At 39.5% G+C, this 46360-nt stretch carries 51 protein-coding genes, 5 pseudogenes and 1 riboswitch; of the genes and pseudogenes, 8 read left to right on the top strand and 48 right to left on the bottom strand.

Going from position 1 to position 46360, the window contains the following annotated elements:
• Positions 1-259: 259 nt before the first annotated feature.
• The 6 genes from KQI87_RS06885 to KQI87_RS17200 form a co-directional block, all read right to left on the bottom strand.
• On the bottom strand, positions 260-1702 hold the full coding sequence (locus KQI87_RS06885) for a C40 family peptidase (RefSeq protein ID WP_216459527.1): 1443 nt from the start codon (positions 1700-1702) through the stop codon (positions 260-262).
• Positions 1703-2152: 450 nt separating this feature from the next.
• Positions 2153-3625, bottom strand: coding sequence for an N-acetylmuramoyl-L-alanine amidase family protein (locus tag KQI87_RS06880; protein ID WP_216459526.1), 1473 nt, complete (start codon positions 3623-3625; stop codon positions 2153-2155).
• 271 nt (positions 3626-3896) lie between these two features.
• A complete protein-coding gene (locus tag KQI87_RS06875) occupies positions 3897-4883 on the bottom strand; it encodes a diaminopimelate dehydrogenase (RefSeq protein WP_216459525.1) in 987 nt (328 codons plus the stop codon).
• A 106-nt stretch (positions 4884-4989) separates the two neighbouring features.
• Positions 4990-5637, bottom strand: coding sequence for a DnaJ domain-containing protein (locus KQI87_RS06870; RefSeq protein WP_216459524.1), 648 nt, complete (start codon positions 5635-5637; stop codon positions 4990-4992).
• Positions 5634-6476 carry a DUF5685 family protein gene (locus KQI87_RS06865; protein ID WP_216459523.1) on the bottom strand — a complete coding sequence of 281 codons (843 nt, stop codon included), beginning with the start codon at positions 6474-6476 and terminating at the stop codon, positions 5634-5636. Before KQI87_RS06865 ends, KQI87_RS06870 begins: the two co-directional genes overlap by 4 nt.
• Complete coding sequence (locus KQI87_RS17200; protein ID WP_334300726.1) at positions 6461-6547, bottom strand: DUF6783 domain-containing protein; 87 nt, start codon at positions 6545-6547, stop codon at positions 6461-6463. The genes KQI87_RS06865 and KQI87_RS17200 overlap by 16 nt, the downstream gene beginning before the upstream one ends.
• Here KQI87_RS17200 and KQI87_RS17530 point away from each other — a divergent pair.
• Positions 6521-6607, top strand: coding sequence for a DUF6783 domain-containing protein (locus KQI87_RS17530; RefSeq protein WP_441039109.1), 87 nt, complete (start codon positions 6521-6523; stop codon positions 6605-6607). The two genes, KQI87_RS17200 and KQI87_RS17530, sit on opposite strands and share 27 nt — an antisense overlap.
• On the opposite strand, the gene KQI87_RS06860 is transcribed toward KQI87_RS17530, so the two are convergent.
• The 3 genes from KQI87_RS06860 to KQI87_RS17195 all read right to left on the bottom strand — a co-directional run bounded on the left by KQI87_RS06860 (position 6591) and on the right by KQI87_RS17195 (position 7755).
• Positions 6591-7001: a hypothetical protein gene (locus KQI87_RS06860; protein WP_216459521.1), complete on the bottom strand. Its 411-nt coding sequence runs from the start codon at positions 6999-7001 to the stop codon at positions 6591-6593. The genes KQI87_RS17530 and KQI87_RS06860 overlap by 17 nt on opposite strands.
• A 79-nt stretch (positions 7002-7080) precedes the next feature.
• Complete coding sequence (locus KQI87_RS06855) at positions 7081-7587, bottom strand: flavin reductase family protein (RefSeq protein WP_216459519.1); 507 nt, start codon at positions 7585-7587, stop codon at positions 7081-7083.
• Between the two features lie 21 nt (positions 7588-7608).
• Entirely contained in the window at positions 7609-7755 is a 147-nt protein-coding gene (locus KQI87_RS17195; protein ID WP_320813771.1) for a DUF6783 domain-containing protein, read from the bottom strand.
• Between KQI87_RS17195 and KQI87_RS17525 the strand changes: the two are divergent.
• Positions 7687-7848, top strand: a pseudogene (locus KQI87_RS17525) (DUF6783 domain-containing protein); the annotation flags it as partial. The gene KQI87_RS17195 and the pseudogene KQI87_RS17525 sit on opposite strands and share 69 nt — an antisense overlap.
• Here KQI87_RS17525 and KQI87_RS06850 read toward each other — a convergent pair.
• From KQI87_RS06850 to KQI87_RS17185, 5 genes and pseudogenes are all read right to left on the bottom strand, one after another.
• Positions 7818-9020 (bottom strand): class I SAM-dependent rRNA methyltransferase, encoded by a 1203-nt coding sequence (locus tag KQI87_RS06850; protein WP_216459517.1) that lies wholly within the window; start codon positions 9018-9020, stop codon positions 7818-7820. The pseudogene KQI87_RS17525 and the gene KQI87_RS06850 sit on opposite strands and share 31 nt — an antisense overlap.
• A 176-nt stretch (positions 9021-9196) precedes the next feature.
• Positions 9197-9742 carry a GNAT family N-acetyltransferase gene (locus KQI87_RS06845; protein ID WP_216459516.1) on the bottom strand — a complete coding sequence of 182 codons (546 nt, stop codon included), beginning with the start codon at positions 9740-9742 and terminating at the stop codon, positions 9197-9199.
• A complete protein-coding gene (locus KQI87_RS06840) occupies positions 9732-11318 on the bottom strand; it encodes a DUF1002 domain-containing protein (RefSeq protein WP_253292404.1) in 1587 nt (528 codons plus the stop codon). Before KQI87_RS06840 ends, KQI87_RS06845 begins: the two co-directional genes overlap by 11 nt.
• 141 nt (positions 11319-11459) lie before the next feature.
• Positions 11460-11783: pseudogene (locus KQI87_RS17190) on the bottom strand (ABC transporter ATP-binding protein); the annotation flags it as partial.
• Between the two features lie 162 nt (positions 11784-11945).
• Positions 11946-12185, bottom strand: a pseudogene (locus KQI87_RS17185) (MarR family transcriptional regulator); the annotation flags it as partial.
• Between the two features lie 167 nt (positions 12186-12352).
• Between KQI87_RS17185 and KQI87_RS06830 the strand changes: the two are divergent.
• Together KQI87_RS06830 and KQI87_RS06825 are read left to right on the top strand one after the other, a co-directional pair.
• Complete coding sequence (locus KQI87_RS06830) at positions 12353-12925, top strand: chromate transporter (RefSeq protein ID WP_216459514.1); 573 nt, start codon at positions 12353-12355, stop codon at positions 12923-12925.
• On the top strand, positions 12922-13509 hold the full coding sequence (locus KQI87_RS06825) for a chromate transporter (protein WP_216459513.1): 588 nt from the start codon (positions 12922-12924) through the stop codon (positions 13507-13509). Before KQI87_RS06830 ends, KQI87_RS06825 begins: the two co-directional genes overlap by 4 nt.
• Before the next feature lie 37 nt (positions 13510-13546).
• Here the strand turns inward: KQI87_RS06825 and KQI87_RS16555 are convergent, their stop codons facing one another.
• The 7 genes and pseudogenes from KQI87_RS16555 to KQI87_RS06790 all read right to left on the bottom strand — a co-directional run bounded on the left by KQI87_RS16555 (position 13547) and on the right by KQI87_RS06790 (position 18642).
• Complete coding sequence (locus KQI87_RS16555) at positions 13547-13891, bottom strand: response regulator (RefSeq protein ID WP_216459511.1); 345 nt, start codon at positions 13889-13891, stop codon at positions 13547-13549.
• A gap of 249 nt (positions 13892-14140) precedes the next feature.
• Positions 14141-14587, bottom strand: coding sequence for a threonine/serine exporter family protein (locus KQI87_RS06815; protein ID WP_216459509.1), 447 nt, complete (start codon positions 14585-14587; stop codon positions 14141-14143).
• Entirely contained in the window at positions 14584-15348 is a 765-nt protein-coding gene (locus KQI87_RS06810; protein ID WP_216459508.1) for a threonine/serine exporter family protein, read from the bottom strand. The genes KQI87_RS06815 and KQI87_RS06810 overlap by 4 nt, the downstream gene beginning before the upstream one ends.
• Before the next feature lie 65 nt (positions 15349-15413).
• Positions 15414-15992 (bottom strand): annotated as a pseudogene (locus KQI87_RS06805) (histidine kinase); the annotation flags it as partial.
• Positions 15993-16082: 90 nt separating this feature from the next.
• The gene (locus KQI87_RS06800; protein ID WP_216459506.1) at positions 16083-16625 is read right to left on the bottom strand and encodes a LysR substrate-binding domain-containing protein; all 543 of its coding nucleotides are present in this window, start codon (positions 16623-16625) and stop codon (positions 16083-16085) included.
• A 21-nt stretch (positions 16626-16646) separates the two neighbouring features.
• Positions 16647-17294, bottom strand: coding sequence for a potassium channel family protein (locus KQI87_RS06795; protein WP_216459504.1), 648 nt, complete (start codon positions 17292-17294; stop codon positions 16647-16649).
• Between the two features lie 13 nt (positions 17295-17307).
• The gene (locus KQI87_RS06790) at positions 17308-18642 is read right to left on the bottom strand and encodes a TrkH family potassium uptake protein (protein WP_216459503.1); all 1335 of its coding nucleotides are present in this window, start codon (positions 18640-18642) and stop codon (positions 17308-17310) included.
• 161 nt (positions 18643-18803) lie between these two features.
• On the opposite strand from KQI87_RS06790, the gene KQI87_RS16960 reads away from it, so the two are divergent.
• Positions 18804-19013, top strand: coding sequence for a DUF6061 family protein (locus KQI87_RS16960; RefSeq protein WP_216459529.1), 210 nt, complete (start codon positions 18804-18806; stop codon positions 19011-19013).
• A gap of 159 nt (positions 19014-19172) precedes the next feature.
• Here the strand turns inward: KQI87_RS16960 and KQI87_RS06780 are convergent, their stop codons facing one another.
• From KQI87_RS06780 to KQI87_RS17520, 19 genes are all read right to left on the bottom strand, one after another.
• Positions 19173-21602, bottom strand: a complete 2430-nt coding sequence (locus KQI87_RS06780) for an ABC transporter permease (protein ID WP_216459502.1) — start codon at positions 21600-21602, stop codon at positions 19173-19175.
• The gene (locus KQI87_RS06775) at positions 21599-22273 is read right to left on the bottom strand and encodes an ABC transporter ATP-binding protein (protein ID WP_006426335.1); all 675 of its coding nucleotides are present in this window, start codon (positions 22271-22273) and stop codon (positions 21599-21601) included. The genes KQI87_RS06780 and KQI87_RS06775 overlap by 4 nt, the downstream gene beginning before the upstream one ends.
• A 177-nt stretch (positions 22274-22450) precedes the next feature.
• Entirely contained in the window at positions 22451-23716 is a 1266-nt protein-coding gene (locus KQI87_RS06770) for a sensor histidine kinase (protein ID WP_216459501.1), read from the bottom strand.
• On the bottom strand, positions 23692-24381 hold the full coding sequence (locus tag KQI87_RS06765) for a response regulator transcription factor (protein WP_005427500.1): 690 nt from the start codon (positions 24379-24381) through the stop codon (positions 23692-23694). The genes KQI87_RS06770 and KQI87_RS06765 overlap by 25 nt, the downstream gene beginning before the upstream one ends.
• A 20-nt stretch (positions 24382-24401) precedes the next feature.
• Positions 24402-25475 carry a zinc ribbon domain-containing protein gene (locus KQI87_RS06760; protein WP_256444812.1) on the bottom strand — a complete coding sequence of 358 codons (1074 nt, stop codon included), beginning with the start codon at positions 25473-25475 and terminating at the stop codon, positions 24402-24404.
• Positions 25476-25667: 192 nt separating this feature from the next.
• Positions 25668-25829 (bottom strand): hypothetical protein, encoded by a 162-nt coding sequence (locus tag KQI87_RS06755; RefSeq protein ID WP_216459531.1) that lies wholly within the window; start codon positions 25827-25829, stop codon positions 25668-25670.
• 149 nt (positions 25830-25978) lie between these two features.
• Positions 25979-26209, bottom strand: a complete 231-nt coding sequence (locus KQI87_RS06750; RefSeq protein ID WP_021650484.1) for a hypothetical protein — start codon at positions 26207-26209, stop codon at positions 25979-25981.
• Positions 26210-26213: 4 nt separating this feature from the next.
• Complete coding sequence (locus KQI87_RS16885) at positions 26214-26327, bottom strand: hypothetical protein (RefSeq protein ID WP_305872007.1); 114 nt, start codon at positions 26325-26327, stop codon at positions 26214-26216.
• 288 nt (positions 26328-26615) lie between these two features.
• Entirely contained in the window at positions 26616-26969 is a 354-nt protein-coding gene (locus tag KQI87_RS06745) for an Hpt domain-containing protein (protein WP_216459498.1), read from the bottom strand.
• Between the two features lie 51 nt (positions 26970-27020).
• On the bottom strand, positions 27021-29849 hold the full coding sequence (locus KQI87_RS06740; protein ID WP_216459496.1) for a transporter substrate-binding domain-containing protein: 2829 nt from the start codon (positions 29847-29849) through the stop codon (positions 27021-27023).
• A 70-nt stretch (positions 29850-29919) separates the two neighbouring features.
• The gene (locus KQI87_RS06735) at positions 29920-32787 is read right to left on the bottom strand and encodes a response regulator (protein ID WP_216459494.1); all 2868 of its coding nucleotides are present in this window, start codon (positions 32785-32787) and stop codon (positions 29920-29922) included.
• Between the two features lie 210 nt (positions 32788-32997).
• A riboswitch (cyclic di-GMP riboswitch) is annotated at positions 32998-33073 on the bottom strand.
• A 132-nt stretch (positions 33074-33205) separates the two neighbouring features.
• The gene (locus KQI87_RS06730) at positions 33206-33523 is read right to left on the bottom strand and encodes a helix-turn-helix domain-containing protein (RefSeq protein ID WP_216459492.1); all 318 of its coding nucleotides are present in this window, start codon (positions 33521-33523) and stop codon (positions 33206-33208) included.
• 156 nt (positions 33524-33679) lie between these two features.
• Entirely contained in the window at positions 33680-35326 is a 1647-nt protein-coding gene (locus tag KQI87_RS06725; protein ID WP_330655714.1) for a hypothetical protein, read from the bottom strand.
• A 105-nt stretch (positions 35327-35431) separates the two neighbouring features.
• Positions 35432-36097, bottom strand: a complete 666-nt coding sequence (locus KQI87_RS06720; protein WP_118404109.1) for a response regulator transcription factor — start codon at positions 36095-36097, stop codon at positions 35432-35434.
• Positions 36098-36434: 337 nt separating this feature from the next.
• Entirely contained in the window at positions 36435-36605 is a 171-nt protein-coding gene (locus KQI87_RS06715) for a gallidermin/nisin family lantibiotic (RefSeq protein ID WP_216459490.1), read from the bottom strand.
• Positions 36606-36628: 23 nt separating this feature from the next.
• On the bottom strand, positions 36629-36799 hold the full coding sequence (locus KQI87_RS06710; protein WP_216459490.1) for a gallidermin/nisin family lantibiotic: 171 nt from the start codon (positions 36797-36799) through the stop codon (positions 36629-36631).
• Between the two features lie 23 nt (positions 36800-36822).
• Complete coding sequence (locus tag KQI87_RS06705; protein WP_117640235.1) at positions 36823-36993, bottom strand: gallidermin/nisin family lantibiotic; 171 nt, start codon at positions 36991-36993, stop codon at positions 36823-36825.
• 23 nt (positions 36994-37016) lie between these two features.
• Positions 37017-37187 carry a gallidermin/nisin family lantibiotic gene (locus KQI87_RS06700; protein ID WP_173864623.1) on the bottom strand — a complete coding sequence of 57 codons (171 nt, stop codon included), beginning with the start codon at positions 37185-37187 and terminating at the stop codon, positions 37017-37019.
• Between the two features lie 20 nt (positions 37188-37207).
• Entirely contained in the window at positions 37208-37348 is a 141-nt protein-coding gene (locus KQI87_RS17520; protein WP_117640231.1) for a gallidermin/nisin family lantibiotic, read from the bottom strand.
• A 252-nt stretch (positions 37349-37600) separates the two neighbouring features.
• Here KQI87_RS17520 and KQI87_RS17180 point away from each other — a divergent pair.
• Positions 37601-37990 (top strand): annotated as a pseudogene (locus KQI87_RS17180) (transposase zinc-binding domain-containing protein); the annotation flags it as partial.
• A gap of 193 nt (positions 37991-38183) precedes the next feature.
• Positions 38184-38372, top strand: a complete 189-nt coding sequence (locus KQI87_RS06685) for a hypothetical protein (RefSeq protein ID WP_117640229.1) — start codon at positions 38184-38186, stop codon at positions 38370-38372.
• Positions 38373-38502: 130 nt separating this feature from the next.
• Here KQI87_RS06685 and KQI87_RS06680 read toward each other — a convergent pair whose 3' ends face one another.
• The 7 genes from KQI87_RS06680 to KQI87_RS06650 all read right to left on the bottom strand — a co-directional run bounded on the left by KQI87_RS06680 (position 38503) and on the right by KQI87_RS06650 (position 44237).
• On the bottom strand, positions 38503-39861 hold the full coding sequence (locus KQI87_RS06680; protein WP_117640227.1) for a HAMP domain-containing sensor histidine kinase: 1359 nt from the start codon (positions 39859-39861) through the stop codon (positions 38503-38505).
• Entirely contained in the window at positions 39852-40517 is a 666-nt protein-coding gene (locus KQI87_RS06675; RefSeq protein WP_117640225.1) for a response regulator transcription factor, read from the bottom strand. The genes KQI87_RS06680 and KQI87_RS06675 overlap by 10 nt, the downstream gene beginning before the upstream one ends.
• Before the next feature lie 61 nt (positions 40518-40578).
• Positions 40579-41415 (bottom strand): NisI/SpaI family lantibiotic immunity lipoprotein, encoded by an 837-nt coding sequence (locus KQI87_RS06670; protein ID WP_117640223.1) that lies wholly within the window; start codon positions 41413-41415, stop codon positions 40579-40581.
• Positions 41405-42166 carry a lantibiotic immunity ABC transporter MutG family permease subunit gene (locus KQI87_RS06665; RefSeq protein WP_118404117.1) on the bottom strand — a complete coding sequence of 254 codons (762 nt, stop codon included), beginning with the start codon at positions 42164-42166 and terminating at the stop codon, positions 41405-41407. Before KQI87_RS06665 ends, KQI87_RS06670 begins: the two co-directional genes overlap by 11 nt.
• Positions 42163-42882 (bottom strand): lantibiotic immunity ABC transporter MutE/EpiE family permease subunit, encoded by a 720-nt coding sequence (locus KQI87_RS06660; RefSeq protein WP_117640219.1) that lies wholly within the window; start codon positions 42880-42882, stop codon positions 42163-42165. Before KQI87_RS06660 ends, KQI87_RS06665 begins: the two co-directional genes overlap by 4 nt.
• Positions 42882-43586 carry a lantibiotic protection ABC transporter ATP-binding protein gene (locus KQI87_RS06655; protein WP_117640217.1) on the bottom strand — a complete coding sequence of 235 codons (705 nt, stop codon included), beginning with the start codon at positions 43584-43586 and terminating at the stop codon, positions 42882-42884. The genes KQI87_RS06660 and KQI87_RS06655 overlap by 1 nt, the downstream gene beginning before the upstream one ends.
• Positions 43587-43895: 309 nt before the next feature.
• A complete protein-coding gene (locus KQI87_RS06650) occupies positions 43896-44237 on the bottom strand; it encodes a helix-turn-helix domain-containing protein (RefSeq protein WP_330655723.1) in 342 nt (113 codons plus the stop codon).
• Between the two features lie 686 nt (positions 44238-44923).
• Here KQI87_RS06650 and KQI87_RS06645 point away from each other — a divergent pair.
• On the top strand, positions 44924-45541 hold the full coding sequence (locus KQI87_RS06645) for a PBECR4 domain-containing protein (protein ID WP_117640213.1): 618 nt from the start codon (positions 44924-44926) through the stop codon (positions 45539-45541).
• Positions 45542-45660: 119 nt separating this feature from the next.
• On the opposite strand, the gene KQI87_RS06640 is transcribed toward KQI87_RS06645, so the two are convergent.
• The gene (locus KQI87_RS06640; protein WP_117640211.1) at positions 45661-46218 is read right to left on the bottom strand and encodes a hypothetical protein; all 558 of its coding nucleotides are present in this window, start codon (positions 46216-46218) and stop codon (positions 45661-45663) included.
• Positions 46219-46360 lie beyond the last annotated feature (142 nt).

Here is a 46360-nt window from a genome sequence, read left to right as displayed (position 1 = left end):
AGTAATAACGCCGCATATTGAGGAGTATTTGTCAAGTAATATTTTAGAAAATATCAAGTAGGTATCAGAGAGATCATTGCCCGTTTAACAAGCAACAATCTCTTAAGTTAATGACATTGCCTGTGAACAGTAACTATAATAGTTACTGTTCATTCCGTTCTCATTAACATGCTTCGCAAGCATATATGAAAAGGAGTATCAACTTATTGTTAATACTCCCTTTCAACCCCTATAAATTTAATTATTTATACTTATTTAATTACACCAGTCTTCTTACTGATACGATTGTTCTGTATGCAGCATTATCACTGATCTTAATACCGTCTACTGAATTGGATGCATGAACAATACGTCCATTACCCATATAGATTGCAACATGTCCACCATAGCAGATCAAATCTCCCGGCTGTGCATCTGCGTAGGAAACTTCTGTACCGGCATTCTGCTGTTCATAAGAAGTTCTCGGAAGGCTTACTCCAAAGTTCGCATATACACTCTGAACAAATCCTGAACAGTCAGCTCCGTTTGTAAGGCTTGTGCCTCCCCATACATATGGATTTCCAACAAACTGTGTTGCATAGTCTACTACTGAGGATCCTGCTCCTGAGTAAGAAGAACTTGAACTCTCTGAACTTGATGACTGTTCACTCTCATAATCCTCTGCAGATACTGTATTATCTGAATCAATTACATTGCCATATTCATCATATTCTACATCATCGGAAGAAGATGCGTTATCAACAACATCACCATCCTCGTCGTACTCTACATCATCCTCTGACACATCTTCATCTGAATCGGACTCGGATTCATCATCACTGTTATCAATTTCATTACCATCTTCATCATATTCTACGTCTTCTTCTGAATCAGATTCCTGTTCCTGCTCTGCTGCTTCTTCTGCTGCTGCTTCCTCTGCGGCCTGTCTTGCAGCTTCTTCCTCTGCCTGACGTCTTGCCTCTTCTTCTGCTGCGATTCTCTCAGCTTCCAGTCTCTGAATCTCTGCTGTCTGCTCTGCTAACAGGTTTGCATATTCTGTAGCCTGCTGCTGTGCATAAGCGATTTCATTTTCATAGTCTGCGGATTCAGATTTCTTCTGATCAATCTGGCACTGAAGATTATAAGACTGTTCTTCATAAGAAGCTTTCATCTCTTCCAGCTCTGCTTTCTCAGATTCATACTGTGTCTTGAGATTATTTACTTCATTAATTGTATTTACATATTTATCAAGATTCTTTCTGTCCTGCTCATACATCTGCTGTGTATTCTCAGCACGTGTAAGAAGATCACTGAGATCTTCTGAATTCAGCATCATCTGGAACCAGGCTGTATCGCCACCCTGCTCATATAATGCCTGAATTCGCAGTTTCATACTCTCATACTGTTTATCTCTTGCCTTCTGAGCTTTCGCCAGATCCTGTTTCGTTCTGATAATGTCTACTTCTTTGTTATCAATATCTCCTTTAAGAGTATCGATAGAAACCATAACACTTACAAGATTAGAATCCAGTTCGGAAATCTCATTCTCAAGCTGTGATTTCGCATATGCCAGCTCATCCATTCTGGAGTAAGTAGCATCGAGCTGCTGACTTGTGATCGCCTGCTCTTCTCTTAATTCATCCTCTCTTGAAGCGCTTACACTAACTACCTGTGTTGCAGTCATCAGAAGTGCTAATGTAAGACATACAATTCTTTTCTTCATGAATTCTCACCCTCGTAACATTTTCTTTCCATTTATTAATACTTGCGTAACATCTAAGTTAATTCTTATACATATTAACATATTGTAATCATTAACGCAAGTGTTATTTACTATAAATTTTATATTTCTGTAACATTTATTAATCTTTTTGTTATTCTTATCTTTTTGATATACAATTCAAACATATTATATTGTGTTTCTATAACATTCAAACGGATAAAATCATCGGCTTCACTACTTACTCATAAACGAATAACCTCTCCTCAGTTTATTGGTTAAATATATTGCTTTTGTGCTATCAAATACACATTCTCAATTGAACCGTAAACTTGCTAGATTCAAGTATTGCAACCAAATCATCTGCATTCACTGTTTTCTTAATTTAAAACACAAAAGAAGCAGCCTCTTTTTTATAGAAACTGCTTCCTCAATGTGTCTGTTATTCAATTCTTAGCTGAACAAATCTGCAAGAATCTGGTCTGCTGTCATATTCAGATATCCGTCAGGATCTGAAAGTGTACTTCTGTTCCATCTCAGATAATTACCTCTTCTGATATAGTTACCAGAGGAAGTATGGTAAGCATATTTAGTAAATCCAGGATATCTGGACATATACTTCTGTGCCAGAGTAATTGCCTGACTTGAATAATCCCCTGAAGGAGTTGGTGTACCGGCGATCTGAACGCCTGCATTCGGTGTAGAATGTACAATTACCGCACTCTTGTCTTTGCACTGACCAAGGATGATCCATGTATGGCCGCTGTCATATCCTACATCACCAGGATATACTGTCCAGTCATCACTGGCCAGATTTGCCTGCGTAAGGATGCTTCCCCATCCAAGAGATTTGTAATAAGAACCAACCTCACCAGAAACAACGGTATATCCACTTCCGACACCAGATTTGCTCTGCATTACCTGATATGCTGCCCAGCCTACAAAACCGGAACAGTCAAAACCTTTGGCACGATTTGCTGTGCTGAGGTCCCTGTAATTGTTATAATCATAACTACTGCTCTGACTATTGTAGAAATCAGTCATTGTCTGGCTTGTTCCCTTTCTTGTGGAATCATTCCAGCCGCCGCCCCATACATAAAGAGCCTGTCCAACCGGCTGTAATGCACCTGCAAGATAATTCTTGATTGTCTTTGAACCTGTAGGGCTTGTTGTATTACTCAATACACCATTTGTATTAAAATGATACTTTGTGCCATCAATTGTTACATCTCCGGTAGCCATCACACCTGTTTCTTTGTCAAAGTAATATTTGTTTCCACTGATGGTGGTCCAGCCAACGGCCATCTTACCACTGCCTGTACTGAAATAATATTTCTTGCCATCAATTGTCTGGAAACCTTTTGCCATAACTCCGTCTTCTGTTTCAAAGTATCTGTACTCATTACTGGAGTTCTTGGTCCATCCGGTAAGCATATAACATGCACTTGTGAAATATCTTGTATTGGATTTACTGTCTGTAAGGAATGTCTTGCAGGCAGCTACACCACTGTTGCTGTAGAAATAATATTTCTTACCGTTCAGTGTCAGCCATTTGGTCTGCATGAAACCTGTAGACGGGTCAAAGTATCTCTTCTGATCCTTTGAATCTGTTACCCAGCCGGTCATCATAACACCGACACCTTTACTGAAATATCTCTTACGACCCTTGCTGTCTGTTACCCAGCCTTTTACCTGAATACCGGTTGTTGTATTAAAGTAATACTTCTTACCATTCAGTTCCAGCCAGCCCTTCTGCTTAGAGCCATCTTCGTTTATGTAGTATGAATTTCCGTTGATAGTTACAAAACCGGTTTTCGTCGCTGCATGTACCTTCGCAGTAGTCAGATGCATTGAAAATCCTACGGCGAATAACAGCAGAAACAGAAGTACTCCCCAGATTCTAAACTTCTTGTTTACGTTTTGCATACATACCTTCCTTTTCTTCTTTTCATTATCAGAGCGTGTCTGAAAAATACGAATGGCAGATATCATCGGATATCGCTCATATTTCTCAGATACGCTCCAAACCTTGCGAAACTTTTTTACAATGTTGTTACGTTTCTATGACCCTATTATATTACACTTTCAATATTCAGTCAACAGAGAAGTAAAAATATGTTAAACATTCACTAAATCTTCACATTCCAAACCCGAAAAAAAGAGACAAAGTCCACAAAGACTCTGTCTCTTTTCACTATTACAGCAAATGTTTTCTTAATTCAGCGCCGTCAGCAGCACACAGATATGCAGGTGCTACATCAAATACTGTCTTCGCACCAGTCTGTCCTTCTTTGCTCATGCGGTATGCAGCTCTTGCATATGCAACAAGTACAGAAGAAGTAAATTCAGGATTAGAATCCAGTTTCAGGCTGTATTCGATCACATGATTGTTTTCATCATTCCAGCCTGTTTTACCGGAACGGATTACGAATCCACCATGCGGAATTCCGCTGTGGTCACGTTTCAGTTCCTCTTCAGAAATGAAATGTACGGTTGTGTCATAGTCTGAGAAGTAGTTTGGCATAGTCTTGATATCGTTCTCGATCTGTGTAAGATCTGCGCCTTCTTCTGCAACTACGAAGCACTCTCTTGTATGTTTCTGTCTTGTTGTAAGATCTGGGTTCTCTCCATTTCTTACTGCTTCCAGTGCGGATTCTACAGGGATTGTATACTGTTTTGCATCTTTAACACCTTTGATACGGCGAACTGCATCTGAGTGTCCCTGGCTTACACCTTTGCCCCAGAATGTGTAATCTTTACCATTTGTAAGAATTGCGTTTGCATAGAGACGGTTCAGTGAGAACATTCCCGGATCCCAGCCAACGGAGATAATTCCGATATGTCCGCCTTCTTTTGCAGCAGCGTCTACTGCATCGAAGTGCTCTGGAATTCTTGCATGTGTATCGAAACTGTCAATTACGTTGAACATTTTTGCATATTCTGGTGTCTGTTTCGGAAGATCTGTTGCACTTCCTCCACAAATGATCATAACATCGATCTTATCTTTCATTTTCTCAGCATCGTTTACAGAGTATACTGTAGCTGTCTCTGTAAGGATTTTAACTGTTTCCGGAGCACGGCGTGTAAATACTGCCACCAGCTCCATATCTGGATTATGTTTAATTGCACACTCTACACCACGGCCAAGATTACCGTAGCCTAAAATACCAACACGAATACTCATTATTGATTTCCTCCTGTGTCCTTTATTGTTTCACCACTTTAATATAGTAATAGTTTCACTTTTAGTTGTCAATCACCAACTTGAATTTTTTGACCAATCGGACACCTTAACAGCAGAACACCCCGCCGCCTGGACAGCATAAACTGCAGGCTAAATTTGCCAGACACAGCTTCATGCAATAGTCATCTCCACCTGTCGGCATGCCGCCAAATGGATTCTGCATCTCCTGATACCAGGTTCCGCCGCCTTCCATCTGCTGCTGGAGCATCCGATACTGTGCATTATCAGGCTCTAACCGGACGGCTTCTTTAATATCATTCAATGCATTTACATTGTTTCCAAGTCCCATATTTGCCATGGAGGACAGATAATACCATTGTCCGTTTCTCTGTTGAAGTGACTGCAGTACATTCATAGCCTCACGATAATGTCCACTCTGGATATAATTTGCCGCTGCCTGTCTGCGTATCGTCTCTTCATCCTGATATCCGGAATCTGTCTGACCGGAAAATCCGCCAAAGCCGCCGTAATTATAGCTGCCATAGTTTCCATATCCGGTTCCCTGCTCTCTCTCTTTCATGATCTGTTCATAAGCCTGCTGAACCTGTTTGAATTTCTCCTCAGCCTGCTCTTTGTTTGGATTGTCAATATTGGCATCCGGATGGTACTGTCTGCTCAGTTTGCGGTATGCTTTCTTCACTTCATCATCGGATGCGTCTCTAGAAATCCCAAGTATACTATACGGATCGATCATTCTTTTTTCTCCCCTGATTCTTTTCTTTGCTTATGGATCATCTCGAAACGTACCCATACGCCGGAATAAAGAATATTTCTCAAAATATCTGTATATTCTATAATAGGAAGTTTCTCAAACTCCCTACAGGTCTGTGCCATCATCATGATCAGAAGCTGACGAACCTGCTCATCGAATGCTTCCATTATATATTGTTCGGAAAAAGGATTGTAATTTTTATTTTTTATGTCCTCTTCCACATCGTCATATGCATCCAGAAGATAGATAAACTTGCCAAGAAAGAATCCCATTCTCCGCAGTGAACTTTCCCACACATCGGACTTCCATGCAAGAATTTCTTCCATGATTTTACCAAAGCATCCTGACATCTTATCTATATCTTTCTCTCCGGCTTTCTCCATTGTGGAAAGCTCTGCCAGATATTTCTGTATCCGTCGCGATTTTTCCGGATATTTCTGATCCAGCTTTCGCACTTTTCCCTGCAGAACTTTCGAATAACCAAGCGCTGTGATTTTTTTCTCATCATCCCAGTCATCCCTGCATTTATAATAGGTAAGAAGTACGTTCATGTCTGCTGCATACTCCGTCACTTCATTTCTCCGGACCGGTTGTCTGTGTACCGGATGAATGATACACCTGGTCTCACCTTTCTGTGTAACTGGCTCGTAAAGCGCACTCAGCAGGATCACGACAAAAGTCATATCATAAGTCAGGGAAATCTGTCCGGATATTCCATATCTGTCTTTCAGTTCTCTGCAGAGACCACAGTAAAAAGAACGATATAAGTCAAAATCTTTGAACTTTATCTCTGGCTTATTTAATACTACATAACCAAACATGTTTCCTCCTGCTTCTGATTTCTTTCCTGCTTCCTAGAGCGTGTTTGAAAAATCATTCCCGCAATCTGCACGCCCCACTTTGCGGTATACTTTGCCCGAATTCGGTTGTCGTAGTTAGCGTCTTTTTATAAACTTCTGATGGCACTTCGGACACTCAATCTCTACTTTCTGTCCTTTTCCTCTCGGAATGCGGATCTTCTGTCCACATCCAGGGCAGGTATAAATATGATGCGTCTTCCTCTGCTCCATCATACTCTTCTCTCGGTTAAACTGGCCTCGAATTTTCTGCGTATAACCGAGATATTTCTGGTTTTCTGCATAGCGGGCTGAGACATTTCTGGACAAAATTCTGAAGTATGTATAGATGATAAGAATCATGCCTATCATATCCAGAACACTGCCTGCCGCACTTCTTCTTATAAAAGAACCTACTACAATAACAAAAAGTGCCACACCAAGAGTAAATCTTGCAAACTGATCGACTCCGTAACGTCCCTGCATGAATTTGTTTAATCTGTCTCTCATAAATTACCTCTTTTTTAGCTGTTTCCATTGTAAACAACAGCATCTTGGCGTTTCCACGCCTTGTCTTTCATGTGTATTTCTATTCTTTTACAAGAACTTTCAGAACTTCTGCGATATACATCGTATGATAATCTTTCTGTGGATACCATTTACTGTCATTCTCCGGTGCATCAAAGCATTCTGGTTTGATGTCGTCATGATACATTTTTCTGCATACCATGATCATGTCCGCTTCTTCGATTCCTGCTGTTCCATCTGTGAAATATGGTGTCAGACCTGCATCTTTAATCTTATCTGTGCCTTTTCCGGAAACAGTACCGCAGTAATTTAATGCCTTGCGATAGTCACTTCCGAGGACAGAGATTGTAAAAGTATCTTCTCTGTCTACGAATTCCTTTGTATATCTCTGTGGACGAATGTATACAGTCACTGCATTCTTTCCCCACATAACCCCCATTGCACCCCAGCTTGCTGTCATGGTATTGCATTTCTCTTCATTTCCTGCGGTGATCAAAAGCCACTCTTTGCCAATCTTGGTAAATGGATTCATTGTCAGTTCTTCTGGTTTTACTTCTTTAAAACTCATTGTCATGTCCTCACTTTCTTTTTACTGTTGTCTAGCGCATGTTTGAAAAAAGCTTTCTGCAAGATGTGCGTCACAATTTGTGGAAGATTTTGTTCGGATGAGGGCGTCGTAGCGGGCTACGGCAACCAAATTCGGGCAAACTATACCGCAAAGTGGGGCGTGCAGCATCTCTCAGTATCTGTGATCATTAATCTTTCACTGTTTAACGATCCTGCCCATATGCAAAACTTCTATCTGTCATTGCAGACCTGGAAAATATAGAATTTCAAATAATAAGACTCATCTGCTGCCCACAGAATCGGATGATCCGGCGCCTGCGTTCTGTATTCTACCTGGCGCAGTCTCTTGTGTACATTCTTTGCTGCCTGTCCAATGGTTCTGGTAAACAGTTCATAATCCATGAAATGAGAACAGGAACAGGTTGCCAGGAATCCGCCGTCCTTGACCAGTTTCATTGCACGAAGATTGATTTCTCTGTAGCCTTTTACCGCATTCTTGATAGAATTTCTGGACTTGGTGAATGCCGGAGGATCCAGGATCACCACGTCAAATTTCTCACCCTTTTCTTCCAGTTCCGGAAGCAGTTCGAAGACATCTTCGCAGATAAATTTCACCTTGTCGGATAATCCGTTTAATGCTGCATTGGCAGTTGCCTGATCTACTGCAAGCTGAGATGCATCCACACCTGTTACACTGGCAGCGCCTGCAATTCCAGCATTCAACGCAAAAGAACCTGTATGTGTAAAGCAGTCCAGAACTTTTGCACCTTTACAGAGCTTCTGGATCGCAAGTCTGTTATATTTCTGGTCAAGGAAGAATCCCGTCTTCTGTCCGTCTTTGACATCTACTTCGTATTTGACACCATTCTCTTCAATCTGTACAAGTGTCGGAAATTCCGGTCCAATGAAACCTTTCACCAGTTCCATTCCTTCCTGTTTGCGTACCTTGACATCACTTCTCTCATAAACGCCACGGATGATGATACCATCCTCTGCAAGAACTTTCCTGATCAGTTCTACAATTGTTTCTTTGAAACGGTCAATTCCCAGTGCAAGTGACTGTACCACCAGTACATCAGAGAACTTATCTACTACCAGACCCGGCAGAAAATCTGCTTCTGCGAAGATCAGACGACAGCTGCTTGTATCTACTACCTTCTTACGATATTCCCATGCATCACGCACTCGTTTCTCCAGAAGTTCCTCATTGATCTCAACATTCTCGTCCCTGGTCATCAATCGTACTGTGATCTTAGAATTCGTGTTAATGAATCCTCTTCCCATCGGATATCCGTCAAAGTCATGGACGAGTACCATATCTCCGTTCTCAAAACTTCCCATGATCGTATCTATCTCATTATCAAAAATCCACATCCCACCAGATTTCAGAAGTCGTCCTTCACCTTTTTTCAAGGTTACTACTGCCATTCCCATTCTTGTTCCTCCTCATTTTTATGCTTATCTGTAAAGTCATTCTGTTTTTCTTATTCCAGTCAACCCATTCTAACACATTCATTTTCTTTTTTCTACACATAACACAAAGCAGCCGGCGAAATCACAGAAATTTCACCGGCTGTTTCTTATTAATTTCTTTTATTTTTATTGTTTTTTCAGCATTTTCTCAGATTTTTCAGAAGTATACATCTTGGAAGACCGCCATAGCAGAGTGCAATCTTCTTTACTTTATATCCATGACTCTCCATATTATTTCTGCTGAATTCATTATCCGGATGGATCGTACACATCAGATAATAATATTTCTCTTTATCCAGCAAACTTTCTGCTGCTTCCAGCATCTGTTCCTGCAATCCATTCCCTCTGTATACACTGCCTACAACTGCAGAATCCATGACTGCCACATGAGCAAGCTGTTCTCTGTCAAACTCAAGATAAGTTCCCAGATTCTCCTCATCTTCCGGATATTTTACAACGAAAAAGCCTGCAATCCCGCCAATTGGAGATTCTGCAACAATCACATAACCCTTTCCCTGTAGATGTTCTCGGATATAATTCTCATCATCAGCTACAAACCATTCCGGATGAGCCATATCATTCTTCGCTTCGTTCATGATCGTCATGATCTCAGGTACATCTGATTCATCTGCTCTTCTTATAACAAAATGAATTCCCATATGATTGTACCGATTATTCTGCATAATCCTCACTGTCTTCTGCAGTCTCTTCTGTTTCTGCATCTTCAGTGTTGTAAGTCTCTGTGCTCTCTCCGTAAAGTTTCTCAAAGAACTTCATTGTTTCATTGTATAATGTCTGTCTGTCATCATCAGAAAGTTCACTGAGTTCCGGACTTGCCTGTACATCTGCGTTTAATCCGAAGATATCCTTCATTGCTTTGTCTACCATATTAAGCTCTGTGCTCATGTAAATTTCAGTTCCGTCTGCCTGATAGGAATCTGTTCCATCAGTAAGCACTTTGAGATATGCTTTTTCTACTTCTTTTGAAAGAGCTGCTCCATTTTCAGAATCAAGACTTACAGATGCATATGCGGAATCATCTTCCATTGCTGTTGTAAGAGCCTCTGTATCGCCTTCATATTCGCCCTTGCAGAAGTTCTCAACTCTGTTAAATAAAGTAAGCTGATCATCTGTCAGTGCAGAAGTATCCAGTTCATCTGCTGCTGATGCATTATCAACAGTTTCTGTAGGATCCTCTTCTTCATCTACATTGCCAAGTGTACTGTCATCTGTTGTCTCGTCGCTGCCAGTCTCTTCCGGCTCCTCTGTCTCACTGAGATCTTCATCATTCTGATCATCTGAAGTATCCTCGATCAGACCTGTTTCCTGTTCCAGAGAAGGATTTTCTGTGGAACTCTCTACTACATCTCCGCCCAGTGCACTGTTATCAACATTGCTTAAGATATCATCTCCGTCTACTGTGTCACCGGCATTTACCGTGTCATCTTCTTCGTCTGCAATATCGCCAATGGAATCGCTGTCACCGGAAGTATTCTGGTCAACCTGCTCCAGAGTTGCTTTTACATCATCATAATTGTAGTCTTCCTGTGCAATCTGTTCCAGAAGGTCTACAATCTTGTTGATCTGGTCGGAGTCCAGATTTACGTTGTTTTCCTGTGCTACATTAACTACAATATTATAAATTTCATCTGCATTCTGAACGTTGTCTTTGATTACCTGCATTTTGGAATTATTCATAACTGTTGTAGCATCATTCTTACCAACTTCATCTGCAAGATTTCCGGTTACTACCATTTCCTCTGTTGCAAGCTCTTTCTTTGTGCTGTCGAGCTGTTCGCCTGTGGCGGTCTCGTATGCCATCTGAATACCTGTCAGCGCACCTGTTCCTGATACTTCAAACGGGCAGGCTGCTACTACTTCGCAGTTCTTTACGCCAGATGTGGAAAGTGAGGTGGCGATCATGTTGCAGGTTACCCAGTTGAGGTTGGCTGTACGTACCTTGATACCTCCGGACTGGGTTGGCTTAACGTATGCGCAGCTTACGGTTCTGGTTCCGATCTGTTCGATTGGAACATACGCGCTTAAATGATCTCTCTCATCCTGATTTGTGATGGTGAGGATCTGCACCTGGCTGCTGTCTACGTTGAAGTATTTCATCATTGTGTTCTTCTGTTCATCGGAAAGGTCTGCTCCGAGTGTTACGACCTTCATGGAATCTGCCATTGTCGGTACTGCTGTGCCGGAAAATACCAGACATGCGCTGCATAAAAGTGCTGCGGCTGATTTTGCTTTTTTCATAATAGAAACCTCCCTGATATGTGTTTGGATTTTTAGGTAAAATCTTTTATTCGGATTGATATGGGTATTATAGCACGTTTGGGAGGATATTTGTAATTATTATTGTTCTTTTTAATAGGACGCAAAAAAATATCTCTTCTACAGTACGGCTTCTCTGTCGTTGTACGCAAAGCCTACATGGTTGAATTCAATGTCATATCCCTTGTTTGTAAGCTGATCTGTTCCGGTCTGGATGTCGTGGGATAAGATTTCATCTATTCGTTTGCACTGCACATCTGCGGAAATGATCGCTGCAAGGTTCTGCAGGGAAATCTGCATCGGGTCGTAAAGTCTGGATACCAGCAGCAGGAACAGAAAGAATGTCAGGACATCAATCTCACCCTTTGCAAGGAGGATACTTCCTGTCAGGGCAACGGTTGCGATGCCGAATTTCAGGATCATCTGGGCACCGGATACAAACAGTGCAGTGGAAATGCAGGCTCCGACCAGCTCCGGGATCCAGTGTGAGGATGCTGTTTCCAGTGTGGCGCAGTCTGCTTCTGCAAGTCTTGCTCCTGTTTGTGCAATGTAAGCTTTGCCTTTCTCTGTAACGCATACGATCTTGGATTTTCCGTTATGTTTCTCAAGATATACAATGCCATCGTTCTCCAGTTTACGGATGGCAGAATTGATGGTCTGTTTACTGATACCGGATAATTTGTATATGTCATAGAGGAGACATTTCTCACCGCCAATGTGAAGCATATAGAGAACAAACATCACACTGTCTGATACTCCCAGCTTTAATGCGGCCTGATGATACAGGGAATCAACCTCCTCCGTCAGACAATTGATCTGGTAAATTTTATCATGAAGTTTATCTGACATAGTTTCTGTCCTTTGCATGCGAACAGTAACTTATAGGATACTACCAATAAACAACAGTCAGGCAATTACTACGCTTCACTTTCATAACAACTGATTGACGCACCTTTCAGACAAAGATATAATAATAAGCAGAAACTCAGGAACAATACCCCGGAGGAACTGCCTGTATGAAAAAACTTTTAACAATATTTCTGACATTTATGAAAATCGGTACTTTCACTTTCGGCGGGGGCTATGCAATGATCGCACTGCTTGAAAATGAAGTGATTGAAAAGAAGAAATGGATTGAACATGACGAATTTCTAAATATGGTTGCTGTCGCAGAGTCCACTCCCGGCCCCATTGCGATCAACAGTGCTACTTATATTGGTTATCACCTTGCCGGATTTTCCGGTGCAGCAATGGCTACTCTTGCAGTATGTATCCCGTCTTTTCTTATTATTTACTGTATTTCCCTTTTCTTTGAGCGGTTCTTAAGTTTCACTTACGTTGCCTGTGCATTCAAGGGAATTCAAGTCTGTGTGATCTACCTGATCCTGTCTACCGGAATCAACATGTTAAAGGCTTTGGAGAAAAATGTACTCAACACCTGTATTCTGTGTGCTGTAATGGCAGCTATGCTGATCTGTTCAATTACTGCCGTTTCTTTTTCTTCTGTTTTTTATATTCTATTCTGTGGTGCAACAGGAGTTTTTATTTATTTTCTGCAGAAAATAAGAAAGGAAAATATACATAAATGATTTATATAAAATTGTTTCTGAACTTTTTTATGATCGGTGCACTGTCTTTTGGCGGAGGATATGGAATGATCTCACTGGTGCGGGATACGGTTCTGTCCAATGGATGGCTTACGGAAAGTGAATTTCTGAATTTCATTGCTGTTTCCGAATCTACTCCGGGATCTATCGCTGTCAATATGGCAACTTTTATCGGCTCTTCGCAGGGCGGGATCCTGGGCGCATTTCTGGCAACTCTCGGAGTGGTCCTGCCGTCATTCTTTATTATTCTGCTGATTGCCGCAGTTTTAAAAAATCTTATGCAATACGCCAGTGTAAATGCGTTTTTGTCTGGTATTCGTCCCTGCGTGGTGGCAATGATCCTGGCAACTGCAGTCCGTATGGCACTTCCATCACTGGCAGGATACACGAAACAGGCTTCAGATCAGACCGGAACTTCTGCTTTCCACCCGGATTTACGTTCTGTCTGCGTATTTATGATCCTTATCGCAATTCATTTTCTGTACAAAAAATTCCAGAAGAGAAATCCCTCACCAATCCTGATGATCCTGCTGTCTGCAGGGCTTGGAATTCTCCTCTGGAATTAAACCAGCAACATTTTTTTTAATTAATTTCTGAATTATATTACTTTATGTCCATGAAAATCTGATCAAGGATTTTTGCTATCGATTTCATGTCAATAGGCTTTGCAACAAAAGCAGTTGCGCCGGCTTCTCTTGCTTCTTTTTCAAAATCAGTCCAGTCATATGCAGTCAGCACAATGATCGCTGCATCTTCTCCAATCACTCTGCGGATTCTGCGGATGGTTTCGATTCCATTCATATCAGGCATAAGATAATCCACAATATAAGCCTTCTGCTGTTTGGAATTGATCAGTCCCTGGATCATGGTGCGCAGGTCATGAAGAAGATCCGGCATATGCACCTGTTTCTCATCCAGCTTTACACTGCCGCTTTCAATGCGGCTCATGTCCAGAATGTCATTGATAAGACTCAGCAGATGGGTGCAATATGAGTCATTCGATAATAGTCGCCTCTGCTGTATCCGTTACTGCTGTCAATGGAATAAAACCATCCAAAATGCAGATTCAAAGTCAGTGCACCCATAGCTATCACTTCAAGTATCCAATATGCTTTCAGCAGAATTCCCGATTTCTCATCTTCGCTCCTGATCAGATTCCATATGAATACTATAAATGAGCAAATTTACAATCCACAGTCAGTTTTGTTTTTTCTTTATACTTCTGAGGAAATAGCAAATCGCCCACGCAATACTCATACCTGCCGCAATTCCAAAGGCAAAGAGAAAGGTAGCCCGCCCATATCCCAGTGCGCGTACCGTATTTCCTTCTACAATACTGTTCATGCAGTAATAAAGCGTACTTCCTGGAATAAGCGGAATCACAGAAGTGACAAAAAAAGAGGTCGAAGTCTCTTTACAGATCCTTGCCAGAATTTCCGCATACACATCTACCATAAAACCAGCCAGCAATGACGGGAGAAAAACATTTCCCCAGAGCCCCTTCCCCAGGAGGAACACCAACCAGCTTAAGAAGCCGCCGGCAGCTGCCAGCGGCAGATATTTACTTTTCATATGAAAGAGAATTCCGAATCCCACAGAACCGATGGCTCCGGTGATCAGCTGTATCACTGTCGTTGTGTTCAAAGTCCCAGCCTCCCAAACAGAATGATCGCACCCATAAATCCAAGTGCCAGTGCCGCAGCAAGGAGTAAAGCGGCAATTACACGGATAATTCCGGAAAGTGTATCACCAATAAGAACATCCCTGATCGCGTTTGTTGACATCAGTCCCGGAATCAGGAGCATGATATCACCGATCATAATCTTGTCCATATGAAGAAACGGGCAGAGCACAGTAAATCCGCAGATCGCGCAGCCTGTAAGAAAAGACGCTGCAAATTGAAAAGTCACTTCATTCATACACACCGGACGAAGATACTGCTGCAATCCCCAGATAAGAACAGCTCCAATCCCTGCTGCAATCGTATCTGGAATGCTCCCACCATAGAAAAGTGCAAAACTGCACGCTGCAAGAAGACTTCCAAGAAGTTTCCAGAAAGGATTTGGTTTATTTATATTGATTTTATCAAATTCTTTTCGAAGTTCTGCTGCTGAAACAGGATGACTGCAGAAACGGCGGCTCAGATCATTCAGCTGTTCCAGCTTGGTGAAATCATTTCCACCGCCTTCACGGATCCTGCGAGTCTGAGTACGCGCTCCTTCTCCTGGAAATTCCATAGTAATAACAATACTGGAAGTGATCACAAAAACATTCATCTGAGCAGCCCCGCAGGCATAGCCCATTCGATTCAGTGTATCCTCCACACGAAAAATCTCCGCACCGCTATTTAACAGTGCATCACCCATATCAAGAAAAATATGCAAAAAATCTTTAGACGTTTGCATAGCGATTACCTCTTATCAGAAACATTTATTTACGACGAAGTGACACCACTGTCTCCACATGTATTCAAACGGTTGATCAAATCCTGTGGTTCAATATCTATTAATTCAACCTGATCTGCATTATCAAAAATAGAATCCGGGATGCGTTCCCGTACAACAATTTCCGTAATGGATGCAACTGTATCACAAAGGCTTTCAATATGCTGAACATTGACAGTCGTATAGACATCAATCCCTGCATTCAAAAGTTCCTTAATGTCCTGATACCGTTTTGCATGACGGCATCCTTCGGCATTCGTATGCGCAAGTTCATCTACAAGGATAAGCTGTGGTTTTCTTTTCAACGCCATGCCAATGTCGAATTCGTCTAGTATCATACCATTATAAAAAACTTCTCTTGTAGGAAGAACTTCTAAGCCATTTAAAAGAGCTGCTGTTTTGGGATGTGCGTGGGGTTCTACATAACCGGCTATCACGTCAATTCCCTGCTGTTTTTCCATATGAGCTGCTTCTAACATGGCGTAGGTTTTACCCACACCAGCTGCATATCCGAAAAAGATTTTCAAATGTCCTTTATTACGGTTTTCTTCATCAGCTTGGATTTCCTTTAATAACTGATCCGGATTGTGTCTGCTTTCACTCATACGGTCATCTCCTTATACAAAAACATTATATAGAATAATACGTAAATTTCAGAAAAGCATTTTAGCACTGACATTAAAATCGCATAAAGATTATACCACCTTTTCTTCTTTTTTTCCATTCGGGCGTGTAGATGAAAGCGGAAAACGATCCAAAAAATCACGCAATTTTTCGACAAATAGACCCTTCATACAATTAATGTCATTTTGCCATATCACTCTCACTGGTTTCTCAATCGTGTTGATGGGATGTACCGCAATGTCTATAGAGCCTGGAGTAATGACACTTTGCTTTATTTGAAGGGATAAGGAACAATACTCATCTTTCAAAATATCGTTGGAATTTTCTATGATAAAGCCAAAATCAAGTTTATTATTTCCCAGCCCATTTATTATTTCACTTACAGAACCGTAGAACAGGTTCAGCTCATAGTTTGGGTATTCGCTTGAAAATTGTTCTAATAGATCTGCAATAGAATCTATGATTGCAGGTGTTTCAAATCCAATCCTGAGCTTAGAATCTAAAATAAGTTTTTGGGATTGATTTTCCTTGAGAAATTTATCCAGCTTTTCCATAAGAAAATAACCATAAATAAATGCTGCCAATACCACTATAAGTAAAACAAAGTCTTTCATATCACCAACTTCTTTCAAAAATTAAATATGAAAACATTTTTGAATATGTTTCGTCTCCCCAAGAACAAGCATGGTACTGCCCTTTAACAACTGCGTATCGGAACTTATTTTCAAATTCATAATATCATTTGTTTTCAGCGCCATAATATTGATGTCATATTTTTTTCGTATATCCAACTGACCGATTGTTTTTCCTATCCATTCTCCTGGTATAGATATTTCAAAGATTGCATGTTCTTCATCTAGTTCTATGTAATCGAAAATATGATCAGCACTATAACGGATCGCAACCCAATCGGCAAGCTGCCTTTCGGGATAAACAATTTCATCTGCGCCGTTTCGTAAAAGAAATTTTGCATGAACATCACGAGCGGCACGAGACACCACCATTCTTGCACCGAGTTCCTTCAAAAGGGACGTTACTTCCAATGAATTCTGAAAGTTATCTCCGATAGCCACAATACAAACATCAAAATTTCCAACACCAAGCGAACTTAAAAAATCCTCATTAGTCGCATCCCCAATCTGAGCGTTAGTTACAAAGGGAAGTACAGCATCAACTCGAGTATCTTCTTTATCTACCGCCATCACATGATGATGCAATTCATCTAATTTTATAGCAATGTGCCGTCCGAATCTTCCCAGACCGATAAGTAATATTGATTTCATTTTTTTATTCTCCTTAACCTACTGTAATTTTTTCCTGAGGATATTTTGAACCGTTAGGCTTTTTTTCAGAAATGGTAGCAAAAATCAAGGTCAATCCTCCCACTCTGCCAAAAAACATCAGGCAAATCAAGATTATATGGGAAACAAGCCCCAGGTCAGGAGTTATTCCCAACGATAACCCTACCGTCCCGATTGCCGACGCCGTCTCAAACAAAGCGGTCATAAGTGGAATATCTTCTGTTCTGCTAATTACCATTCCTCCGACAAGGAATAAAACGATATACATCAAAAAAATCGTAGCTGCATTTCTGATAGTGCCATCTGGAATTTGTCTGCCGAAAAAATGGGTGTGTTCCTTTTTTCTAAATACAGATAATGCCGATGAAACGAGAACTGCAAGAGTTGTCGTTTTCATACCACCTGCAGTGGAACCAGGCGATCCACCGATGAGCATCAGCATAATGATAAGCATTTGCCCAACTTCACTGAGTAAAGTCAAATCTGCCGTATTGAATCCTGCTGTTCTCGGCGTAACGGATTGAAACAAGGAAACCCATACTCTTTCTGTAAGAGGCACATTTGAAAACTCAAAATAAAAAAAGTAAAGAGCCGGTAAGAATATCAATATTCCTGTTACCATAAAAATCACCTTGCTTTGCATCCGGTATTTTTTTAAATGCCATTTATGATTCTTTATATCCTCCCAGGTAAGGAATCCAATACCTCCTGCAATAATCAGCATCATAATTACAAGATTTACAATCGGCTGTACAGAATAAGAGGTCAACGAGGAAAAAGGGGTTCTTATACCGATTAGATCAAATCCTGCATTGCAAAAAGCAGAAATAGAATGGAACAGTGAATACCATATTCCTTTCCAAAACCCAAAGTCCCTGCAAAAAACAGGGGCTAAAAGAACCGCACCAATGATTTCGATAAGAATAGTAGTCCGAATAATAAATTGCGTTCTCCGCACAATACCACCCACCGTTGGAGCCGAAATTGCCTCTTGCATGGTACTTCGCTGCATCAACCCGATTTTGCGTCCGGAAACAACAGCAAGCGCAATCGTAATAATTCCCATACCTCCGATTTGAATCAGCAGTAAAATAACTCCTTGGCCAAATAAAGACCAGTAGGTTGCCGTATCATTAATAACCAGTCCCGTCACACAAACCGCAGAAGTTGCGGTAAACAAAGCATCCAAAAAGGAGGTACACTGACCGCTTTTTGTAGCAATCGGCAGCATCAAAAGCAGACTACCTAAGAGAATCACGGATAAAAACCCTAAACTAATCACTTGAAATGATGTTATATGTCGATGTCTTGATCTGTTTGTCTGTTGCATAACTATATCCCCATAATCTTAATTTCTTTTTTATATTTCCTTTATTCTATCTTTATTTGTGTTAAATGGGCGTAAGTAAGTTTGTTTTGAAATTAAGATTGTATAAAGATGAGCAGAAGTCTGAAATCTTTTGCTCATCTTTTGAAAGCACTCGTTACAGGATACCGTCCAACATCAAATTGACTTTCAGAAATGTTGGCTATATGCTTCGCATTGACTGCTGGGAAGCCGAAAAGGATTTAAAAACCACACCCGGATCAGACTGTGCATTGACTTCACTTGCAGTCGATGAACCACTTGAATATGCGAGATTATATCTTGAGGGCAATTTACAGATGTGGGTAGATGCAGAAGATTTATTAGAGTTATAAAATGCAAGCAGCCTGTATGCTTCATTACACACAGGCTGCTTAATCAAATTTATTATAATTGATGAAAAATCGGTTGCATTTTGTCAAAAGTACAAAACTTTTTGAAGCCAAGTGCTTTTAATTCCTGTTATGATACTGAGGATATCCCAGCAATACTTGCTATCCCTGATACCTTATTCTTTCTACCAGCGTTTCCTTTTTCAGATTACTGCTTAAAACACAGGAAAGCACAATTTGTAGAATACCAACCAGAAGAATCATAACAAGAATCGGGATAAGAGGAACGTGATAAACGTTCATTCCAAAAATCCCATTATGCTTCGCATAGGAAAACAGTGCATAGCCAAGGGGCAGACCGGCAGCAAGTGCGACGCAGATGGTGCCAACCGTAAAAATCAAGCCCTGTATTTGTAAGCACAGATTCAACTGCTTATTGGTCATGCCTACCGCTTGCAGCACACCGTATTCCTGCTTCTTCGTGGTGATATTGATGATCATGGTGTTTGCCAGATTCATAAACCCAATGAGACCGACAATTGCCATGAACAGATAGCAGCCAAGCTTCATCATACGGCTTGCGTATTCTGCGGTTTGCAATTCTGCGTGATAGGTGTTCAGCTTGATATGAGAAGTATCGGAGAGCAGGTCATTCAGGCTTTGCTCTACAGATGCCACATCTTTTTTAGCACAATCCACCCACAGGTATCCATAAGATGTCCCTTTCGGATTTACAGAGCGGTATACTTCTTCCGGAATGACCAGATAAGTGTCCGCGCTTACAAAGGAGCCTGCGATTTTTCCATGATAGGTATAGGTTCCGCTTCCGTTATCAAAGTTGAATGTAATCGGTGCACCCGCAGAATACCCGTCAGCTTCCATCCACATGGACCAGCCAAAGAAAACATCCCCGTTTTTGACAGCCTGTGCATAGTCCATGGAACCGATATCGCCATCCCCGCGCATCATTTCAAAATCCTCTTGATTTACGATTGCAACCGGAAATTTTGTTCCATTCAAATCTGCAGAGACGATTTCTCTCGTCAGTACATCCGTTACACCGGGGATGGATTTGATTTCTTTAATCAAAGAATCATTCAGTGGGTTGTTCTGTAGGATTGTGTCCAGATTATTCTCCGAATAGGCTTCATCATAATTCTGGGAATAATCCAGCTGCAACTCAAATTGTCCATGGTTGATTGCAATCCGCGCCTCGTGCTCCGTGTCAATATTCCCAACATAATTAGAGATAATTACAAACAATACACAGGAAAGCCCCATGGTAAGAATCGTAGCAATGGTTCTTTTCGGATTGCCTGTCACATTTGCCATTGCCATGGAGAAAACGGTGACATCTTTTCTGCCTTTTCGTCTGCCCTGTTTTTGTGTTTTGGAGCCGTCAAGATACCGTGTCGCTTCGATGGGTGAAATCCGGGAAACAATTTTCATGGGTTTGCGCAAAGCCAAAACGACCGTAAGAAACGATACAAAAATGCAGATGAGCATAATTGTCAGTGAAAACAGAGGCACCTGATGGTTCTTGATTCCGGACGATACCAGATTTCCCTGCTCCACCAGCCAGTTGAAGCTGACTTTTGCAATCAGGAAACCAAACAGCAGCCCCAGCGGTATCGAAGGAACCGCCAGAAGAATGCCCTCACGAAAGATCAACTGCTTCATCTGCTTTCTGGTTGCACCCAGCGCCTTGATTTTTCCGTACTCCTGAACCTTCTGGGCGATCCCGACCTGGAAGATATTATAAATGACCACAACGGAAAACAGCACGATTCCGAGGATCAGGGTTCCACAAACCACAATCATTTCATAGCTCGGCTGCAATACCCACTGCAGGTAGAGGTCATTGATGATCACGTTTTTCTGGTCAATGCCGCAGGAATCCGCGATTTCTTTTATAACAGGCGCAACATTATTCATAGATACATTTGCAGAATCGCTCAAGGTAAAATAGGTATTATATTGCCTGTCACCCTCCGCAACACGCTCATTATAAAAATCCTGCGAACCGAATACAACATAGGAAGCCTCGATGGTATATTCATCCCGGTCATATAAAATCCCGCTGACAGTAAATTCCACCGGTGCGTATTCCGACTGCATGCCGGAACGGTACTCCAATGTTACGGTGTCTCCGACCTTTACATCATGGTATCCCACTGCATCAAAGAAAGCGCGTCCTGCGGCAATTTCCTGCGACTTTTCCGGATAGGTACCTTCCTTCAACACATATTCCTGATTATAGGGAAGCATTTTCCTGACCGTTTCATCCGCACTGACAAAGCCGCCATTTTCATTTCCTTTCAGGATGCCCTCCGTACACATGATGCCGATATCAGATATCTCAGCTCTGCGTTCCACTTCTTTTAATTGCGTACCATCTGCGGCGATAAACAGGCCGTAATTGCTTCCGTATGAGCTTGCCGCCTGACTTTTCTGTAAATGAATTACCCCATTTCCCACAGTACTGATGATAACAAGCAGCATCGTGGTCAGACAGATTGCCATCATGATCAGTATACTTCTTGTCCTGTTCCTTTTGTCATTGCTATATGCAATCCTGCTTATTGTCTTCATCTGAAATCCACCACCTGTCCGTCCTCAATCACCAGAATACGGTCAGCGACCTGTGCAATTTCGTCATCATGGGTAATCATTACAATTGTCTGTCCATATTTTTTTGCTGTCATCTTAAGCAGAGCGATTACCTCATCACTGGTCTTAGAATCAAGATTTCCTGTCGGCTCATCTGCAAATATAATTTCCGGACGATTCACCAGTGCTCTTGCAATTGCTACTCTCTGCTGCTGTCCTCCGGATAACTGATTTGGCAGATTATAAATCCGGTTTTCAATCCCCAGAGTTGCAATAATATCATTTACATACGCTTCATCCACTTTTCTTCCATCCAGCCCCAGTGGCAGTACAATATTTTCCCAGACATTAACAGATGAAACCAGATTAAATGCCTGAAAAACAAATCCGATTTTTCTTCTGCGGAAAACAGCAAGGGCATCTTCCTTCATCCTGTATAAATCTTTCCCTGCTAAAGTAACACTGCCTTTTGTCGGGGTGTCTAGCCCTCCAAGCATATGAAGTAATGTACTTTTACCGGAACCTGACTTTCCAACAATTGCGACAAATTCTCCCTGCTCAATCTGAATGTCCACCTGATTGACCGCTTTGACCTGATTCTCACCTGCGCCATAAAACTTACAAAGCTGCTTGGTTTCTAATATCACACTCATGTGTTGCCTCCTTTTCAATTCTGTAAAGCGTACCTTTTCAGCACGCTTTCTTTGCCTGTTTATATATTTGGTCATTTTTCAACCTACATCCAAATTGTATCAGGACAATCTTTCATTTCACTTTCAAAAAACGAGCAGAAATCTTACAGAATTGTAAGATTTCTGCTCACTTAAAATTTAACCAACATATGGTAATTGAATCACAAACGTGCTTCCTTTTTTCTTTTTGCCGGAGGTTACCGTAATCGTACCTGCGTGTTTTTCGATAATTTCTCTCGATAGAAAAAGTCCGATTCCCGTGCCACTCTCTTCCCTGACCTCCCTGGAACCTCCTCTGTAAAATCGTTGAAAAATTTTGTGATACTCATTCTGCGGAATACCGATTCCCTGATCCTCAATTTCCATTCTTACAAGATCGTTTCTTTTTTGTAACCGGATAAATATTTTTGAACCACCCGGACTGTACTTGACCGCATTATCCAGAACGTTGATAAAAGCTTCACCAAGCCACCTTTTATCCTGCACAACCATGCATGTTTCCAGCTCTCTTGCATAGTCAAAAACGAATTCAATTTCTTTCTCATCCGCTTTTGGATAAGTACGGTTCACAGCAGATATGACAGTATCCATAAGCGGAAGTTTTTTCTTATTAATCTGAATCAGTCCGGTTTCCATCTTGGATATTTCAAGAAGCGACTGCAATAATGTCTCCAGTCCATCCAGAGCACTCCGACAACGGATACGAAACTCCTCCTGTTCTGTGGCACTTAAGTCATTCTGCATCAGCACACTAAAACATGTATCCAAAGCTGCAACCGGTGTCTTTAACTGGTGAGAGATATCAGAAACCATTTCTTTCGTGCTCTCTTTTTCTTCCCGTGCTTCTTCCTTTAGCAACTGAATATGATGTCCGATTGCTTCAAGCTGGTCATTCAATTTTTCCAGTTCAGCGTGATTTTCCGTTTTCAGTAAATCATCAAATTTATTTTCACGGAATCTGATCAGAATTTCTTCTAACTGGTCTAAAATTTTCTGATGACACGCATCTTCTGTCTTCTTCCAATAAAATAAAATAATCAAAAGAAGCACGCATATCACAGTGCTTACAGCACCGGTCACCATAACCTGATGCCGGAATTGCGAATAAAACACATTCCCTTTATTTCCCCAGTATCCATATTGCTCCAATAATCGCCTTCCCTGTTCGTTGGTTTCAATATCCTTATCCTTAAGCAATTCCGAAACAGCATCCAGCCCGGAAAATTTTTCCTTTGCTGCAATTTCTGTCATAAGATTCATTTTATATTTATAATCTTCATAAAACACATACGTGGTAAAGCAATTTAATATTGTAAACAATAATATGACAGGTAATACCAAGGAGAGCACTACTGTAATCTTCTTGCGATATCTCTTTGTCACTGCCTTACCTCCTGATTCCATATATACCCAAGACCTCTGATATTCTTTATATAGACCGGTGCAGCCGGATTGTCTTCGATTTTCTCACGGAGTCTTCTGATATTGACAGCGATTGTATTTTCATCCACAAAATCCCCTTCCAGATCAAACACATTTTCCAATATTTGTGTTTTTGAAAGAATCTGTTTCGGATTCTGAAGAAAAAAAGTCAGCATTTTCAACTCCGTTTTTGTCAGACTGATTTCACGACTCTTTATCAGGACTTTCATTTCTCCTGCGATAAATACGATATCTCCCGAAATCATCTTTCCGGCTTCCGTTTTCTCCTGTCTGCGGCGGAAATGTGCTTCTATTTTCAAAAGAAGTACCGAAAGACTAAACGGCTTTGTAATATAATCATCTGCCCCTGCTTCATATCCCATGACCTGATCCATCTCCTGATCTAGTGCTGTAAGACAAATAATGTATGTATTATAATTGCATCTCATCCACCTTACAAATTCCAGTCCATTCCCATCCGGAAGATTCACATCACAAATGGTAACATCCACATTATTATCACTTGCAATTCTTTTCGCTTTTTTCATTGATTCTGCTGAAAAAACCTCATATCCGGATTTTTTCAGTGAAAATGTAATTCCACGATTTAAATTTTCATCATCTTCAACCACGAGTATACCTGGCATAGCATCTGCACCTCTCTTTATTAACTATTCATCTTAAAATGCTTCAATGCCTCCACAATTGCACTCTCTTTATCTTCTGGACACTGCGGTTGCCTGCTATCTTCATTTTTAGGTAAATTATAATTCTTTCCAACCTCAATTCCGCATTTTCTCTTTATCTGTGAGATATACAGATTGGAAACCTTCATGCCGGCATTATGTTCAGCCACATACTTCTTTATCTCATCATATGTAGCCTTAGTCTCTGCAGATGTTATATCCATATCATCAAGTTCAATCGTGACATTAATGTAATCATCCGGCTTTTGTTTCAGTTGGGACAAAAGAACAACCGTCTCGACTGTGTTTTCTTCGGGCATACGAATTCTTGTCCCTTTACAATCTCCATAATACACCGGAAATGCAAGATCAATATGTTCAATGCGCGAACCCTGACTTGTCCCATTATTAACAGTTTCATTCTTCAATTCAATCTTCTCAATAAATGTATTCATAAATTCTTTCTTTTCCATATCTGTCATTTTATCATACAGTATATCAAAATCCAGAAGAAATTCATACAGTTTTTTACCCGTAATTTCTTTCCCGTAAGATGCCCCAATCTTAGCATCAATATCTTTCATCGCCTCCTCAAACTCTGCCACCTTATCATACAGGTTATCCAGCCTATCCTGCATATCCTGGTATTTTCTCGTATAATGCTTATCCCCAGTATCCAGGCGATCCAGCATCTGTATCAGTTTTAGTTTCGACCCTTGTACCTGTTTCAGCTGTTTCTGCAGCTGCTCCCTCTCAGTTTCCAAAGCAGAAACATCCACCTTCTCTTCCAGTTTCTCCTGCACAAAACTCCTGAACTCATCCCCCGCAACCATATACCGGATAAATTCCTCTACTTCTGCATTAAACACTTTCTGGTTCAGCATCGGCTTATAATCACAAATCTTTCCATCGACTTTTTTTCTGTGATGGCATCTGTAATAAAATGTATCCTTGTATTCCCCAGTTTTCTTATTCTGCCGTCGCTGAACAGTTCCACTCATTCCACCGCCGCAAAGAGGACATCTGACGTAGAAACACGGGTATATATGTAACATTTCTTTCTCAAATCTTCACCTCATTTCGGTTGCCCATCGTCATACGGTTGCCGTACATAAAATATATCGGAATCACCAGTCTGTGCCAACTCGCAGAACGACCAAAAAAACTGCCCCAAAGTCCACCTTCCCCTATGCGGTTTCCATAGTGCAAAAAGACCGGCAGCCCCAAAAGACCACCGGCACACTCGATCACTTTCCCTGCAGCTGTGCATTTCTCTCCTCAATCTCCCCCAGAACCACGTCCCCGTACTTCTGAATCATCCTTGCCAGAAACTCTGCACACTTTTCCATGTTTAGCCTGGCCTGTTTCTCCGTCAGTCTGCCGGTATCGATCATTTCAATTTTTCCCATAGCCAAAAACCACCTCCTACTGTTCCAAGGAGTCCTGGTCCCTGATTTTTTGACTTTCCGGACAAAAAAATAAACCCGCTGCCATCCACAGATTTCTCCGCAAACAGTAACAGGTTTCCCCCGATGCATTTATTTACTTTATCACCCGTTCAATACCATCGGTCATACGGATTCCCACGCACCCTCTTTGTCTCTGGTGCCTTCTCAATACTCTTTTCAGCCTCTTCCCTCGTTGCAAACAGCCTGTGAGCCTTCACCTGTATTCCGCCGCCCGTATCTGTAAAACGTACCAGGAACATCCCGCCGGAACACCTGCGGATCTCCACTTCTCTCACATACCTGTTTGATTCCACAATATATGCAGTATCCCCGACTTTCATAGAATCACACTCCTGCACTCAAAACATCCTTCATCCTCACCAGAACCGGAAGCACCTGCCCGTCAGCAAATCTCCGGTCAAAAGAACCATTGGAAAAATGATCCTCTCTCAGCAGCATTGTCAGTATTCGTCAATCTTATTCACCGCCTTGCTTTAATCGAATATATGTTCTATTATGATAACATATTCCTTCCCACACTTCAAGCAATCTTTCACTTTAAAGAATATAAGAAATGATTCTTCATAATCAAAATCAAAAATAGAGCATATAGATTTCTCCATACACTCTATCATTTCTAACACTCAATTATTGATGAATCGACATTTTGTTTCCTTTATCCACTCGTTTTTTATGATCTTCCAAGCACTTGATTCAAGGCAGAAAGTCATGTCGCATCACTTAATGCTACAGTCCCTTCTTTATTTCTTCAATCGTCAATTCATATACTTCTGTTACTTTTTTCATTGCTTCTGATATCCCCAGCTGCTCTCCGGTCCTATCTCTCAAAAGTTCTGTTAACTCGTTACTAACCTCATACAGACGGTCAAAAGAAAGATTCTGGCAAACCCCTTTCAGTGTGTGTGCACCGCGGAAAGCATCTTCAAAATTTTTATTTTCCAATGCCTGTTTTAACTGTAGATAACTCTGGTCTTCAAGGAACTTTAATGTAAATCTCCGAATCAGTGCTTCGCTGTGAAGGCGTTCCAGGACAGCTTCATAGTTTCCTCCAATAGCTTCATAGCACTCTCGCATTGTCATATTTTAGTCCTCCTGTCAATTGTATTCCACTAATTCATGAACCTCTGTTAATCAATTATATACATACCTTATAATCGTTTTTATAACCTCAGCAATCACAATCGGCTTTGACAAATGTGCGTTCATTCCTGCATCCAGTGATGCCTGAACATCTTCTGCAAATGAATTAGCTGTCATTGCTATAATAGGAATGTTTTTTCCATCCGGTCTGTCATTCATTGCCCTGATTGCTTTTGCCGCTTCATAACCATTCATTTCAGGCATCATGATATCCATCAGGATTACATCAAATGTGCCTTCCGGATGATTTCTGAAAATCTCAACAGCATTCTTTCCATCCACAGCTCTTTCTACATTCATCCCGAACTCTTCCAACTGCACGGCAGCAACCTCTGCATTCAGTTCATTATCCTCCGCAAGAAGGACATTCACACCTGTAAGATTTACCTTTTCCGAAAAACCTGTGTCTGACTTATTACATTCCTTATCAGTAATTTCCAAAGGAATATCCACAGTAAATGTGGTTCCCTCATGCTTTTTACTCTGCACGGAAATGGTTCCACCCATCATATCTACATACTTCTTTACGATAGCCATCCCCAGTCCAACTCCATGGTACTGCGTTCTCACATCGGAATCTTCCTGTGCAAACTCCTCAAAAACTTCTTTTGTAAATTCCTCACTCATGCCAATACCAGTATCCGAAATACGGTAACGCATATTTATATATCCATCCCCGCCCTTTTCCAGACACCGGGCTTCAAATGTAATCGTCCCTCCATCCGGAGTGTATTTTACGGCATTGCTCAGAATATTGACCAGCACATCACGCAGGCGTGCAGGATCCGCAAGTACATTTGGAATCTTTGCTTCTTCACGCTGAATCTTAAAGTTGATATCCCTGTTCGTAAGAAAGCCTTTTGTAATATCCACTGCAGAATCTGTAATGTTTTTCACATCCGCCGGTACCGGATTGTATTTCACTTTTCCACTTTCGATGCGGGTCAAATCTAATACATCATTGAGCAGCGACAGTAAATGCTCTGAGCTTTCGTCAATCTTTTCCAGACAATTTTTCACTTCATCTGACGGATTGTTTTTCATTGCAATACCGGTAAATCCTATGATTGCATTCATCGGTGTCCTCATATCATGGGACATATGTGACAGAAATGCTGTTTTTGCCTTGGTTGCAACCTGTGCATGCTCTGCCAGTTCCGCCATTTCCTCAGCTTTCTCCTGGGCCGTCTTCTGAGCTTTTTTTCTTGCACTGAGACGCACCATTATCACAGCCATAGCAGTCAGCAGCCATCCAAAAATAAGAAGAACCCAAACAGTAACAGCAGGATGCAGACGTATCCAGTCAACAAATGTCAGCTCTGTTGCTTTGTATGTGGTATACTGTGCTGCAAGATCTTCAACAAGATTTGGGGGCATGGCATACATTGCTTTCGTCAGAATACCAGCCAGCGCATGGTTCTCAGTTGATGAAATTACCATGCGGTAGGTGAATGTAGGCTGTTCCAGCAGAGTATATGTCATGGTGCCCGTAGTGTCACTGTTCACAAACGCCTGTGCCATGTAATAGTAGACGAAGGCAGCATCTGCTTTACCCTCACGGACAGCTTCCATCATTTCCTGTCGGGTACTGCACATCAGTTTTTCTGCACCGGGTGCCATTGCATCTTCAATTGAATTTGATGCTGTCTGGTCAACTGTAGCAACAACATTAATTTTTCCATCAAAGTCACGCCGTGTCACCCTTGCCAGCTGCATCGTAATGAAAGGTGCAGTAATCCCCCATTTTTTCGTCTCAGCATAGTTATCTGTTTCCAGGCGTGCATCGATGCTCATATCTGTGGTTTCCGTATTTTTCTGATAAGCAATATACTCATCTCTGGTAGCAGGTGTAAGAAACTCATAGGAAATCCCGGCATAGTCTGCAATTTTCCGGAAGTAATCCGGGATAATACCCTTCATCTCACCATTTTCATTATAAGAATATGGATAACAGGTCGGATCACACAGAACATGAAGCGGGTTGTCCTTGGAATACTGTGAAATAATACTTTTTTCTTTCTCCGTATATTCCAGATTCTTAGTTTCTATGCTTTCATAATTTTTATTGTAAAGCGTCGTTTTCCAGTCACCCTCAACCGCATTCATCTGATCGATCGCATAATTGATCTCATTCAGCAATTCTGTATTGCCCTTTTTAACAATGACATAGAAATCGCTGCTGCCAAATTTCTCCACGATTCGCTCATTGTTTGTTTTTCTCAGAGAACTGGTAACAATCGCATCAACTTTTTCGCTCTGAAGGGCTTCATCCATTTCTGTGGTCGTATCAAAATAAGATGGAACATATGTAAATCCTTTGTCGTCTGCAAAATCCGCAAACTCTTCATTCCGGGTGTTTCCGTTCAAAAGCGCCACACGCATACCGTTGTAAGTGCTGTAATTGCCGTCCACAATCGTGCTGTTGTCACTGCGGACGGTCAGCATCCCATAATTGGTTCCGATCGGACGTGAAAAATCAAACTTTTCTTCTCTGTCCGGTGTTTTGCGGGCAGATGTTACCATGTCAATCTCGCCATCTTCAAGCATCTGCTGCATATCATCCCAGCTCTTATCATATCCGACATATTCGTAATCTACATCCCAATAACGGGCCATCAGCCGAAGAAAATCATAGCCATACCCACTGCGGTTGCCTTCTTCATCCATCACATGATAACCATCCATGGCAAAGAAACCAACTTTGACAGTTTCATGCTGCGAACTGTCCTCGGCTGCATATGCAGTCTGGGGAGAAAATATCATACACACGCATACAAAAACCAGTAACACTGCCACATATTTCTTTGCTCTCGAAATCATATTAAATCTCCTGTCTGTCAAATATATTTCTCTATACGTCTCCTTGTCAACCTCCTGGTTTAATAAATTTTCACCTGTCCCTACTGCTTCTCAATTCTTCGCATATAGTCTGCTTGATTGTTTTATCATCTAATGGCTTTGCAAGATGTGCGTTCATTCCTGCTTCCATACACTTTTCTGCATCTTCCCTAAATGCATTTGCAGTCATAGCAATGATAGGGATTGTTTTTGCATCCTGCCGTTCCAGGGATCTTATTGTTTTTGTGGCAGTAAGCCCATCCATCACCGGCATCATGACATCCATTAAAATAACATCGTATGTTCCTGATTCGCAGGCTTCAAAGTGCTGAACAGCCTCTAAACCATTTTTCACTGTTTCTACTTTAGCCCCATTTTCCGTCAGCATAAATTCTGCTATTTCCGCATTCAGCTCATTATCTTCAACCAATAATATCCGGACACCTGATATATCTGCATTGAAATCTTCTTTTTCTTCCGGTCGTGCATTCGTATCAATTTCAAATGGAAGTACTACAGTAAAACAGCTTCCTTCACCCAGCTTACTTTCAACTGTTATGGTTCCGCCCATCTTTTCTACAAGTTGTTTCACAATAGGCATTCCCAGACCTGTCCCATTATAATCAGAACGTGGGGAATTATCTGCCTGTACAAATGGAGTAAACAATTCATTTTTTATAAATTCTTCTGACATTCCAATTCCATTATCTTTTATTTTAAATTCACATGTCATGTGATCTTCTGATCTTTCAATCGTTCTCATACTCATGTAAATAGAACCATTCACCTTATTGTACTTCATGCTGTTTGTAAACAGATTCATCAATATTTTTTTCAGATGAACTGCATTGCTCCAAACATATATACCACTGTAATCATCATGTTCTCCTATAACATGAAGTCCTTTTTCTTCTGCCTGAAAAGATAGTGACTCCGTGATTTCCTGACATACCTGATCCAGATTGATGGATTCATCACTAAAAACCACGGTATCCGATTCTAACTTTGCCATATCCAAAACATCATTTACCAATGATAATAGCAGTTTCGAAGACTCATTTATTTTATTCAGGCAATCTTTTGCCCGCTCACCATCATTTCCGCTTTTTTCAAGAATTGTAAGCATGCCCATAATGCCATTGATCGGTGTCCTGATGTCATGAGACATGTTATTTAAAAAGGAAGTCTTAGCCTTATTGGCACTCTGTGCTTCTACAAGTGCATTTTGTAATTCCTGCTGTTTTTCTTCAAGCTCCTGATTCAGCTTCAATGCCTGCTCAGCAGACTTCTTGGATTTTTCTTCCGCACGTTTTGATTTTTTCAAAGAATCAAGAATTATACACAGGGCAACAAAAATAGAGATTCCAACTATGAGTGAGACAGCCAGTAAATTGTCCTGAATAAAATCCTTCGCTGTAACTTTTCGTGAGGAAACATTATACGAAACTACTGCACCTGAAAATTGAGTTGTAGGCATAGATGTCAGTGTTTTATTCAGAATGGACAAAAGAACCGGTTCCCCCTGCTGAATAGCAAATGAAACATCAGCTTCTTTTGTCAGGAAAACACTATGAAGCTTATTATTTTTCAAATAGTCTGAAACAGTACCTGAATTGCTTACAATACAATCCGTCTCCCCTTTCTGCATTGCTTTTACTGCTGCGTCTGATGTCTCATATTCTACAACCTCCCATTGCGGATAATTGTATGAAAGATATGCTTTCAATGCAAAATTATCTTTTTCAACGGCAGCTATATTCTCTTTATTTTCACCAAAAGAATCCTTTGCCGTAATTGCTGCCATATTTAGAGTCAATAGCGTATCCGACAAAGCAAATCCATTTGTTTCCGCAAAGTATGGATTCTGGTTTGCATGAAAAATCAGGTCTATTCTTCCATCCTGCAATGCCTGAAGCAGTTCACTTCTTGTATCATACCCCTTTAATTCAAATTCCAGAGTCTGACCTTGCAGACAATTTTCTGCAAGATCCACATAATCTGTAATAACACCTGTCAGTTTACCTGTTGATGGATCTACACTGCTGATACCTCCATCCTGATTCAGATACCCTATCCGGATTGCACCATGCTGCCCGATCCACTCCCTTTCTTCTTTTGAAAGAAACGAGCTGCTCTGTGCAGAAAGATAACGCCTGTAGAGATCATCTGTGTAAAATGGGTTGTCATCCTTGATTCTGCGCATAGCACTATCCAGTGCTTCTTTGATATCCGGACGTTCTGGATTTATAACGAAATAGATTTCTGTCTCTCCAATACTTGTAATCGGTGAAATATCCGATTCTTCCCAACGGGATTCTTCTACCGAAACAAAGCAGTCAATTTCATGTTTCGACAGTTTGTCCATAACTTCTGCGGTATTAGAAACATTGACATGCTGCGTATGCAGACCATACTTTAACTCCCATTCGTTAAGCACATCCTCCGGTATATGATCTTTAAACACACCAATATTTTTTCCCTCAAAAGAATCCAGATTTCCTGCTGTAAGATCCATATTGGATGCATTCGCATAGATGTAATATTTTTCTTCTCCCATAGGCATATCGGAAAAAAGCATTTTTTCAGCACGTTCGTCTGTATAGGAAATACCGCCAAGAATGTCAATTTCTCCATTTTCCAACTGTGTAAAGCAATCTTCCCAATTACTTGTTATGTATTCATAGCTCCAACCTGCATAACCTGCTATATCTTGAAGATACTCATAACCATATCCTCTTCTTTCCCCCTTTTCATTGACAGTATTATAAGTTTCTTCAAAAGATCCTACCCGGATAACATTGTCAGAGTTTTCTTTGGCAAATGTAGGAACGGATAAAACAATAAAACATATAATTGTGCAAAATATAATGTAACAAAATTTGAAATTCATTATATTCTGTACTAATTTGCACTTCTTCATCTTTCTCCCATCCTCTAGGCTACAGTTGCTTGCTTGCTTGCTTGCTTGCTTGCTTGCTTGCTTGCTTGCTTGCTTGCTTGCTTCCAGATTTTAATTTTACATTCATTAATTATCAATAACCTCCACAATATTTTTCCAAACAGCTTCTGTATTACTTATTCAAGTGCTCTACCATAAAAAAGCACTGTCAAACAGACAGTGCACCTCATTTCATGCAACTGGCTGCCATTTTACAGGCCCTGTAGCTTTGCGTCCCAGACTTTCATCTGGTTTGCCGATTTCCTTATTATAGCTTTAATACTTATGCAAAAAACTGATCTCATTATACTTTAATGCTCTAGTATACACAAGAAAAACATTACTGTTTAACGACAAAAAATAAAAAAGAACAGTCGATACATATACTCGAACTGTTCTTCTACTTCCGAAGTCCACGCAGCATTGACATTACTGTTTCCTGCTCATTTGTACTCAGATTGTTCCATATCCCCAGAATTTCTTTCTGTTTTTCTGTCAGATTCTCTGAATTACCTTCCTGAAAAAACTGCGATAATGTCACGCCCAAAGCTGTACATATTTTTTCAAGTGTGATCAGCGACGGCAGGTTTTCCTGCGCCATGATTCTTCCCAGTGACGACTGGGAAATTCCCGACAGTTGCGATAATCTGTATTTACTGATATCACGCTTTTCACATAAAGATGTTATTTTATCCGCAATATACTTCTCTATCTGCAAGTAACTATACCTCTTTTCCGCTATTACATGTTCTTATTGTACCTGTAATAATGAAAAAATATTAGTATTTAACTTTGCAATCATTCAATTCCACAATAGGAAGTATACGCATAAAAAATATAAAGATACTTTCGTTTCCGCAAAAGTCATTTTCGCTTATATCGTTTTTATAATAGCACAGACAGTTATGTTTGTCACATAAAAGTTTGAAACCTCAAACAAAAAAAATTCAAAGACCACATGGCAGACCGCCTGTCCGTCTTCCTGCCACTTCACCGGCAGGCTCACATCCACAGAAATTTCAGAACCACTCCCGGATCCTGCATCTGCTCCACCGGAAGCCTCATCGCCACTTCCTGTATTCTCATTCCCGGAAGTATTTCCAGCCCCATTCCCTGCCGCATCATTTTCAGAGCTTCCTGCATCCGATGCCTCCCCGGTTCCATCAGAACCACCCGTACCACTTCCCGTTCCGCCCGGAAACGGAATCACCACAGTCCCAGAAGCCTCCGCAGACCGTTCCACAGGATCCGCAGCCACATCCACAACAATCTGTGCAAAAAACTGCATATGGTTTTCCTCAGAAGAAGCAAACTGGATACTGACCAGCTTCACCCTGGTCTGCCCGATTTCATGCGCAGAAGCATTGGTAAACGTATGGATCCCGATCTTCCCGGTCTTTGCATTGTCTTCAATCTGGTTCAGCAGCCCCGAAATATTCTTGTCATTCCTTGACTTCGCCTGAGCCAGCCTCGGATTCTTTCCCACACATTTCAGGCTCTGCTTTCCCCCGATCTTCTGCCGGATGGAAGTGATACAGGTGATCTGTCCCTCATCCGCCTGTCCTCCTGCAAACGTAAGCACATCCCCCGGATCCAGAGCAGGGTTCCCGATGGTATCCGAATCAAACGGCACATACCGGATCACCGACAGATCTGCCAGAATATTCCTGCACAGCATCTCCCTGGTCTCCTTTAACCCAAACTGCAGAAGTGGGTTCACACCCAGGTTCATGGTCAGCCCGTTATCCGGGTCCAGAGCATAATACTCTGCAATCTGCGTCTGCTTGTTGGTGGAATTCACTGCCGTGTATCTGGTAATAAAATCCGAAAAGCTGGAAGAAAACCGATGTCTCTGCTCCACCTTCATCACAGGATCCTTCCCGTACTTTCTCAGTTCCAGCTTTCCCTCCCTGTTAATAATAAAGAAACCTCCCAGAACCTGTGCCACATAAAACAGCACATCCCGGCAGGTCTCAATATCATTTTCAGTATAAACAGAAAGCGTCACCCCGCCATTCGGCATGGCATCAATCTCCGCCCTCTTATTCGCAAACTCCACTTTGCACCGCTTACAGCACAGGGCAATAAAATCATAAGCAGTCCCCACAGTCTCAAATCCGTTGAAACTCTTATCAAACCGCAGCATAAAATCATAGGCTTTCAGTTCCAGACACTTTGCCAGACGGTTCGCCTCACTGACCTCAAAAACTCCCATCGGCACATCTTCCACCGAACCATCCGCCAGCACCAGATGAAACACCAGCGTCACCAGCGCATCCTCCAGCGTGTACCTGTCAATATCACTCAGAAGCGTGATCCCCATCTCTGCCGCATACACCGTCCCCAGTTCAATCTCCGTACTTCCGCAGCACTGCCTGGAAATATATCCGGAACCCTTCACAATCTCCTTCGACCCGAACTCATACGTCATTCCGCCTCTGGTAACGATCGTACCCGTCCAGTAATATTTTCTTGTATTGCTCTTCACAGCTCTCAGAAACCCATCCGATACCGGATACATCCCGCCACCTCCATTTCCCCACGAAAAAAGCACCAGCCAACCAGGTGACCGATGCCTTCGTAAATATAATCATTCTATCTGTTAATAACTGTCTCTTCATCGTTATTATTTTATATCCCATTTATAACCTATCCCCCAAATAGTTTTTATTGGATCAAGACCAAGTGTTTTGAACTTTTTTCTGATTGAGTAAATAAACTCTGTTATAGTCCTTAATTGTGCATTGGCATCTAAGTCATATAAGTATTCATATAGCTCATTTTTTGAAAAAATCTTTCCGCTATTCTGAACAAGAATTTTACATATGCGAAACTCATTTTTCGTTAATAAAATTTCACCATTATCTAATTTTATTGAGTTTGAATCTTGATTAAACACCAATCCATTGATTAAAATCCCGTTACTCTCATTTTTCAAACTTCTTCTTAATGCAACTTTCACTCTGGCTACTAACTCTCTGATACTAAAAGGTTTGGTAATATAATCATCTGCTCCACTCATCAGGCCTTTCACTTTTGCTCCTTCACTAGACTTAGCAGATAAAAAAATCACCGGACATGTTATTATGTTTTTTATTCTCTCCAAAATTTCATAACCATCTAAAAACGGTAACATAATATCCAATAATATTAAGTCAAACCCTTCAAATTCACCAATATTAGTATTGTCAACATAGCTTCTTGTTTCCACTATATAATGTTCATTTTTCAAAACTTCTTGTACTAATTCTAAAATCTTTTCGTCATCGTCAATCACAAGTATCTTTTCCATTATCTGCTCCTTTATGTTTTTACTAACTAAATAATAACAAAAATTAGTAATTAATCACCCAACATGTAAAAAATACTCATTTGCTCGTAAAAAAAGCTCTATTATCAAAATAGAGCTTTTTTATGTATCTACACTAAAACAGATTTATTGACCCTTTAATTTACATGTGCATGTAAGCTGAGTTTTTGGTGGACAAAGAAATCCTGTTAGGCAATTGGGTGTACAAAAAGAGTGTTAACTTGTAATACTCGCAGGTATAATATCTCTTCTTACTTTTTTTTTGATAATATCCAAATCAAAATCATCAGATTTTGCCATTACGCTTCACTTCCAATCTTTATTTACCTGTGATATGGCATCCGCATGTTGCTGTCTTAAGTGGGCATGTCATAAGGATTCCTGTCGGGCATCCTGGGGTACACACTGATTTGCTCTTATACTTCGGCTCGATCCCACCCTGTGTTGCTGTCTTTGTTACATCCAAATCGAAATCATCAAATTTTGCCATCTTTTTTTCCTCCGTATTCTTTATTATTTACCTGTGATATGGCATCCGCATGTTGCTGTCTTAAGTGGGCATGTCATAAGGATTCCTGTCGGGCATCCTGGGGTACACACTGATTTGCTCTTATACTTCGGCTCGATCCCACCCTGTGTTGCTGTCTTTGTTACATCCAAATCGAAATCATCAAATTTTGCCATCTTTTTTTCCTCCGTATTCTTTATTATTTACCTGTGATATGGCATCCGCATGTTGCTGTCTTAAGTGGGCATGTCATAAGGATTCCTGTCGGGCATCCTGGGGTACACGCTGATTTGCTCTTATACTTCGGCTCGATCCCACCCTGTGCTGCTGTCTTTGTTACATCCAAATCGAAATCATCAAATTTTGCCATCTTTTTTTCCTCCGTATTCTTTATTATTTACCTGTGATATGGCATCCGCATGTTGCTGTCTTAAGTGGGCATGTCATAAGGATTCCTGTCGGGCATCCTGGGGTACACGCTGATTTGCTCTTATACTTCGGCTCGATCCCGCCCCGTGCTGCTGTCTTTGTTACATCCAAATCGAAATCTTCAAATTTTGCCATCTTTCTCCTTATAGGTTTAATTACTTAGTAAGCACACATTTAAAGAATCCAGTTTCACAACTTGATGTACATAAAGACTTGCTTGTTATTCTTGGAGTCTTGCTACTCTGTGGTTTTACAGTCTTCGTAACATCAAAATTAAAATCTTCAAATTTTCCCATTTGGTGCCTCCTTTCTTCTTGATAAATTAGTTATACAATATAAAAATCAGCAAAATATCAAAATCGCTCCTAAATTTAATATATTTTTTTACAATGTCGTTTCTAGCTATATTCCTAAGTCTTATTAACAGAGGACGCAGAAAATAATATACTCTAAACAAAAAATAGGCTTCGCCTATTCAACTCCCCTCCCCCTCATTCTTGAGGGGATTAAGGGTTTTCTTTTTTCTCTTTTTCATTCATAATAAACTTATGAACACATTACAAAAAATCTTTTTAGAACACTACGAGGAAATGCTCTATACCCTGCATCCTCGCGAATCCGTTATTGAAAATGTAAATAAAATGATGCATTGTGGCGATTCTTCTTATGGCGGTGCCATGTACCACTGTCCTGACTGCAACGAATGGAAATTCGTTCCTTTTCGTTGTCATAGTCGCTTTTGCCCTACCTGTGGAAACATGTATTCCATTGACCGCACTACCTCTATGTCTTTTAAACTTCTTTCCTGCACTCACCGACATTGTGTTTTCACAATCCCTGAACAACTACGCCATTTTTTCCTTGAAGACCGCTCTTTACTTAACTGTCTCTTTTCTTCTGTTCGCAGCGTTATTCTGTGCATGTTCCATAAAATGAATGCCCACACTGTGGTAAAACAATGATGCTTCTTGAAATTTATTACAATCATCGCCCCGTCTCCTTGCAAGATCTATATGAGAAAACCATGAAAAAGCATAGGATTCGTCCTTCTGCCCGTAGTAAATTTCTTTTATCTCCATCCACTTCGTGATACAATCAAGTTATCATGTGTTAGAAACGGAGGTTTTACTTTTGAAAAAAACTACGACTAAAGATCTTGCAGAGAAGCTTCGCTCACAGTATATAAAAAATCCTCCTGAAGGTATGAGTGACCATGATATCAAACTCATGAGTGACAATGACCTTTTGGATATGGACTATTTTCTTCATGAATTTGATGATGATGACGATTTTGGTGAAGAAGGATTTTATCTTTTCTAACAATCGTCTATTTCCTATGCCTCTTTTTTATGAGGCATTTTTTTACTTCTGCTTTAAACAAAGGACTTTCCTAATATATAAAAAAACTCTGGTGTATTCCACCAGAGCTAACCTGAACTATGAATTTTTCCTATATAATAATATCTACTTCTGCTCCTCTTTTATTTTTTAATTCTACTTTTCCACCATGCTGTGTCACAATAGAATTTGTAATATATAACCCCATTCCATAATGGTGTTGATAATTTCTACTCTTATCATCCATAAAAAATCTTTCTAAACCATATTTTAATGCTGCCGGCGTAAAACCAGGACCTGAATCTATAATACTAATCTTACATTTTCCTTTATCCTTCGTCACGTTAAAAATAATCTCCCCATGTGTAGGAGAATGATCTACGGCATTTGATAAAACATTTATAATCGCCCTTTCCATTAATACTGTATCAATCTCTATCCCAAAAGATTCATCCATAATTGCAATTATTAAATTCATTTTTTTCATTGCAACTACAGACTGCATCTGTCCTTTTATACTATCAATAAACTTTCCAATAGATATGCTTTCTCTATTTATCGGAATCTCACCAGTATTCTTGGATAGATCAATCAATATAGCAATGTAATTTTCCATGCGTTTAGAACTCTCTAAAATATGGTTAATATACTCTTCTTGCTCCTGATTAATATTTGTTTCAGATAATAAATCAGCATTACCACCTATGATCGTCAACGGTGTCTTCAAATCGTGTGCTAATGCCGAAACTTGTTCTTTCTGCTGACGCTCTATATTCCATTGCGTTTTCAAAGACTTTTTTAAACTATTTTTCATATTATAAATAGATTTTAATATATCATTAAATTCTATTATCCTCGATGATGAAATATTAAATTCCAGCTCCTGCTCTTCTATTTTTGTAGTCGCATCCATTACTGGCTTCAACTCTTTTCTTAGTTCTTTTGCAAACAAAAAGACCATAATACTAAATACAAATAAACAATTTAAAATCATTCCTGCATTAATCAAAATATCTGGAGATGGCATATGTATATCTAACCACATATTGGTGAAATGAGAACCAATATAATATTGTAAAATACAGAATTCTTTATCTCTTGTAACTAAAATAAATTGTTTACCTGATGCTGTTTTCTCAAACTTACCATTTGCATATCTCAATGCGTCTTTTTGTTCCCCGTTGCTCATATTAGTATTTAAGATATCGAATTCTTTGCTAATTATTAAGTATTTTATCCCTGCTGGAATATTCTTATAGTCAAGATTTTTTTCTGTTGCTAAAATTTTTGCCGTTTTCTCAGCCTGTATCTCATTATAATTTGCAACAGTTATATAGCCCATATTACTTGCAAGTGTTGCCAAGACCAGCGGTAAGGCAATACTCACTCCAACTCCTATAATCAATGACAATATAAACTTTATAAAAAAAAACTTTAGAGAATACTGCCTTTTTTTTATTTTTACTCCCATTTATATCCTATCCCCCACACTGTCTGTATAGGATTCACACCAGCTTCACTTAGTTTCACTCGTATATTTTTAACATGAACAACTATTGTATTATCTGCTGATTCTCCATAAAATCCAAAAACTCGTTCATATATTTGCTCTCTGGAAAAAACGTGTCCTCTATTCTGTATCAGCAATTCACATATTTTATATTCGCTATGTGTCAAAGGAATTTCCTTTTCACAAACCAATAGCTTTTTTGCTGACAAATCAAACTTAATATTTCCATCTTCTGAAAATAAATAATCGTGATTTTCTCTGGACTCTCGCCTTAAGTGTGCTTTTACACGAGCTCTTAACTCCTTAATCCGGAAGGGTTTCGTAATATAATCGTCTCCCCCAATACCTAAACCATATAATACTTCGTCTTCCAGTGTTTTAGCTGTCAGAAATAAAATTGGTGCATTGAACATGTCACGGATTTTTTTGCAAAATGTGAAACCATCAATATCCGGCATCATAACATCCAAAATCAACAAATTATATTGCCGCAGTTTACTAACATCCACCTTTTTTGCAGAAGTCAAAGTGTCAACAGCAAATCCCTCCTTTTCTAGTCCACGTTTGACAAGCTCAAGTATTGCCTCTTCATCATCTATAACTAGAATTTTAATCAAGATATCCTCTCCTTTTAAAATTTTTATTTGTTAGATATTATAGTCACAAGTTTGACCCATACTAATCTTTTAATATAGCATATACACATTTATAATTAATTTCAACTGCCAAACTATCCTTATCCTTTCCAATAACGGTGTATACCGAATCATATATCCAAGTCTCCCGTTTTTGGTTTGACAGTTCGCCCGGAATTATATCAATAGCATTTAACTCATCATGTGTAAATTCCCTGCCTGTTTCTGCATCAAAAGTAATATTTCCGGATAAAGTACATAGATAATCGCCTATTTTTTCATTTGGTACAACTTGATCTGTAATTTGATATATTTTACCTTCCCAAGTCAAATTTCTCACATCTTCTTTATCAATTTGTGGTAAATCATTTTCTATATCTTTGGTGTCATTTTGATTTTTAAAAATTATCTTTAAATCACCATCTTTCGCATTTTCTGATAGAATTGCTTTATGGAAATCGTTATCTACATCTACAACTAAATTATTCATATCCCCCTCATTTTCTGTCTTATATACATTCAAATATGGCACATAATATGCGGTACCATCTGTATGATCTATTAAGTCGCTTAAATCTCCTACTACGTTGACTCCCATATCACATTTTTTTAGTATATTATAATTTTCATCAAGTGCAACATACTTTTGAATAAATCCAATCCAATCACCTAATGAATTCTTATCCACTGTATTATTTAATATTGTGTATTGTTGTCCATTATATATAAATTTCGTTGCATCTTTCTCGTCTAAATAACATTCTGTTTTACCTTGGTTTTCTAAAACTGCCTTTTTAGCAGCACAACCTGAACCAATGATTATTATAGACATCATACAAAATACCAGAATCACCCTTTTTATTAATATACTATTCTTCATAATTTTTTCTTCCTTCCCATTTCTCAAACCATATACAAAACACCAACAATAACACAAATGTTATAATGATAACTTTAAATATAATATTGGGTTGAAGAGTAGAGAGTTGAGTGTTAAATTGCAAAATTTCTTGTCTACACATATTTACTGCCCACGCCCAAGGAATATATTCCCAACTAATAACTAACTTCAACGGAAGATTGCTAAACAAAATAACAATAAGGCTTTCCAACACCCCTGTTATAACTGAAGCTCCAAGCCCTGATTTCAGGGATAACCAAAAATGGATTATATAAGTTACAATGTTACCTAAAATTATATAAACATAACTATACAATACTGTATTAAGAACAGAAATACTAAGCTCTTGATCCACAACTGCTACTGAAAATAAAATTGGTAAAAAGAGAATTACAATGGCTACTGCACCTATTCCTAAGAATAGAATTAACTTTGCAATAATTAATTTACTCTTACTCTCCATACCTACAAAAAGTGCCTGAAAATGCCCTTCTTCTTCTAAGTTTATACCTAGACTAACAGCAATAGAAATTGCAAGAGGGAAAAATGCTGATGTTGCCTGTAAAATTAGATTCAGTCTTTGTGTTATACTTTGTTGTCCTGAATATAAGTGAAAATACATTGCAAATAATACCCCTCCTAGAAGCGGTACAATTATGTGCAACAAAAAAATAGGGGTATGTCGTAATTTTACAACTTCCGACTTAATTGCACACCAAAAACTTTTCATCCTTCCACCTCTCTGAATTCTTTTGCAGTAATAATAACAGTTATAATAAATAGTAAAACAGATAATAAGAGTCCAATAGTAAAGTCTAATGAATCTTTTGAGGAAACGGTCGTCATTGTTCCGTTTACGTCTAATCCGATAATACTTTTCATAGATTTTGAGACCCAACTATAAGGTATCAAGAACCATAGATTAGTATTAGATAACGGAGAAATAGCCAATGGCAACATACAATTAATTATAAGCGGCAAAAGTATACCTATTCTTTTATTAAAAAAAAGCAAAATAGGAATTTGCCATAATGACATAACTACAATACATATACTGCCAAGTAATAATTTTCCGTTAGATATTTGGCAAATGGCCGGTGCCCATATTCTCATTGATACTGCCGGAAGAACTAATATAATACCTGTCAAAAGCATATACCATGCTATAACTAACACTCGAGCATACCAAGCATTTTCTAAATCAATAGATAGGGTATAAAAGGTGTGATAGCGTACACTTTTTTCTTTCTTCTCAGACAATGAACAGTATATGGCAACCGTCCCCGGTAAGAGAAATGTATACCACCAATATATAGTTTGTGCTTGAAAATTTCTAATTCCACCAAATATAACAGCTACAAAAGCTGTAATGATGGGTACCACAAATATTAATTTTCTGCTGAAAGACCGTTTATATTTCAAATTTTCTGATCTTATATATCTCATTAAATAATCTCCCTTCTATTTCTTTTTACGATGTCCATAAACAAAGCTTCAAGATTATATTCTTTGTTCTCTGGTGCTTCGTATTCCAATTTCCCATTACATATTATCCCTATATAATCTGCAATCTGTTCCACTTCTGATAGTATATGGCTAGATAGAATAACTGTCATACCTTGCTTCGGAAACTGCCTTATTAAATTTCTCAGCTCTTCAATACCTACAGGATCAAGGCCATTTGTAGGTTCGTCTAATATTAGTAATTTGGGGTTATTCAATAATGCTATTGCAATGCCAAGTCTTTGCTTCATTCCCATAGAAAACTGTCCTGCTCTCTTTTTTCCTGTACCAGTCAAACCTGATATTTCAAGGACCTCGTCAATACGACCATCCGAAATATTTAACAGCTCAGTCCTTACCTTAAGGTTTTCTCTTGCAGTTAGATTTCCATATAAAGGAGGTGTTTCAATCAATGCACCAATGTTTGATAAGTCACTCCTTTTCCACGGATGTTTATTAAAAATAATACTTCCCCTGGTAGGTTTCAAGATTCCAGCTATCATTTTTAATGTAGTAGATTTTCCTGCACCATTAGGTCCCAAAAGGCCATAGACAGAATTTTCAGGTACATTCATTGAAATATTTTGTACAGCTACCTGATTCTTGAATTTTTTTGTTAAATTCTCTGTTCTCAGTAATGTTTCCATGTTATTATACATCTCCTTTTAATTGATTTTTTTAGTATACTGATTAACTATAAAGATTTTCTAAAGATTAAAAAATTTTTTATATTGTAAATTGCATAACAAAAAAGATAGAACTTGTAAGATCCTATCCTTCTCCACATAGATGTATCCAAATTTGCAGCATTCAACAAATACCCCAATATCAGTTGGCATTCACGGTTTTCTTACCTGCTAAGATGATAAACAAATATTCCATAATTTTGACTGCTGATATGTAAAGCAGAAAGGGGACATCCATTTATTGGATATCCCCCTTTTTAATCTCTCATTTTATTCTTCCATTTTTTCTTTGAATTCAAGATAGGATGAAATCATATGTTTCACCGCTTTTAATTGATCTGGCGTTAAAGTGTACAATAATTCAAGAACATCCTGCACATCCTTATCTTCTGAAAACTCGAAAAGATAGTTTGGAGAGGTATGAAGCATTTCACAGATCTTAAGCAGCAAAGGTAATGCAGGCAACTTGCTACCAGTCTCTATCTGTTTGACATAGCCTTCATGCATATTACATATTTCTGAAACATCCTGCCTACTCAGGCTCAACCCTGCCGCTTCTCTTTCACTTTCTTCCCAAACTTTTTCAAATCCATTGTCACACCTCTTATCTATTTAATACTGTTTATATCTTTCAGTATAAACGTGAGGGTGTATTCATGACAGTCCACCGTTTGATACTTTCGTTTGTCTCTTCTGCCGTATCTTTTTTCCAATGTTCTTGCGATCCATCTTATTGACCTCTTGTCATCTAATTGATACCTTTAATATCTATTAGTATAAACTGACAGTATTATCCACGATAGTCCGCTGTTTTATAAAATTTTTATCAATAAGATATCTCTGTTTGAGTATGTCTATCTAATACCATTACCGATAACAGCATATAAATGAGCTACACAATCACAAGAAAAAGTAATACAGCGGCAAAAAAAATATTGATATAACACACCGCCAACCAATAATAAACTCAAACTTCCCACATTAAAAATGGGAAGTTTGAGTTATTAAATTATCAGTTATTTTTCATTTTATCCGTTGACGAAACTCATTTTATCGCATATACTATGAGTAGGAAAACAGGCGACATCCTGTTGGTGTGGCTGACACCTAAAATCCGAAACGAAAGCCGAACATGAATCGGAGAGTTGGCAGGCAACAGAAAAACCTGAAAGCAAAGCCAGACATATGGGCTGGAGTGTTGGCGGACAACAGAAAAATCAGTCTATAAGGGAGATGCACAATGCCACGGTATTGTAATCTCCCTTTAAATATTTTATACATATCGCAGAGGTCATAATATGACAAAATACACCAAACAGCAGGCCATCTCTATTATTGTAGATTGTGCTGCCAAGTACGAAGAAAACCTTAATGGCTACCAACTCTTATTTATTCTAAAAGACAAGCATAAACATATTTCTTTTTTGGAGGTAAATTTTTATCCTTATAATTTTCTTCATCTGACAGGCATTAAATTAATTGACAACACTACTGCTGCTGATTTTTATGAACGCTGTTTAAACCACAAATTAAGTCCTGAAGATTTTTCCTTTGCATCTGATGGTACCACTCAGTTAAAACTCGAAATTCTCCCACAACTTATGAAAAAAAATATTTCAGCAAAAATGGTCGGTGATTTTAACGGATGCAACCCAAAATTATATACAGAAAAATTAGCTGGTGGCGTAAAAGCCTGCCTTGGTTTTGTAAAAACTCATCGTGCTGAATATGTGCCAAATACAGTGCTGAACACGGACATTCGTACAGTTTCCAAAATTTCACAGCAGGTTATCGCTACATATCGTCGAAAGAGAGCAGATTCCTCTTATCAGGAACTAGTTTATAAGGCAAAAAAAATTGACTGGGATGCTCTTACCTTTCCGAAAGAATATGACTACCTCACCAAACTAGAATAATCTCCCATAACAATTCTATTTCAGAGCGTGAAAGGGGCTATCGCTTCACTTTGCGACAGCCCCATCTTTTCCACTAATTATCCATCATTATTCTAAATTACCTCTTCATTTCATTTACATTAAAGCACATTATAGCTAAATCCCCAGTCATAAAAAACATTTACATAGCAAGTCTTTGTATTATTGGTTGCTGAAGAATAACCATCTATTTTGTAATACTGCCTCTGCACAACTTTGTACTTTGTATACAGCGGTCTATACTTAATCTGATAAGTTTTCCCGCTAGGGACAGGTAAACTATACTGTACAGAATAGGACTGACTCTTCCCAATCGTAGCTCCTAAAGAAGCGGATATATCTCCTACACTGGTATATGATCCACTAATTGTGTTAGTCACTGTATCTGTTTTATTTACAGAAACTGTACCTGGACCGGCACCCTGAGGTCCCAATCTCCATGAACCATAAGTTGTTCCCTGATTTGTCTTACTATCGACTTTCCAATAATAGTATCCATCCGTTTGTGGCTGTATTCCATACTCAGTTTTATCAGATAGCAAATTTACATGCTTTACTTCGCTGTTTTTATGTGGATATTCTGCAGCCATTACTTTTACAGGCAACATTGTCACAATACTAAGTACCAACACTGTCAAAATACTAATCATTTTTTTCATCAAATCGCCTCCCTTTTTTTTTCGGTAGTGTCAAATTTACTACCTATTTTTTCTTTAAAAACCTTTATTTTCGGGAGTTTCAAATAAAAAGAGCATTGACCTCCCTTTTGAAGTATAATGAATTCACCACAAACCATTATCA

The sequence above is a fragment of the Blautia sp. MSJ-9 genome (assembly GCF_018919065.1).
Lineage (GTDB): Bacteria > Bacillota > Clostridia > Lachnospirales > Lachnospiraceae > Blautia_A.
The sequence above is the reverse complement of the archived record's forward strand: the minus strand, read 5'-3'. Positions and strand labels throughout refer to the sequence as shown.

Excerpts from the sequence above, each read along its gene's own strand:
- KQI87_RS06850 (WP_216459517.1), bottom strand. The coding sequence starts at position 9,020 with ATGGGAATGGCAGTAGTAACCTTGAAAAAAGGTGAAGGACGACTTCTG.
- KQI87_RS06735 (WP_216459494.1), bottom strand. The coding sequence starts at position 32,787 with ATGAAGAAGTGCAAATTAGTACAGAATATAATGAATTTCAAATTTTGT.
- KQI87_RS17195 (WP_320813771.1), bottom strand. The coding sequence starts at position 7,755 with ATGCTGCACGCCCCACTTTGCGGTATAGTTTGCCCGAATTTGGTTGCC.
- KQI87_RS06640 (WP_117640211.1), bottom strand. The coding sequence starts at position 46,218 with ATGAAAAAAATGATTAGTATTTTGACAGTGTTGGTACTTAGTATTGTG.
- KQI87_RS06655 (WP_117640217.1), bottom strand. The coding sequence starts at position 43,586 with ATGGAAACATTACTGAGAACAGAGAATTTAACAAAAAAATTCAAGAAT.
- KQI87_RS06880 (WP_216459526.1), bottom strand. The coding sequence starts at position 3,625 with ATGCAAAACGTAAACAAGAAGTTTAGAATCTGGGGAGTACTTCTGTTT.
- KQI87_RS06775 (WP_006426335.1), bottom strand. The coding sequence starts at position 22,273 with ATGAGTGTGATATTAGAAACCAAGCAGCTTTGTAAGTTTTATGGCGCA.
- KQI87_RS06725 (WP_330655714.1), bottom strand. The coding sequence starts at position 35,326 with ATGTATCCGGTATCGGATGGGTTTCTGAGAGCTGTGAAGAGCAATACA.
- KQI87_RS06860 (WP_216459521.1), bottom strand. The coding sequence starts at position 7,001 with ATGAGAGACAGATTAAACAAATTCATGCAGGGACGTTACGGAGTCGAT.
- KQI87_RS06710 (WP_216459490.1), bottom strand. The coding sequence starts at position 36,799 with ATGGCAAAATTTGATGATTTCGATTTGGATGTAACAAAGACAGCAACA.
- KQI87_RS06720 (WP_118404109.1), bottom strand. The coding sequence starts at position 36,097 with ATGGAAAAGATACTTGTGATTGACGATGACGAAAAGATTTTAGAATTA.
- KQI87_RS16555 (WP_216459511.1), bottom strand. The coding sequence starts at position 13,891 with ATGAGCCGCATTGAAAGCGGCAGTGTAAAGCTGGATGAGAAACAGGTG.
- KQI87_RS06800 (WP_216459506.1), bottom strand. The coding sequence starts at position 16,625 with ATGAAAGACTTTGTTTTACTTATAGTGGTATTGGCAGCATTTATTTAT.
- KQI87_RS06645 (WP_117640213.1), top strand. The coding sequence starts at position 44,924 with ATGACAAAATACACCAAACAGCAGGCCATCTCTATTATTGTAGATTGT.
- KQI87_RS06780 (WP_216459502.1), bottom strand. The coding sequence starts at position 21,602 with ATGAAGACAATAAGCAGGATTGCATATAGCAATGACAAAAGGAACAGG.
- KQI87_RS06765 (WP_005427500.1), bottom strand. The coding sequence starts at position 24,381 with ATGCCAGGTATACTCGTGGTTGAAGATGATGAAAATTTAAATCGTGGA.
- KQI87_RS06830 (WP_216459514.1), top strand. The coding sequence starts at position 12,353 with ATGAAAAAACTTTTAACAATATTTCTGACATTTATGAAAATCGGTACT.
- KQI87_RS06865 (WP_216459523.1), bottom strand. The coding sequence starts at position 6,476 with ATGTTTGGTTATGTAGTATTAAATAAGCCAGAGATAAAGTTCAAAGAT.
- KQI87_RS06855 (WP_216459519.1), bottom strand. The coding sequence starts at position 7,587 with ATGAGTTTTAAAGAAGTAAAACCAGAAGAACTGACAATGAATCCATTT.
- KQI87_RS16885 (WP_305872007.1), bottom strand. The coding sequence starts at position 26,327 with ATGCTGCTGAGAGAGGATCATTTTTCCAATGGTTCTTTTGACCGGAGA.
- KQI87_RS06750 (WP_021650484.1), bottom strand. The coding sequence starts at position 26,209 with ATGAAAGTCGGGGATACTGCATATATTGTGGAATCAAACAGGTATGTG.
- KQI87_RS06760 (WP_256444812.1), bottom strand. The coding sequence starts at position 25,475 with ATGTTACATATATACCCGTGTTTCTACGTCAGATGTCCTCTTTGCGGC.
- KQI87_RS06795 (WP_216459504.1), bottom strand. The coding sequence starts at position 17,294 with ATGAAATCAATATTACTTATCGGTCTGGGAAGATTCGGACGGCACATT.
- KQI87_RS06770 (WP_216459501.1), bottom strand. The coding sequence starts at position 23,716 with ATGGAATCAGGAGGTAAGGCAGTGACAAAGAGATATCGCAAGAAGATT.
- KQI87_RS17520 (WP_117640231.1), bottom strand. The coding sequence starts at position 37,348 with ATGGGAAAATTTGAAGATTTTAATTTTGATGTTACGAAGACTGTAAAA.
- KQI87_RS06870 (WP_216459524.1), bottom strand. The coding sequence starts at position 5,637 with ATGATCGATCCGTATAGTATACTTGGGATTTCTAGAGACGCATCCGAT.
- KQI87_RS06845 (WP_216459516.1), bottom strand. The coding sequence starts at position 9,742 with ATGCAGAATAATCGGTACAATCATATGGGAATTCATTTTGTTATAAGA.
- KQI87_RS06810 (WP_216459508.1), bottom strand. The coding sequence starts at position 15,348 with ATGCAAACGTCTAAAGATTTTTTGCATATTTTTCTTGATATGGGTGAT.
- KQI87_RS06790 (WP_216459503.1), bottom strand. The coding sequence starts at position 18,642 with ATGCAACAGACAAACAGATCAAGACATCGACATATAACATCATTTCAA.
- KQI87_RS06755 (WP_216459531.1), bottom strand. The coding sequence starts at position 25,829 with ATGGGAAAAATTGAAATGATCGATACCGGCAGACTGACGGAGAAACAG.
- KQI87_RS06840 (WP_253292404.1), bottom strand. The coding sequence starts at position 11,318 with ATGAAAAAAGCAAAATCAGCCGCAGCACTTTTATGCAGCGCATGTCTG.
- KQI87_RS06745 (WP_216459498.1), bottom strand. The coding sequence starts at position 26,969 with ATGACAATGCGAGAGTGCTATGAAGCTATTGGAGGAAACTATGAAGCT.
- KQI87_RS06700 (WP_173864623.1), bottom strand. The coding sequence starts at position 37,187 with ATGGCAAAATTTGAAGATTTCGATTTGGATGTAACAAAGACAGCAGCA.
- KQI87_RS06670 (WP_117640223.1), bottom strand. The coding sequence starts at position 41,415 with ATGAAGAATAGTATATTAATAAAAAGGGTGATTCTGGTATTTTGTATG.
- KQI87_RS06740 (WP_216459496.1), bottom strand. The coding sequence starts at position 29,849 with ATGATTTCGAGAGCAAAGAAATATGTGGCAGTGTTACTGGTTTTTGTA.
- KQI87_RS06705 (WP_117640235.1), bottom strand. The coding sequence starts at position 36,993 with ATGGCAAAATTTGATGATTTCGATTTGGATGTAACAAAGACAGCAGCA.
- KQI87_RS06885 (WP_216459527.1), bottom strand. The coding sequence starts at position 1,702 with ATGAAGAAAAGAATTGTATGTCTTACATTAGCACTTCTGATGACTGCA.
- KQI87_RS06825 (WP_216459513.1), top strand. The coding sequence starts at position 12,922 with ATGATTTATATAAAATTGTTTCTGAACTTTTTTATGATCGGTGCACTG.
- KQI87_RS06665 (WP_118404117.1), bottom strand. The coding sequence starts at position 42,166 with ATGAAAAGTTTTTGGTGTGCAATTAAGTCGGAAGTTGTAAAATTACGA.
- KQI87_RS06660 (WP_117640219.1), bottom strand. The coding sequence starts at position 42,882 with ATGAGATATATAAGATCAGAAAATTTGAAATATAAACGGTCTTTCAGC.
- KQI87_RS06715 (WP_216459490.1), bottom strand. The coding sequence starts at position 36,605 with ATGGCAAAATTTGATGATTTCGATTTGGATGTAACAAAGACAGCAACA.
- KQI87_RS06875 (WP_216459525.1), bottom strand. The coding sequence starts at position 4,883 with ATGAGTATTCGTGTTGGTATTTTAGGCTACGGTAATCTTGGCCGTGGT.
- KQI87_RS06680 (WP_117640227.1), bottom strand. The coding sequence starts at position 39,861 with ATGGGAGTAAAAATAAAAAAAAGGCAGTATTCTCTAAAGTTTTTTTTT.